This window comes from Scytonema sp. NUACC21 (genome assembly GCF_054684315.1).
This window is the reverse complement of the sequence record NZ_BAAFZH010000105.1, coordinates 1-57,671: the sequence shown is the minus strand read 5'-3', so window position 1 is coordinate 57,671 and position 57,671 is coordinate 1. Positions and strand designations below refer to the sequence as shown.

Sequence of the window (57,671 nt, the reverse complement as noted above, 5' to 3'; positions counted from 1 at the left end):
TTGGTTGAAGGCTTTCTCCTAAAGGTGTTAACGAATATTCCACCTTTGGAGGAATTTGCGGGTAAACCTTTCGATGAATAATTCCATCTTCTTCCATTTCTCTAAGTTGCTGGGTCAGCATTTTTTGAGTGATTCCATCTAAAGAACGCTGCAATTCTCCAAACCTCTTTACACCTAACATCAATTCTCTTATAATCAAGACCTTCCAGCGTCCACCAATGACTTTCAGTGTGGTTTCCACTTCACAAGTTAATCGACTGTGAGTTTCCGCTTTAGCTTCCATAGTTTCTTTTTGGTAAGTACTTTACTTTCTAGTGCCTACTTTTCATAATAACTTTACATAGCTTAAAGTAGATACAGCAAAAAAGCTTGGTAGTTGATAGTTAAGTGTCAACTGCTAAGTGTGAACCGCCAAAAGATTTGTCAGCAGTCCAAGAAGGAATCGATACTATGGCTCATATCCTGCACATTGACTCCAGTCCTCGTGGAGAACGCTCCTTTTCTCGTCGCTTTTCCAGTCAATTTGTGACAGCTTGGAAAAATGCTCATCCAGGAGACACCGTGACATACCGAGATTTAGGTCACAATCCAGTTCCTCATGTGGACGAAGCATGGATTGCAGCTGCTTTTAGCCCACCAGATGTTCGCACACCCGAACTGACTAAGGCAATTGAATTATCAGACAGCCTGATTGATGAGTTTTTGGCGGCTGACCGTTATGTCTTTGGTGTGCCGATGTATAACTTTAATATCCCTTCTACCTTCAAGGCTTACATCGACCAGATTGTTCGCGCTGGTCGTACCTTTGCTGTTGATGACAAAGGTGGTTTTCAGGGGTTGGTTGAAGGCAAAAAGATGCTGATTTTGACAGCTCGTAGTGGGAACTTCTCTCCAGGAAGCCCTGCTGCCCCACATAATTATCAAGAACCTTTTTTGACAGCAATTTTTGGGTTTATTGGCATTACAGATATTACATTTATCAACGTGGAAAACTTGGGTGCAGGTGAAGAAGCTCGTCAAGCATCTCTTGCACAGGCCCATGATGCTGTTGAGCAGGCTGTCGCGAGTTGGTAGTTTAGCCGTGCGATGAACATAGTTATTGTGGTGCCTCTATAGTTATTATTGTGGTGCGGGCTTCCCAGCCCGCGCAATCAGGACGGACGGGACGCCCATCCCACAAGAGTTTCAGAAAATAGAAATTTCTATTAAATTTGCCAAGCTTTTAGCCATCTATTTACGACTGTATTGAAGAATTTTTTCACTTGATGCTTTCGACGCCACCGCTGAAAAGCCATTTCGTATTCTTCACCTTTAATTTGAAAGGTTTTCCAAGCATCAATTCCTACGGCAAAGCCACTACCTACTAAAATATACAACGACCAAGCAAGACCTGCTCCACCTAGCAAATCAATAGACATTAAAAAAGCGTTGACAATGGCATAATTAGCAAAACGCTTTTTAAATCTACTTTGTCGGTAGATGTCAAAAGCTTGCCTTTGTTGCATTTCTCCTTGTGTTGTTAACCAATCACGTTCTGCTTGCTGTATTAAGTCTGGAGAAATTTCTAACTCTGAGGCGATTTCCAGCAACTGTTCGTAGGAAAATTCTTTTTCTTTGTCATTAGCCTGGCGGGCAATGGCTAGATTGAGAATTTGCTGCACATCTTCTTGGCTGTAAATACGAGTCCCTCTATTGTCAAAATTTGTCATAATCCTATCTCTTAATATCAGTTTTTATACAAGAGCCCTGCAAGAGAGATGCTACGCTACGATGCTACTGCGCGATCGCCACCAGCAGTGCCATTCCTACTTCTTCTAGGGTAGCAAATCAAGATGGTGACGCGAGTTGCTTAAGAACTAGCACCGGATTTGACTTTCTGAGTGGCTTATGATGAACGCGAATAAGCTAGATGCTTTAGCCATTCCTCCGCCTCTCTGTGCAACTTGAACTGACGTTCGCTTGCACGAAATTCTGCTGTATGAGCCATACGTCTACCGTTGACCAATTTTGTGCCGTGGTATTTATGTAGTAGTTCGTGGTACAAGACGAACTCAACAACAAACTCAGGAATACTGGCATCATCAAGAGACAAACTCATCACGACTCTATCTCTAGCTGGTTCATAATGTGCGAACTTGCGGTAAGTATGAACTTTGCTCCAAGTAAGACGCGGTTTTACAAGATTCGCAGCAAAATACTGGCTGTTAACTTTATCAAATAACTTATCTAAATTATAAAACTTACCTCTACCATTTTCCGCGATCGCCTCCACAATCAAATCTAGCTCCATCAGAACACCGCTGTATTCTTCAGAACTAGCAAAATCTTTCATGACTCGTGTTGCGTTCCGGCTGTTAGCAAATAAAGCAGCTGTTACCAACGCTTCTAAAACATCATCTGGTGCATTGACAAACCCTTCGCTCACACTTAGAGTAGCAATTTTTTCACCTATTTTGCCTCTATATAGACCTGCCAAATTAATCATTTCAACTATGACTCTAGTTGAATCCCAACCATGTATGCTGCATATTTTTTGGGCAATTTGCTGCAATCGATAGGTTGTTCGTATATGAAGTTGCAGGTTCCCTTCATCAGTCAAAAACTTCATCCATGAGTAAATTTGACGAGATGACTTGGTGAGGGTTGCTGGCGTTGTTTCTTGGTTGGCGCAAATGCTTTCAATTGCGGTCACGATTCTCATCAAGGCTTGGGTCAGGTCATGTATCTGAGCAGTATTAGGAGTTGGGCTTGAGGCTAGAGCGAAAATTTTCTGCAAGATAGCACGTTGCTGCGCTTTGATGTTCTTAAGACCAATCATTATGTATGGTAACTAAGACTGCATCAATCATACCATTCTCAGGAAATGACAAAGCACCCTGAAGACCAAATCACAGCTAAACAAATGCTGGTCTGCAAGGCAAGGACTATTCTGCTATAAAAATCAGGTTTACAGGTCACACGCAAATCCGTTATCGTTACGGTCTTTTTTTCGAGCCATTTCACCAAATTGGGCAACGGGGATGCTGCGAAGACCGTATTGCAAATTGATTCGCGTACAGGTCTCGGTTGCAAGCAACTGACGGACATACTCATCTCTTATTTCTGCTGCTTGAGTGCAAAGCTGGGTCACCAAGCCTTGATCTCTGCCCATTTTTACACGTCTGCCAGATGAGTCTAATTGCTTGTAGTAAAAATTGGGATTATTGCCGCATTGTACTTTCAATTCAAATTTGCTGCCATCTGAATCTGAAGCGGGTACGGACAATAGGAGAAATTCTGGGTTATACCTAATGTCGGACATTTTGATATTCTTTGTATCCCACCTCCATACCCGCGAGTTACTGGATATCTGGTAGTTACTGGGGATAGCAAAAGCAGGTACAACATTTGTCAACAAAAATACTGTTGCTAAAACACCCAAAGCTTTCATACATAACCTCGTTTATCAACCTGCTATTAGTTTTCCCATCGATTTACTTTTCCAAGCAGGCGATCGGTTAATTTTTTGTGATTCTTTTTATTAATTAAGTAAGTAATTTCACGATAAAGTATGGAATGGAAAAGAACTAAATTAGTAAATTTAGTAACTAGTATTCTTACGGGAGAAATAAGTTTTACAGTAGGCAAGAGTAAAAAACTTCATTTCTTCAAAAAGAGACAGGTATTTTCATTCTTAGTTGTAAGCGATCGCGGGTGCTGATATACTCCTTTTCAGCGCCACAATTACCGATTGTTGTAGTTGTAGGGTGGGCACTGCCCACCAAACAGACAAAATCGGCTACTTCATGTTGTAAACGCACTGGCTCGTCTTGGCAGTTTTTAATAAGTAATCTTCTAGCAGCACTGCCCACCAAACAGAGCATCCCGCATATTGCTTCACACCTTCGCTGACAAAATCGGCTACTTCATGTTGTAATAAAAAACCTTGGAATAAACTCAGGTGCTGAAAGGTTTTCTATATTGTTGAGAATCCAATCAGTTTAGTCTACGTAATCAGTGGTTATTTTAGGGAGTGAGTCAGTATTACTCGAAGTAATTGGACGGCTGCCATCTACCTCAAGAGTATCCTCAATTTGAACGGGACTCTTCACAACAGGACGTTGACCATCTATGTTAAAAGTATCTCTTACCTCTAGATCGCTCTTGTCAATTGGGCGATTGCCATCTACAGCTAATACGTTATGGTCTTGAAAATCGCTTTTGGCAATCGGACGCCTACCATCTATGTCAATTGTTTCCTGTATCTGAAAATCGCTTTTGGCAATCGGACGAATACCATCTACTTCAAAGGTGTCTGCAAGCTCTACTGAACTTGAATCAATTGGACGATGGCCATCTATGTCAATTGTTTTAGGGATTGGTTTGAGTTCTTCTGATGGTGAAGAAATCATGTTCGCTTCTATGTCCATTGTCTTCTGACTCAAACCCCCTACACTGTTACCAGCTTTGTCGTCTGTATTATTCATGCTCTGTCTTTCACTCATGCTAAGGAACTTCCATTTGCTATTAGCATGGCTTTATTTAGGTAGCGATCGCACCTTCCTTTATGAACAACTTTCGCTGACCAATACTGCTTGGGTTTTGCACGACCATGTTTCAACTCAAATTCCCAGCAATGCTTTGGTGCAGTTTAACTGGGAAGATTTGACTGGGGGAGGCGATCGCGATTTTGATGATGTTGTATTTACAATTGGCAAATTTAGACAAGCTTTGAGTGTTCCTGGAGAAATCGGGCAAAAAGTTGCAACAAAGTTTACTTGAACCGATCGCGAAGCCGCCTTCAACAATGAACTAGGGCTATTTATTGTTGATGATGCGACAGGAAGAATTGGCAATCTTTTACCCACAGATTCAGGTTACGCACAGGCTGCATTAAATAGTACCACCCGTCAGGTCGTATTTACGAGCGGTCAAACTGAAGGATCGGTTAAGAATTTAGAACTTCCATCTCAGGCATTTTTCGGTTTTTACCTAATTCAAAATGCCACCACAGAGGAGTTCTTGCGCCAGAATCCCCAAAATGGAATTGGTAAAGGTCCTGCAGCCTTTTTCTTATTCCCAGAGGCACCTGATGGTTTGATTGCAGCTATTACTAATCCCCAAAACCAGACAACTTCTTTTGGTATGACTTAGCTGGAAATCAAACAGCGGTTATTGACCCATTAGGTAATCGAACAAGCTTTAGTTATGATGCTGTGGGACGACAAATTCTTAAAACTGACCCATTAAATAATGTCGCCACTTACGGTTACGATGGGGTGAATAATTTAGTCCAACTCACAGACCGCAATAATCGTCAGCGTACCTTTACTTACGATGGAGTTAATCGTCTAATTCAAGAAACCTGGTTGAATGGTAACAACCCAGTACGCACAATTAACTTCACTTACGATCCTGTGGGTAATTTGGTTAGGTCTACTGACGTTGATAGTACATATACTTTTAACTATGACAGTCGAGACAGAGTTACCCAAGTAAACAGCACGGGTATAACAGGATTAGCACCTGTTACTTTGAACTATACCTACGATGGAACTGGTAACAGAACGTCTGTCAGCGATAATTTAGGTGTTCGCGTTAACTCAACTTACGATGCACGTAATTTACTAACCAGTCAAACTTGGCAAGGAACGGGTATCGATCCAGCACGAGTTGAATATTCTTATGATAGTAGGGGCGATCGCACTGTTCAAAAGCCTGATTTGCCGCAGTACTCAAGCGTGGGCTATCTTCTAAATACCAAATTAAAGCATGGGTATCAGTTACAGCATCAATCATTAAATATCCTCACGCGGAAAATTACCCCACATCTGCTGTCTGACTTCAATAATATCTTCATCCGTAATATCAATACCTCTCCATAATCCTCGTAAAGATTTACGTCGTTTAGCTTGAGCAATAGTTAACTCTCTCTTAATTTGAGGAGTAACTTGCTCAATTAAGCGTAGCTTATCTAGAGGAGAAAGTTGTTTTGCCAATTCTAAAACCTCCTCAAGAGTAACCTCCCTAGCCATTTTTTCCTCAACTTTTGCTAACAGACTATAACAAGCAATAATTATACAGCAGTCCTTAATGATTTATAAATATCAAATTTGTGGTAAGCCATCGCTGCATATCTTAATGACAAGGAGAAGTTATACTTACTTATTATTTTTTATAAGATAGAATTTTAGGATAATTTAGATATGAGTGCTGTATATTTAAGCGAATGTGCGGCATAGCCCTACCTACGTCTTTAAGAGGGAAAAGATTAAACGCGATCTGCCGTAGGCAGTAGCGAAGCTATCGCGTAGTTGTGTTTCAGCCAGAATTTTTGAAAAACTTACTCCCTTCCTCGTGGAAAATTACCGATACTGAACCTTGGCGCTCTTGGCGTCTTGGCGGTTTTTAATAAGTAATCTTCTAGCAGAAAGGGAGTAGAATAGTGGACAGATAATAGGTAAGACCGGATGACAACCATAACATCAGACAAAGTATGGTGGACAACTGCCGACCTAGAATTATTTCCAGATGACGGCAAACGTTATGAAATTATTGATGGAGAATTATTTGTGGCTAGAGCGCCTCACTGGAAACATCAAGAAATTTGTGTAAAAATAGGGACACAATTAGAAATCTGGTCAACTCAGACAGGATTGGGAAAAGTTGCCTTTGCACCAGGTATTATTTTTACCGATATTGATAACGTAATTCCTGATGTGGTTTGGGTAAGTCATCAAAAATTGACAGAATTATTAGATGAAGCAGGACATTTGACAGGTGCGCCAGAATTGATCGTTGAGGTATTGTCTCCAGGGGAAAAACAGGAAAAGCGAGACCGTGAGCTAAAGTTAAAACTGTACTCAATTCAAGGAGTGCATGAATACTGGATTTTTGACCGCGAAAGGCAAAAGGTGGAAATTTACCGTCGAGAAAATGCTATTTTGAAGCTCGCTGCAACGTTGTATAAAAATGATAGTTTAACCAGCCCTCTTTTGCCAGGGTTTAGTTGTGCTATCGAAGGTTTGTTTGGATGATAATTACGAAGATTGGATAAGATGGTTTTAAAAAGGTAATATATTATACTACTTCACTTTGATAGAGATACATTTAAATTCTGTTTTAGACGCGCCATGGCGCGTCTCTACATTATGGATTTGTATCATCCTTTGCGTCAAATGGTATTGCGTCTCTAGCAACGGATTATTAATACCGCATTGAACTAACCTCAGTCGATGCAATCGCAATGTCTAACCTTTTTTTGGTCGCCGCAATGCTTGAGAACGAATGGGTCCTAAAAGCTGGTTGAGGGCACGGAGTTGTTCGGCTGTACCCATAGCAATCAGGGCATCTCCTGGCATAAAAACCGTGTCAGCGGTGGGACCGCCAATGAGTTCGCCACTAGCGCGACGAATTGCAAGCAGTAATGCGCCTGTTTGCCCGCGCAACCTTGCCTGCCCTAATGTTTGACCGACAAAAGGACAAGCTGCCGGATCGAGCAAGAATTCTTCCATGTAAAGCTGTCGATCTGTACCAGAGAGAATACCATCGACAAAATCCATGACTTGAGGTCTGAGGGCTGCTGCTGCCATCCGCTTTCCACCTGTAATATAAGGGGAAATGACAGCATCTGCACCAGCACGTTGTAACTTTTGTAATGCTTCTTCCGTACTAGCTCGTGCGATCGCCCGAATACTTGGATTCAGTGTTTTTGCTGACAGTACCACATACAAATTTTCTGCATCTGAAGGTAGTGCCGCCACAATACAAATTGCTCTTTCAATACCAACTGTTAACAAGGTTTCATCTAAAGTCGCATCACCCTGATGTACTATAAAACCTTGTGTCTGAGCTTTTTGTACGGATTCCAAACGGGAGTCAACAACCACGAAAGGGACACCCTCTGCGCCAAACTCTATAGCAATTTGGCGACCCGTCCGGCTGAATCCACAGATGATATAGTGCTCGGATAACGATTCCATTAAGTGCCTCTGTCTTCGTAGTCGAATTCCTTGTTGAAAGTAGCCCTCAATGACAGCTTCTGTAAATCTATTGACAATGTAACCTATATTGATAACTCCTAATAAGATTAAGGCAATGGTAAATAACCTGCCTCGCGCTCCTAGCGGTCGGGTTTCACCATAACCAACAGTTGCCAAAGTAATGACTGTCATGTAAGCTGAATCTTCCCATGACCAGCCCTCCATAAATCTGTACCAGGAGGTGCCAATAAGAAATACACCAACAAGGGCAATAACCCCTGCTGTTAACTCTTTTTGAATACGGTTGTATTTTTGCTCGAGAGTAGTGTACACGGTTTTTACTATAGTCACTCGTTTGAGAATATCTGAGTGTTAGCTTAAGATGAAGAGTATAAAGTAAATTTTTTTCAGGAGTTTTAATAATGGACAAGTAAGGGCTTTATTAGTAAAATATTCCAAATCGTATAAAACGAGCCAATTTTTGCTATAGTAAAGGTCGTGCTAAAAATCGAAGTGCCAAACAACTAAGAAATTAATTAGGCTAAAAAACCTTGAAACAAATTTCAACTGACCTGCCTGTAACAAGGTTGGCAAGGAATCCATTGCCATTAAATGTGTTGAAAACATTGGGTAATACAAAGTAGGAAGTCTTCAGGAATAGGGATGGCTCGACCTAAATATACCTATATGGAGAAAAAAAGCCAGCGCTGTGCTCTGAAAACCAGAGTTGAAGTGACTGCAATTGAGTCGGCTCCCTTCAAAGAAGCACAGAAGCAAACCAAACAGTTGTCACGGACAATTGTGGATAAGATTTGTGGAGCAATTGGGCAGTGAGCATACAAACTTTAGTCGAACAAGCAACAATACCGTCTAACCCCTTTGATACAGAAGGCTTTAACCAATCTGTGATGTCCACCTATGCGCGGTTCCCTATCGCCTTGGAACGGGGCGCTGGGTGCCGTGTTTGGGACACACAGGGGCGAGAGTATCTCGACTTTGTGGCGGGAATTGCCACTTGTACTTTAGGACACGCCCACCCTGCTATGGTGGAAGCGGTCACACGACAAATACAAAAGCTACATCACGTTTCCAATTTATACTACATCCCAGAACAGGGAGAATTGGCAAAGTGGTTAATTGAACATTCTTGCGCCGATAGTGTCTTCTTTTGTAACTCAGGGGCAGAAGCCAACGAAGCTGCCATAAAACTTGCAAGGAAATATGCCCATACAGTGCAACAAATTGAAAAACCAATCATTTTGACAGCACAGGCAAGTTTCCACGGCAGGACTTTGGCAACAATTACCGCTACAGGGCAACCCAAGTATCAAAAAAACTTTGAACCTTTAATGCCCTGTTTCCACTATGTACCTTATAACGATATCAACGCGGTAGAAGCAGCAATTAGCGAGCTTGATGAAGGTGATTATCGCGTATCAGCAATTTTATTAGAACCATTACAGGGAGAAGGGGGCGTTCGACCTGGGGATCTGGCTTACTTCCGAAAGGTGCGGGAAATTTGTGATGAAATTGGCATTTTGCTAATTTTTGATGAAGTACAGGTCGGGATGGGTCGCAGCGGTCATTTTTGGGGTTATGAGTACTTAGGTATTGAACCAGATATTTTCACCAGTGCCAAGGGATTGGGCGGTGGTATCCCTATTGGAGCAATGATGTGTAAATCGTTCTGCAATGTTTTCCAACCAGGGGAGCATGCTAGCACCTTTGGTGGAAATCCATTCGCTTGCGGAGTCGCCCTCGCTGTTTGCCAAACCTTGGAACGGGAAAATATTTTGCAGAACGCACAACATAGGGGCGAGCAGTTGCGGGCTGGTTTGCGGGCGATCGCAGCAAAATATCCCAACCAAATCGTTGATGTCAGGGGTTGGGGTCTCATCAACGGTATGGAACTAAACGCAGATATTCCCACAACTGCACCAGATATTATCAAAGCTGCCATAGATGAGGGATTGTTGCTTGTACCTGCAGGTCCAAAAGTTGTCAGGTTTGTTCCACCTTTGATTGTGACCGAAGCAGAAGTCAATATTGCATTGCAAATTGTTGACAAGGCAATGGCGGGGGTTACCAAGTAAGTCGCAAGTCGCCAGTAGTATCATGTAAATGAAGTACATAGGTAAGGGCGCGGCGTCCTTGCGCCCTTACCTATGAAAAAAAATAATGAGGAACTTGCGAGCAAACAGTTCAGCTTTCCTCAAAGTTCTACTGGGTGTTGACCGTAAAACGGCAACGCATCTGACCAATTCGGACGTTTACCCCTTTGCCATTCTAAATACGCCAATTCCAAAATGCTTGGAACTGTTGCAGCTAAACCAGATTGGGCTTCAATAAGTTGGTAACTGGTGTTCCAATTAACTAACTTTTCCTGCCATGCAACTGGTGCGATCGCAGCATCTGGCAGTAAAATATCAAGACCGGAACCATCTAGAGTAGGTTGATAAATAGCACCAAAGACTTGACCTCGTTGGGCAGGCATTTGTACAGCAATGGCTTGTTCCCCCCAACCTTCCGATGCCCTCGCCTTGAACCACGCCACAGCTGCCAAGTTAGAAATAGCAAATACAGGAATACCCAACTGTTGACCCAAGGTACGGGCAGTCACAACCCCAATGCGAGTTCCAGTGAAACCACCAGGTCCTTTTGCTACAGCGATAAACCCTAAGTCTGCCCAAGTTTGAGGCTTGATAAATTCTATTAAATATTGATGTAAAAGGCTGGATAATTCACGCTCCAATTTCCAAACCTGAGAACGGGTGTCTCCAGCAAAGTTACTCACAGCTAAACCCAGTTCGGGAGTGGTGGTGTGGAGTGCTAATCCGTATTTTGTTAGTTGGCGGTGTTCTAGTTGGATGGTCAAATCTGGTTCAGTCGTAATTTGGGTTTGAGCCCCGTTACCGGGATTTGGTTAACTACATCATAATATAAGAAAAATTTTCCATCTTTGTAATCAAGCTTGCGCGTTTTGAGCAAGTGTTATGTTGCACAATGGAAATCGATCGTAGCTATAAATTACACTTACTGTGAATTCTCAAACAAGCCCTTCCGTAGCAACCGAGTCGCGCAAAGCAGATCACATTCGTATCTGCTTGGAACAAGATGTTCAATGCCATCAAACGACTAATGGATTGGAACACTACCAGTTCATCCATTCTTGCCTACCCGAACTCAATCTTGACGAAATTGATATTAGGGCTCAATTTCTAGGTAAACAGCTTGGCACACCACTACTGATTTCTTCTATGACTGGGGGAACCGAGCAGGCGGGGGTCATAAACCGTCGCCTTGCGAAAGTTGCTCAGCAATACAAAATGGCTATGGGAGTGGGTTCCCAGCGGGTAGCGGTGGAAAAACCCCAAGTTGCTGATACTTTTGCGGTTAGGAAGTACGCTCCTGATGTTCTCCTGTTAGCTAATTTGGGAGCTGTTCAACTGAACTACAACTACGGTTTAGAAGAATGTTTACAGATTGTTGAAATTCTAGAAGCTGACGCCCTTATTTTACACCTCAATCCCTTACAAGAGTGCATTCAACCTAGAGGTGATAAAAATTTTAAAGGATTGCTCGATAAGATAAACAAATTGTGTACCCGCTTGCCCGTACCTGTGATTGCTAAGGAGGTGGGCAATGGCATTTCCGCTCCTATGGCAGAAAAGCTGATTGCTGCTGGAGTCAAGGCAATTGACGTAGCTGGTGCAGGTGGTACTTCTTGGGCAAAAGTGGAAAGCGAACGTGCAGAAAATGCTTTGCAACGCCGCTTGGGAAGAACGTTTGGCGATTGGGGTTTGCCTACTGCAGAGTGTATTACCAGTATTCGAGCGATCGCTCCTAATGTACCTTTGATTGCTTCGGGCGGATTGCGTCATGGATTGGATGTCGCAAAAGCACTGGCTTTAGGTGCAGATATTGCTGGTTTGGCAATGCCTTTCCTGCAAGCTGCTGCTGATTCAGATGCTGCTGTATGCGAATTGGCAGAGGTGTTGATTGCTGAAATTACTACTGTGCTATTTTGTACTGGCAACGCTACACTAGAAGAACTTAGGTATTCCAAAAGTTTACAACGCATAAAATAAGTATAAAATGCTCTGTTTTGAGCTATTCGTAGGATAGGTATAAAGCATTGAGAAAAATCAACCAAAGATACAAGAATACAGGGTGAAGTCATTTGTTCAAAGTCATTTGTTCAAAATCATTTGTTCAGTGTAAATGACGAATGACTTGACCAATGACCTCTTGACCTCTTGACCAATGACTAATGACTAATGACCAATAACAAATATGCGTAATTTTCACAAACACACTTTTGCCAGTTTAATTGGTAGCCTTCTAGGATTGTTTATTTTTTGTGGTCTGGGCACCGCTGGTCTCCTCTTGCTACTGTTTGCTGCCGCCTCGTCTAGTGAAGTTGGACCCGTGGTGAAAGATAAGTCAATGCTGGTTTTTGACTTATCAATGAATATTACTGATGGGGAACCCAGCACCAATGAATTGCTTGAAAAAGCATTATCAGGAGAAAGTGTCAACAGAATGTCACTCCGCAGCGTTCTGGAAGCCTTGGAAAAAGCACGACGGGATCGACGAATTATCGGTGTCTACTTAGATGCCAGTCGTGCTTCTCAAGGAAGTGTCGCAGGTTTTGCAACACTCAAAGAAATCCGACAGGAACTAGAAAAGTTCCGTGCAGCAGGCAAAAAGATTGTCGCTTATGGAGCAGACTGGGGAGAAAGGGAATATTACCTAAGTTCGGTGGCAGATACCATCGTGCTCAATCCCTTGGGAGCAATGGAAATTAACGGTTTGAGTGCCCAACCCTTATTTTTTGCCGGAGCATTGCAAAAGTATGGTGTTGGCGTTCAAGTTGTGCGGGTAGGCAAGTTTAAAGGCGCAGTTGAACCGTATGTCCTGACAAAGCTGAGCCCAGAGAATCGACAGCAAATTCAAACTCTATTAAATGATGTTTGGGCGGAGTGGCGAACAGCAGTGGGAAGAAGCCGTAAAATTAACCTTTCCCAGTTACAGGCAATTGTTGATAATCAAGCTTTATTATTGGCGGAGCAAGCTAAAAACAACCGTTTGGTCGATAAAGTCGCTTACTTCGATCAGGTGGTTTCCGATCTCAAACAATTAACTAATAGTGATAAGGACGATAAAACGTTTCGTCAAATTAATATTAGCGAGTATGCAGAAGTTCCCGGTAAATCCTTGGGTGTAACACGGGAATCAAAAAACAAAATCGCAGTGGTTTACGCTGAGGGTGAGATAGTCGAGGGTCAAGGTGAGAATGGTGAAATCGGGGGCGATCGCTTTGCCAAACTCTTCCGTCGCCTGCGACAGGATAAAGATGTGAAGGCAGTTGTACTGCGGATTAACAGCCCTGGTGGAAGCGCCACCGCTTCTGAAGTTATGCAGCGAGAAGTGCGCCTGACTCATCAGGAGAAACCAGTGGTGGTTTCGATGGGTGATATTGCTGCTTCTGGTGGCTACTGGATCGCAACTGACTCTAAGCGCATTTTTGCTGAACCCAACACAATCACCGGTTCTATTGGTGTCTTTGGAGTTCTTATCAACGCTCAAAAATTAGCGAATGACAACGGGATTACCTGGGATTCAGTGAAAACCGGAAAATACGCAGATGTTCAAACAGTTGCTCGCCCCAAATCTACGGAAGAACTCGCACTATACCAACGCAGTGTTAACCGTATTTACAGTCTATTTGTCAATAAAGTCGCACAGGGAAGAAAACTCCCAGAGCAAAAGGTGGCGGAGATTGCCCAAGGGCGTGTTTGGTCGGGGGTTGCCGCGAAGAAAATAGGTTTGGTGGATGAAATCGGTGGCTTGGATTCTGCTGTGAAGTACGCCGCAGAGTCAGCAAATCTGGGAGATAACTGGGAAGTACAGGAATATCCTCGATTGGGAACCCTCGAAGAACGTTTGTTTGGGAGGACAGCGCAAGAAGTACGGGCTATGCTGGGGGTGGATAAAGCGAAACTCCCCGCGCCCGATCCATTGATGGCTGAATTTGAAAAACTCCAAAAGGAACTGGCGATCGTCCAAAAGATGAACGACCCCTTAGGAGTGTACGCCCGCTTTCCCATTAACTTACACATTGAGTAAAAAGCAAGCCCCTAGCAGGATAGGCAAGGCGCTCATTTCTCAATATCATATTTGCCTGATATTTTGGGATACGATAACTGCTGACAAAAATGGTATAGATGTGTAAAGTAGTTGTGGTTCCTTATTCATCCACAGAATTTTATGCAACTTCCTAAAGATAGAAAAAACAATCGCCTCGTACTCCTTTTGGTCTCCTGCAGTTTGGCTGGTGTCGTCGTAGGCGGTACTTCAGCATGGGCGGAAAGCAATATGTGCTTGCAAGCGAGCACGGTAACCAGTGAATGCATCACCCAAGACCCAATGACCAAAACTGTAGAGGGAATGATGATTGGGTTAGTCGCTGGGGCGGGAGCTGCGGCTGGTGTAGCATGGCAACACAGGGATGCAAAATAAATTTATATACTTATTTGCTTGTAGTTGCGCTTAAGCGCAGCTGCATCAATTCCTTTTGATAACTAACTAAAAAGCCGGGTTTTTTAAATTTTAGATTTTTTTTCCAAGAAATTATAATAAATATTTCGGTACAATGAAGTTAACAGGTTTTGGTCGTTATATCATGTTCGACTCATTACTTACGATACACAAATTCTACCACACCCGCCTAATGGCACCCTCCCCTTAATAAGGGGAGGGTTAGGGAGGGGTATTTTTATTACAAGTGTTTAACCGAACATGATATTATTTGTTATTAATTCGTACCGAATTATACTTACACCAAATATACAAGGCTTGCTGGCTATTTGAGTTTAAACATCCATTGGTATCCATATAGTATGCATTCTCACAACACTCTGCTATTGTAATCACCATGCTAGTGAGACTTGCATACTTAATTATTAAACTACAATTACCACCTTTACAAAATTGAAAAATAACTTGAGAATTTTCTTGAGTTTTCTCATCAATAAGTACTAACCTGTATCTGTAAGTTCAGAACTAAAAAATGCTTAATGCATTGAGGCGTTCAAGTTCAAACAAAGGCTCTACGACAAATTTTTTGTAGCGTTCTAGGCGATCGCGATATCCATTAATGACAAGCTGTAAAGGAGAAAAATATATTTATTAAGAATGCCTTATGGAAAAACCTTCTAATTTACTACTTAAACTCTCACGACGTTTATTTAAAAACTCAGACGAACAAGAAAAATTTGTTGCTGCTTTAACTCATCCTCAGCGATTCAATCCCTGTATTCTTTGGTGTCAAGAAAAGCCAGAAGTTTCTCCTTTCTCTATAGAAACAGCAATCCCCTGGCAACCCGAATTCATAGACCGTCTATCTTTAGGAGAAAAACCCGGTCAGCATCCCTTGCACGAACAGGGATATTTTTACTGTTTGGATTTTTCTTCTGTGTTTGCAGCTTCTATATTGTTAACAATTACTCAACCTGTAAATTTAGTTTTTGATATGTGTGCTGCGCCGGGGGGAAAGAGTGTTTTTGCTTGGAGGAGTTTGCAACCTAATTTACTTATTAGTAATGAAGTCATTGGCAAACGTTTGGGAATGCTCATTTCTAATTTAAAACGCTGTCATATTAGCCCATCTGCTGTTGTTAGTAGAGATTCAAGCATCTTTGCTGAAACAATACCTTTATCGAGTCATTTAGTTTTAGTAGATGCCCCTTGTACCGGGCAGTCTTTACTTGCTAAGGGAGAAAAAGCACCGGGATGTTTTCATCCAACAGCTATTAATAAAAGTGCTAACAGACAAAAAAGAATTATTGCCAATTCTGCTCAAGTCGTTGCTCCACAAGGATACTTGGCTTATATGACCTGTACTTATTCTCCTGAAGAAAATGAGCAGGTTTGCGAGTGGTTATTGGAACGATTTCCTCAGTTTCAAGCAGTTGAGGTAAGCCATTTACAAGGTTATCAGTCACATTTAACAACCATACCTTGTTATCGTATGTTTCCTCAAGATGGCTTGGGTGCTGGTGCATTCGCGGCGTTATTTAAGAATACCGATAAAGGTGAGGGGAAGATGATAGATGTGGAGAGTTTATCTGCTATTTGGAAGAATATAAACCACGGAGACGCAGAGGATATTGCAGTATTGCGCTAACAACAACACTCTCATCAGCTTGATGAATTTGTTCTTTGACTAAGTAGGTCGGTATGAAAAAATGTAACTGGGAATGGTCGTCCTTAGTCATTTGTTATTGGTCATTAGTAAGGCTTTCCAACGTATTTACATTTTTTAATATAGTGCTGTTTATTCTCGCCCACCTACTTCTCAGAAGTTTCTTCTGGCTCGTTCTCAGGAAAGACAACGTCTTCATACAGCAAAGAAATAGGGCAACGGAAATCAACGCTCGTTAAGTGTACCTCTAGTTCTGTTCCGTTAGCTGTCGTTTCCTCAGGTGAATAAAAAGTGAGTTCCCATTTTCCTTTTTCATTGAGTCGGTAGCATTCCACATTCATTTTGTCTGCATCAATGAGCACATATTCTTTTAAGGTATCAATCCGACGATAATGCCTAAATTTCTTGCCGCGATCGTATGCTTCTGTACCGGGAGATAGTACTTCTACAAGTAAACAGGGATGATAGATAACTTGACGCGCTCTTTGGTCTCGCGGGTCACAGCTAACCATCACATCTGGATAGTGAAAAGGTCCCTGAAGCGAAACTCCCACTTTGGCATCCGCCATAAAAACTTTACAGCCCTTACCCCGCAGGTAATTTTTGAGTGCAGATGTAAGATTGATGGCAATGGAGTTATGGGGAAGAGTTCCCCCTGTCATGGCAAAGACGTCTCCATTGATATATTCGTACTTAATGGGTTGTTGTTCTTCCCATCCGAGATACTCCTGGGGAGTCATTAGTTGATGTTGAGGTTGGGCAATCATTTGAAAAGCCTTGGCGTCTTGACGGTTTATTCTTCATCCCCATTGTATGCAAAGCCAGAATTGAATCAGATTTGAGTTTGAGCAAGATTGGGGACAATTTCTAATTCGTAGTAACCTGTTTGCTCGTCTGGTGTTCTGAGAAAAGTATATTCTTCGCTACTGCCAATGACTATCTCGGCGGTTGTGTAGATAATACATCCATCGTCAAGATGTCCGCCAATGGTTTTTCCTTTTTGGTCGGAAATTGCAATGTGAAGATGCACGCCTGTAGTTGCTACTGTCCCATTGAGGGAAAGAATTTCAAATTTTTCGGCTAATACGGTACTGCTGTCTTGATTGGCAAAGCGAATTTTTGCTTGTTTTAGGCTGCCGATCGCAGTTAATATGAATCCTGCTTTGATATCTTGTTTGCTGGCAAAATGCTTTAAACTTTGCTTCAAATCTTCATCAGGTCTGAGTCGCAGAGGAAATATTTTCATTGCTTGTGTATTAAGTAGGGCTTTTTGTTAAGTAAATCTTAATTTATCTAAATGTCGTTAAAGACACTGTAGCAGTGTCTTTTTTGATTGCGACTTGCGGTTATTGCTTAAAAAAAATAACCTAGTAGTTTTTCTGAGGCTACTGCATCATTTCTATTCATAGAATGTACGGAATAGAATAATTTTATATTTTCAGGATGCTAATTATGCAAGGGCTACCGCTCCAGTGTAAAAATTTGAAGGAGCAAGTTGATTCTATATTACAACTTATACAACAAGAACCGTTTTTACGTTCCTATGATGTGACATCGGTACAAACGTCTCTAGCTAAAGCGATTTCTCCCAGGTTCGAGATAGTGTTTGCAGGAGCATTTAGTGCTGGCAAATCTATGTTAATCAATGCCCTTTTAGAACGAGAATTGCTATATAGTGCAGAGGGACATGCCACCGGCACGGAATGTAAAATTGAGTATGCAGACGCTGATAAAGAACGAGTCGTTTTAACTTTTTTAAGTGAAGCGGAGATTAGAGAACAGGCGGTTTTTCTTTGTCAGCAGTTAAGGTTTACGACAATTGCGAATATCAATCAAGCGGAAATTATTCATCTGCTTCGCCAAGGATGCGACACTATTATTCAGCAGGAGGGTGGTGAGAGTCAATCAGAACGGGCGAAGCAGGCGAAAGCGTTGATGTTGCTTCTTGAGGGGTATGTGGCAAACCGCCAACACATTCATACGGTGAATAATGCTACGTACTCTATGGAACAATTTAACTTTATAAATCTTAAAGAAGCAGCGGGATATGCTCGTCGTGGAAGTAACAGTGCTGTTTTGAAGCGGATAGAGTATTACTGCCATCATCCTCTGCTACAGGATGGTAACGTCATTATCGACACTCCGGGGATTGATGCCCCAGTGGAGAAAGATTCTCAAATAACTTATGATAAAATAAGAGATTCTGATACTTCAGCGGTGATTTGTGTGTTGAAACCTGCGTCTGCTGGCGATATGACCAAAGAAGAAACAGAACTGTTAGAAACAATGCGGGAAAATCCAGGAATACGCGATCGCGTGTTTTATGTCTTTAACCGCATTGATGAAACTTGGTACAATTCTCAGCTAAGGCAGCGCCTAGACGATCTGATTTGCGGGCAGTTTCGCGATAGCAATAGAGTTTTTAAGACCAGTGGGCTGCTTGGATTTTACGGCAGTCAGATTAAACAGACAACGCAACAGGATAGGTTTGGTTTAGATTCAATCTTCTGTGAAAGTGTCAAGGGATTGAATGGCAATGAAGAAACACCACAGTTTATCAACGAGTTTTTGCGGTATTGTGCTAACTCTGGTAAGCTTTCCTCCAGCCAGTTTCGTATTTCGGTCAATAGCTTTGAGACCCCAAATCAGAATTATGTCAGGATTGTCAGCGAACAGGGAACACCACTCATCCACCAGCTAATCCAAGATAGCGGCATAGAAGAGTTTAGAACTGCCATTACTCGCTACTTGACACAGGAGAAGCGTCCTCAATTATTTAAAAATCTGGCGAATGATTTAGAAGATGTTTGCATTCAACTGAAAAAACACTATCAAAACATACAAAGGGAGTTAGATAGTCAACCGCAAGAAATTGAGGCAATGAAGGCACAGGAGTTACAACGGCTGAACCCGCAATTACAGCAAGTTGGCAATGATTTCCGCTCTTCAATTGCAGAAGAAGTGAATAAACTCATTACAAATGATTGTCACTCATTTGAAGCAGATTTTCGGCAATTACAATCCCGGATGATCCGCCGTTTAGATGAATTGCTAGACACCTTCTCTGTTGCAGATGCCTATCGTCGTGCTACTATGAGTCACTCACGCAACGCAACAGCACCTTTAATTGCCATTTTAGTTGAGGCACTTTATTACCTAGCAAATCAGTTGGAAGACGTTTTAGTGGAATCTTCTCAAGAAGTTGTTGCCAATTTTTTCCAGAGATTGATTGAGAAAACTCGCAAGTCGGAATACTATCGTCAATTGTATCGCCTGCTAGGCAATGATGGTGGAATTGAGCAACAGTTAAAACTTTTGGAAAAGGAGGTAGCCAATGCTTTGGTAAGTGCAGCTAGAGTAGAATGCGATCGCTTTGTGAGAGAAAGCCCGAGATTTTACGATGAAGGAACTTTTTCAATATACCAGTTCCGCCAAACTTTGCTACAAACATCTCAAGCTTACGATTGTGAAAGCATGGTAGAGGCAGAACCAGCAATTAGACAGTTATTAAAGTTAGATTTTGAACCAAAGGTTACTCAAACCATTCGTAAAACTTTCCGCCAAACCATAAACCAAATCCTCAAAACTCAGCTGTTACCAATGTCAGATAGACAATCTGATGAAATTTTGCAGCAGTATTCTCAAGCACGCACTTATTTAGAGCAAACATTAGAAAGAGAAGCTGAGGAAAAAATCATCACAAATCGGCATTTACTGAGTGTTGTTGAGCAAAAAATAGCAGCTTACAATTCAGCCGTTGCCAGTATCAATATCTGTGTTCAGACGATGCAACTGTATGATTGTTTGTTACCTACTATCGGTCATTTAGATGCAGAAAGAGTTGATATGAGTTTTTTTAATAACCCTTTAATTGAATCTGATGGAACAGTTAAATCTACAAAATTGTAGGCTTCAATACATCTTATACGCAAATAAATAATGTAAGTTATATTATCTGTGCTTTTTCTCTCCTTCCCTTACTATGACTTGGCAATAAATATCTATTGCTAGTATTGAGCATTCCCTCATGACATGAAAATTTCTCACGCTTAGGCTCCTACTTTCACTTTAACTCCTTGCTCGTTCTTATCCTTTGAATAGGAACGTTTGGATAGAGGTTTTGTCTCTACTTTACGTCCGGAAATCTTTAATCGGAAAGAAATGTTTCAATGAATCTTTGAAATGGTTGGGAAACAAGCAATAAAAGAGGTTATTATGAGCGATCGCTTTCAGTTTTGGTCCGAAAAAGGTTTGATTTTGAGCCTAAATATGACAACTTCAGCTGCATATTGACGATTTTTCTTTTACAAAAATACAATTTTGCAAATAATTCGTATAATATTTTCATTACCGGAAGATTAATATGAAAGAAACAATAAATTTTACTGAATGCAATGATAATGATGTTTTATCATTCCAAGATACCACGTTTAAAGTTGCTAAGTTTAGAAAAGCGGTGAATGAAGCATTTAACAGTGATTTAGGAAGAAAATTTACAGACGAATTAATTCAGCAAGGAATCTATATAAATCCCGATCAATTACATCCTGAGGGTTTGTGGGCAACCTATAAGAATTGGTTTCAAGAGGGCATTGATTGTGAAGTTCTTGGTCCGGGTTTTAAAAGCTGGAAAAAAGGAAAAGTCAAAATTAAGATCGCTATTGAATTTTTATTAGAAGAAGAAGGCTTAGAAAATAATTCTTCTGAATCCCCTCTTGATGAGATTCGACGTAAAAATAAACTAGGTAAAACTATGAACGACTCATAAGATTTCAAAATGTTTTTGCTCTTAATAATGTTCTAATATTGCATTTTAACTAAAAACTAGGAGGGTCATCTTAATATGCTACATAGGAAATTTAAACAATTAGACGGATCTAACGACATCATTTTTATAGAAAATAAAATTTTTTATGCCAATCAAATCATTAATCAAATGATTCAAGATTTTGAACCCAAAGGAAATGATTTAAATTTTTCATGCAAAGATTCATTTATCAAAAAATACTTTAAACAGAAAAATGTTCAAGGCATATTCAATCGAGTGGAATGGAAGTTTACACTTAGGCAAGGAATTAAATGCGAACTTTTTTCACCAAATGATAATGCTAAACAGAAAGGCAAGCTTGAAATTAGGGTAATAGTCAATTTTTCTCTATTAAAGAAACAAGATTTTCCAATGCTTGCTGATGATGATATGAATGATATGTACGATACTCTCACTATTGAAGATAGAAAACGATTAGAAAATTTGGAGATAAAAGTTTCATTAGATTTTTGCCCTGATGAATTGGAAGTTGAAGAAACTCTTGTAAATGATAAACCTCAACAATCTATCAATAATATTTATTGGATGGTAAATCACTATAAGTAAATCAAATATTGAGAAGCCCTGTTTTTTAAGTAGCTTGGTATACTGACATCTTGCACCTTCGAGTGGGAAGAGGTGTGCAGCATAGCTACGATCGGGATCGGCTTTTTGGGCTTTGATTTTTGCAATAAGGTGATGGTGCAAGATATGAGTATAAATAAAGTTAACAGATTAAGGTCGTCCTTTGTCAGGGCAATATCATTTTTACAGCCCTTAACATACCTGATTTTATTTCTGCCCACCCACTTACAAACTAGGTTCATTAGTTGCTCTTCCTACATAATCCAAGGATATTCATGACTAAAACTAGCCGTATTTCCATTCCCCTAGAGGTAAGGAGATATGTATTTCAGCGGGACAAATACCAATGCCAAAGTTGTGGTAAATCTGACCAAGAAAACCTGACTATCGACCATATTATTCCTCTAGCCGGAGGCGGCAAGAACGACATTAGTAACCTGCAAACGCTTTGCTTGATTTGCAATCAGCAGAAAAAACACCATTTCGATCCCCGCTTCCGGCAACATTTTGATTTGTAGCAGATTCAGCGGATAGTCGATCTGTTAATCCCACAGACCGCCTAGTCCGTTACATCTGTTTGTATTTTGTTGCTGTATGCCTTGCTAACCTAGCTTACTCAACCAAGTATGAACATCTACTCCCAACTTCTGCCCCATCTCTAACAACCGACGGCAATAAGTTGTTTTGTCTCCACTGTCAATTCTAGCTGCTACTTGGGGAAGGATTTGACTGTGCAAACAGGTGAAGTATAGCTCTTGGGCTCGGTCAAGTGAAATACCAATGTTAAGCTGATACCCCACATCTATCAATCTTTCTAACTGTTGAATATCTGCATCAGATTTACCGCCGGGATCGTGCAACAGTTGCCAGAGAGAACACAGTACAAGTTTCTCTAACATCTGCTTGCCTTCAGGAATGTTGAGCCGACAATGCAAATGTTTGGATTCCGTGGCAATTGCTTCTAACTCTACAATATGGTTCCAACTAGATGTCAGTTCGGCTATATCTTGCTCTAAGGCACGTAATGTCATCGTACACCGATACCCTAAGGAGATCTCGGCTGCTACCTGTAATTCCTGCGGTACTGGTAATCCATCGCGATGGAATGCCATCAATATGCCGTAATTATCCCGGTATGTTTGTGTGTACAGCTGGTCTAGCCGTGTCAGAGTTTCCTGACTCAATAGGTGCATAAGTCGGTGGCGTTCTTCGGCAAATAAGTTTTGTAAGCTGAAAGCCTCTTCACCAAACAATTGCGTCATCACCAAAATCGCGTGTGCTGCACTCGCTTGATGCAGCGCCCCAAACAATTTCTCCTTTAACTGGCTGTAAGCACGTCGTCCCAGGAAAGGTTGAATGCAGCAGTGGAAATCCCAGCCACCTAGGTGGAGAACAGCAAAAACGAGATGTTCGCTTTCCCAAGTAATTTCTGACACTAAATTCAAATTGCCCACAGCTAAAGTCAGGGAACCCATGCGTTGAAGCTGGTAATCTAGTTCGTTGACTGTATAGCAATAAGCCCTCTTTTGATAAGAAGGTATATGTTTTGTGGAGCCATTGCTTCGGTTTTGTAGATTTTGTGAAGATCTTGTTTGCACTATCTCTACAGGTTTGTGATTGACAAACAATGAAGTAATGGCATAGTGGGCAGCTACTTGCTTAAAGCTAACTTGGGCTGTCAGCACGAGTTGTCGGTAAACTTCAGCTCCATGTTTAAAGCATTCAACATTACTGATGGCTGCAGCAAGGCGTTTGAGAAAACCTTTCTCTAACTGCACGCCCGTAACATCTCCAGCAAGTTCCAAAGCACGGGCAGCATAACGAAGAATCTGGGTGCCTTCTGGTCGCGAGATTTCTTCAAAAAACCATCCGCAACTTGTAAACATCAGCAAAGCGTGACGTTGCATTTCTAGCAGGCGCAGGGCATCTACTTGTTCGGAAGATGAGAGTTTGTGATTTTGATGGCGGGCAAGGAAACGACTGACGTTTTCGCTAGAGCGATCGCCTATAACTTGTATGTATTCATCGCGTGCCAGCCAGGGATCGCGGAAAAACAGCCTGCCATGTTCTTCATACACCTGGATGAGGCGATCGCGCAACCAATTAAGGGCATCCCGCAGGGGGCGACGCCATTTCTGGTGCCAACTTCCACCACCACCGCAACCACAATCATCTTGCCATCTATCTACACCGTGGGCGCAACTCCAAGCTGTGACTGGTTTGAGTTCCACATACCACGTAGGGGGATTCAAGCTGAGGTAGTGAGCGTAGTTTGTCACTGTCCAACCCCAGTGGGAAAATTCCTTTGTAAATGCGTAGGCTAGTGTTTTTTCAGTTCCTCCTTTGTGGTGTCCAAAGGTTTCCCCATCTGTGGCTACGGAAATTAGCTGTGCGGGACGGTGATCCCCGCGCACTGCCGAACCAATGCGTCCTGCCAAGTGGTTGGAATTGTAGAGGACATCACTAAAGCCCATATCCCTTGAGATCGGACCATCGTAGAAGAAGATATCGATGTAAGGTTCGTCCTTTGTGATTTGTCCAGTGTCATTTTCTTTTGAGGAATGACTGTCCTTTAAGAAACACCTATAGGGGCGTGTGGGATCGATCTGGGCACCTCCAACTTCATGCCATTCAGGGTCGGGATCGTCCTTTGTGGGAATGAGACGACAGCGCTGTGCTTGCGATGGGGCAAGAATAATAAAGCGAATGCCTTCGTCAATTAAGGCTTTTAGGGTTGCATGGTCTACAGCTGTTTCTGCAAGCCACATTCCCTCGGGATCGCGTCCAAAACGGGATCGGAAGTCTTCTTTGCCCCACCGGATTTGAGTGTGTTTGTCCCGCTCGTTTGCAAGGGGCATGATGATGTGGTTATATACTTGCGCGATCGCATTGCCATGCCCGTTCAACCTTTCACAACTCTTGCGGTCTGCTTCTAAAATCCGTTGATACACCTCTACATCGTGACGTTCCAGCCACGACATCAACGTAGGTCCAATATTAAAGCTCAAATACTCATAGTTGTTAACGATCCCCACCACTTCGCCTCGGTCATTTAACACTCGGGCAAAGGCATTGGGACGATAGCATTCGGCGTGAATGCGTTCATTCCAATCATGAAAAGGCGCTGCACCAGGTTGACGTTCAATTGCGTCCAAATAAGGGTTTTCCCGTGGAGGTTGGTAAAAATGCCCGTGGACTGTTACGTATACACCCGTAGCTTGTTTCAGGGGATCGAGCGTTTTGGTGCTTTTTGTAATTTCTTGTGGGATTAAATTTGTACCAGTATTAGCTGGCAATTCAGCAGCTGAAGTCATGGATTTATTATTCCAAATAGTATAGATAAGCTTGCAACTAAGCCCAAGATTAATCTCTATAAACCTTTCTACAGTGGTATTGCAACAACAGTTGGTGCTTTGAGAGCAACTATGAGATACGACCGAGTTCCACGTTTTGCGGTCTTCATGTGGCAGGTAATCTGCATTATCAAGCAGCTTTGCAAATTAAGCAACCATTTACAAGAGCCTCGGTTAACAGGTCTTGTCACTGGAGGTGCCAAAAACTTAATTGTCTTTTAATATATTAAACCGCATCTTTGTTGTAGAATTCGACGTTCAACTGAAATTTTTGCAACGAAAGATTACGAACACGATTTATATCGTAATCTTATTTTACAAATAAACCTCTAGAAAAGAAACAGTGAAATTTCGGAACCCTTCCATTAGGAGGTTGAGAGTATCCTAAGTAAGAAATTGTAGAGAGGTGATAGCACACATCTGTACAATAGACACTTTGAACAGCGTGTTTATCAGGGAGTGAGGAAGATTATTTTTCACTCTTGAGCCCTAACTCTGTTTCCATTAACTCTTTCAACTCAAAATGACATATGTCGGGTAAAAACATTTTCTTTTTAGTTTTGTCCCTATTTATTCCGGTTTCCTTTGCAGCACACTACTTCGAGTGGGAAGACCTCATAGTTTTCGTCACAGCCTGTTTGGCAATTTTGCCCCTAGCAGCATGGATGGGAACAGCTACAGAAGAAATTGCTGTTGTAGTTGGTCCTACCCTAGGAGGACTACTAAACGCCACTTTTGGTAATGCAACGGAACTGATTATTGCCCTGGTTGCCCTAAAAGCCGGACTGGTAGACGTTGTCAAAGCTAGTATTACTGGTTCGATTATCGGGAACTTACTACTAGTTATGGGTTTGGCGATGTTTTTAGGTGGACTGCGCCATAAAGAACAGACATTCCAACCAATAGTAGCGCGGGTAAATGCTTCTTCTATGAATTTAGCAGTGATTGCGATTTTGCTGCCAACAACCATGAAATTTGGTTCTCAAGAAATTAACCCACAAATCTTGCAAAATCTTTCCCTAGCTGTTGCCATAGTCTTAATTATTGTCTACGCCCTCACACTGCTGTTTTCCATGAAAACCCACGCATATCTCTATGAAGTAGGTGTATCGGAAACACTAGACGAAACCAATCACAGCAAACCAAATATTTGGTTGTGGGCAGGGGTGTTGCTAGTATGTACTATTTTAGTTGCACTAGAATCAGAAATGCTGGTCGAGTCTCTGGAAGTTGCTACATCACAGTTAGGTTTGACCGCACTGTTTACGGGGGTCATTCTTGTACCTATTGTTGGCAACGCTGCAGAACATGCTACAGCCGTGACTGTAGCCCTTAAGGATAAAATGGACTTGTCCTTATCCGTGGCGGTGGGATCGAGTATGCAGATTGCCTTATTTGTTGCTCCTGTCCTAGTTTTGGCAGGGCGAGTATTCGGTCAACCTATGGATTTAAATTTCAACCCTTTTGAATTAGTGGCTGTCGCTGTATCAGTGTTAATTGCCAATGGCATTAGTTCTGATGGTAAGTCAAATTGGCTGGAAGGCATATTGCTATTAGCAGCATATACAGTACTGGGGTTTGCCTTTTACTACCTTCCGGTTGTGTAGAGTGTTGGTTAGTTGCCATAAAATCATGGTATTAGCCGCTCGACCAACTTGACCTTAGCAGTAATTCCTCAATGTTATATTTACGCTCTCCATCGCGTGGAGTTGGAGAGCGGGCGGTACCAAGTCCTTCAAAATTTCCGCTTTCAAAGTTCAAAAAACCAGTTCTGGCAAAGCTTATAGCTGCTCTAAGTAAAAAAATCTATATAAAAAGATACAATCAGACCTAAAAATAAAGTTAAAAAAGCCACCAAAATAATATTCTTTTCGCTACAACTGTATCTAGTTGGTAGTGAAAACGAGACCCACAATCCGATTCAAAATAGCAGAGTGAATCTGCGCCTTGGTAGCGAAAGTATTATCCATAGATAGGTAATGCCGTGGTGGGTCTTCTAACACAATTTCACACCAATGAAAAAGTTTTAAATTTTCAACAAGTCACGGAGTGTAAATAATGACACAAGCTGCTGATTTTAATGCAACGCTTGAGGCTGCAGCCCGCTCTGTCAGCCTGCCATTAGTAATCCAGGGTGACAATGGTGATGCCGTGAGATTTATACAACAACTGCTAAACGCTTACAGACCTAAGATTGGGGATGGGAGCGCTGCAGCACTTAAGGAAGACGGAGACTTTGGTCGTAACACTTTTGCGGCTGTCGTCAGATTCCAACAAGAGTACAAAGGAATTATCGGCGATCCAACTTTTCCCGTCGATGGTAAAGTTGGGCCTCTGACTTGGCGTGCTTTGGGCGATTTTGGTTTTCGTCGGTGTCGCCCATAATCGTGACCTGTTAATAGCTAAGAGTTAATAAAGAAAAAGAGTCAAATCAACATCGTTCAAACAAAGATAGGAAAGGTAGATCATGGCTCAAAAGAGTTTGCCGACACTGCAAAATGGTTCCACTGGTGAAGCTGTAAGATTGCTACAACAACTGTTAATTACTTTTGGCAGGCTGGATAATAGCAGTTTTGATGCAATTTTTGGTCCCAAGACAGAGAGTGCTGTCAAACAGTTCCAAACAGAAAGTAATTTGCAAGTCGATGGCATAGTTGGTCAACAAACCTGGTCTGCATTAGGTAACCAGGCTAAAAATAACTGTGCACAGAGCTAGTACAAAAAGGCTCTCTGTATGAAGGCTAAAGGATGAAAGTAAAAGGCTTATACTGCAGGCTTTACAACGAGCGTGCAATAATAGCCTGGTTTTCGCGCCCTTTGTACTAGTCATTTTTGGTTTGGAGGTGCTTGTTTCACTTTGAAACCTGAAAATTAGGATTTAGCTTAATCGGTCATTCATCCCACATCTGACCGAAGGCAGTGTGGGATGAATGACCAGTTCTGCGTTAGGGAGACGGTCAATCCAATCTTCAACTATGGAAGTGATTGTTTTATCCTTGCTTGCTGCATATAAACGCCCAGCTTGCTGGAGTCACTGGAGGAGGGAACCCCTTTACCGCGAGTGGAGCCTGTGTAAGACCTGCAAATCGCAAGATTTAAAGGCAACGGTCTATGAAGCTCGAAGCCCATCACTTACCGCGCTTTTCGGTAGTGTGGGTAGTTCACACTTACCGCAAAGTTGTCTGTAACTCAAGACAGTTCAGTTAAGGTTAATGTGTAAAAAATTACGTGTGTAGGGACGCGCCTTGGCTCGTCTCTACTTTGTGTTCCTAACCCGGATTTTAGTTTTATCTAAATCGTATCGATCTATAACTCATAACTCATAGATAATCTTACACAACAAGGATTATTTATGAGTTCTTTTTATTAAGCTATCTTAAAAGCGCGTACATTTTGTCAGTACACTAAAGATTGAAAATCAAAAAAATAGAATAATAATCACAAACTTGGCTTGGGGGAGAGGCGACGACAAGTTAGCTAATTGTGTTGATGGATGTAGTTACTTTAAATTTTTGAAAAACGACTTCTCAATGAGAAGCTTTTAAGAAAAACTAGAAAATAAATAAAATTTTGAATTCAAAATTTGAAATTGATTATGAGACAGAATATGCGATCGCAGTTTCTCATAACCATACCCCTAGTCAGCGTGGGATGGATTGCTTCTATAAACACTGCCAAAGCCCAAATCATTCCAGATAACAGTCTCGGAAATGAAAGTTCAGTCGTGACTCCCAATGTAGAGATTAATAGCATTCTTAGCGATCGCATTGATGGTGGTGCAACTCGCGGGACAAACCTGTTCCACAGTTTTCAGGAATTCAATGTGGGTGAAAATAGAAGTGTCTATTTCAATCCATCAAGTAACATTCAGAATATTTTAACTCGAGTCACGGGAACTAACCCCTCAAATATTCTTGGGGAATTGGGTATTATATCTGGCAACGCTAACCTATTTTTCATCAATCCCAATGGCATTATCTTTGGGGAAAAGGCTTCTTTAAATGTGAGAGGTTCATTTCTAGGCAGTACAGCCAACAGTTTATTGTTTGACAATGGTTTTGAATTTAGCGCTACTAACCCAGCTGCACCGCCAATCTTAACCGTGAATATTCCTATTGGCTTGCGATTTCGGGAAAATCCGGGAGCAATTAACGTCCGAGGAACAACAGGTAACGCTCTTACCTTCAATGTACAAACTTTCGAGTTTCAAAGAAATCAAACTCCTGATACTGATGGTCTTAAGGTGCAATCCGGTCAAACTCTTGCCCTTGTAGGAGGTGGCGTGACGCTAGATAAAGGGAATCTCATGACAGATGGAGGAAGGATTGAAGTGGGGAGTGTCGCTGGTTCTAGCCTAGTCAGTCTAACAAGTACAGACAAAGGCTGGAGGTTGGGATACTCAGGTGTGACTTCCTTCCAAGACATCCTACTGTCTCAAAAGGCATCAATAGATGCAAGTAGTAGTCAGGGTAGCGGGGAGATCCAAGTACAGGGCAGAAACATAAAACTTACCGATGGTTCAGCCATTGTTGCTTTTACCGGGTCACAACCAGGAGGAACTGTGAGTGTGAACGCTTCTGACTCACTCGAAGTAACGGGAGTGTCAGTCAATGATTCGGTTCCCAGCACTTTATATACTGCTGTCTCCCCAGAAGCTCAGGGTACTGGTGGCGATTTAATTCTGGAAACAAGGCGGTTCATTGTCCAAGGAGGCGCACAGATCGGAGCTGATACCTATGGTGCAGGTAAGGCAGGTAACGTGGTGCTCAAAGCCTCCGAAACTGTGGAACTAAAAGGCACCTCAGCAGATGATATTATTCCCACTGCATTAGGTACGGTTGTTCAGGTAGGAGCCACGGGTGCAGGTGCCAAGTTAAGCGTAGACACACGACGGCTCACAGTTCAAGATGGAGCACAGCTAGTGACTTTTACTTTTAGCAGCGGGACAGCAGCCAATATAGTAGTAAAAGCATCTGAGTCAGCAGAATTCATTGGTACATCGTCGGGTGGTACGTGGAGCAGCGCCTTATCTAGTTCAGTCAATCCTAATTCAGTCTTACCAGAAGCCAAAGGTAATGGTGGCATTATCAACCTAGAAACTTCACGGTTAATCGTTCGGGATGGCGCTGAAATAACCGTAAGCAGTCTAGGTCTAAATTCAGGTGATGCCGGTGACCTTCAAGTCACAGCTGATTCCATAAATCTGGACAATGGAAGTATTAACGCTGCCTCTAACTCAGGAAATGGGGGTAATATTAACTTGGAAGTACAAGATTTCTTGCTGATGCGTAACAGCAGTCTAATCTCTGCTAACGCAGGTACAGAGGAAACTGGCGGTGGTAACGGCGGCAACATCTTTATCAACAACCTCCCCGGTTACCGAGGCTTTGTGATTGCCAGACCCAATGAAAACAACGATATTACTGCTAATGCTTTTAGGGGTCAGGGCGGTCAGGTGCTTATCAATTCAAATGGCATTTATGGATTTGTGTCTCGCAGCCGTCAAGACTTAGAGAGGTTGAGTCCAAATGATTTAAACCCAAGACTGATACCTACTAATGAAATTACTGCCATTTCGCGACAAAATCCGTCTTTGAGCGGCACTGTCACTCTCACCACCCCAGAAGTCGATCCCAGTCGGGGGTTAATTAAATTGCCAGAGAACGTCATAGACCCCACACAACAGATTGCCCAAAATCCATGTCAGCAGGGTGCAAAAAGTGAACTGATTGTTACTGGACGAGGCGGATTACCACCTAGCCCCAATCAAACCATTAGTAGTGACAACGTTCGCATTGATTTGCTAGAGCCTGTTGCCAACACAAGGAACTCTAATACTACAACTCAGAATCAACTATATCCTAGTTCAATAGTCAAACAAATAGTACCTGCCCAAGGATGGATTTTTAACGAAAGGGGTAAGGTAGTTCTCACAGCAATTGACCCCACCAGCACTGGCTTCCAACGCTCCTGGCAAACACCTACAGCTTGCCCTGCATTTTAATCATAAATTCAGGGTGCCCTCAATTAACGTGAATTCTACGGGTCGCTAAGCGCAAGTTTCACTGAGCATTTTCGACACGACAACTGCTTGGTAATTTTGGCGATCGCTGTGAGGTAATTTGATTGGGATTGTAAGCGACAAGAATGATTTTACCCCTTTCATTCAAGACCCATCCTTGAGCGGGTATGATTTGTTTGGCAGTGGAACTGGGACTAGCTGAAGGCTGAACTCTAGTTGCGCTATTAGAATTCCCCGTACTAGCGACAGCCTCAAGCAAATCAACGCGAACATTCTCACTTCCCAGAATTTGATTGGGGCTTGGTGGCAAACCTCCTCGTCCAGTCACAACGAATCTACTAGCAACACTTTGCTGACAGGGATTTTGGGCAATCTGCTGTGTGGGGTCTATGACATTCTCTGGAAATTCTACTAATTCTTCACTGGGATCGACCTCTGGGTTATTGATTTGCACTGCACCATCCAAAGAGGGATTTTGTTGTGAAAAAGCAGCAATATCACTTGTAGAAAACAGAGATGTCACAGGTGGCTCGTCAATATTAGGTTCACGGTTAGCTAAGCTCCTGAGTTCTTCTATTTTTTGTCGGCTCAGTACGGCTATACCAAAAAGATTACCTTCTGTATTAATTCTGATTTTGCCAGCATTAGCTTCTTGAGCATTTGCGGTAATATCACTATTTTCTAAACCTACTAGATTGCCAGTGTTAATCGTGATGTTACCTCCTGTAGCTAGACCTCTGGCATCAGTACTAATGTAGCTACCACGACGTAGAATTAAGTTGCGAGAGTTTAGAGTGATATTACCTTCTCCACCTCCACCTGTAGTCAAGGCGCGGATAGATGCATCATTATCTAATTTAATGTCCTCAGAGGTTGTAACTGTAATGTTGCCTGCTGAACCTTGGTTTCTATTGGTAACAGAGACCCTACCACCGTTAAGAGAAAGCGATCGCGCAGTCACATTAACGTTACCTCCGATGCCTGCTGCATTGTTTTCTACACTGCTAAAAATACCACTCTTGCGAGTTTGGTTGCTCACAGTTCCTTCCCCATCAATGGAGATCTTGCCCGTAGCGTTAATTGTAATGGTGCCTCCACTATTGTTTGCATTCCGATTACTAAAGATACTGCTACCGATTTGAGAGCCATTTTTCAGTTCTAGGTTATTTGTGGTGACGGAGATGTTACCCGCATTGCCATTGCCAGTGAGTTGCACATTAGAGAATATTCCACTAGCTCCATCTAAGGTCATGGTACTGGCTGTAATTGCCATGCTTCCTGCGTTGCCATTCTTGAAGGTGCTAGCTGCTATTTGTGCTCCATTGGTTATCGATAATGAATTGGTATCGATTTTTATGCCACCGACTTGCCCACTTCCGGTATTGTTATTTGCTGCTCCAATGTTGTTAAAAATTCCTGTAAATTGTTGCGTTCCTGCTAAAGAAACTTCTTTGGCAACTATCTCCACTCGACCTGCACTTCCGTTTCCCATCGGTAGAACGTTAGCAATAATTTGAGAGCCTGAGACAGAGAGTTTATCGGTGTTGATGATGACGTCGCCTGTATTTCCAGTGCCGCCATTATTGTTTCTAATCATACTACCGCTACTGACATTGACTGACTCTTTTGCATTAATCTCAACATTCCCTCGCTGAGTGTTACTGGCAGAGATTCCCGTTCGGATTCCAGACTCAATAATCACACTGCCCGAAAGCTCTAAATTTTTAGCGTTGATACCAATCGAGCCTTCGCCGCGATCGTTGACACTGACCACTGAGCGATTAGTCAGGGAGACATTGCTGCGCTCTAATTCTTGTGGAAAACTCAATCGCAGATTGTTGCCATTCACTGCCAGTGTGACTTCACCTGTGGCTGCAACCCCTCCCAACTCTACTCGACCATTGGGCGCTTGAAGTACAGCGCCATTGAGTTTGACTTCACCGCCTACCAATGCTATCGCTCTACCGGATCTGACGCTTAGACCACCAGGAATTGGGTTACTGACGAGTCCGGATTCAACACTGATGCTGGTGGGATTGTTGCGAAATTGCAAGCCATTGGGAATATTCACTGCTAAGAGTGGTGTTGTGGGATTGGTAGCACTGAAGAGACTGCCATCCGGAAACTTGAAACTGCTGGCTGTACTGGCTAAAAATGAACCTCTCACATCCAAAGAAGCATTTTCTCCAAACATGATGCCATTGGGGTTAATGAACAACAGGTTCGCTGTGCTGTTTTCCACACCCAAAACTCCTTGAATGTTGGAGGGATTATTCCCTGTGACGCGAGTCAGAATGTTGAGAATGTTACCTGCAGGTGCAAAGTATGCTCCTCTGCCTGCATCTACATTGAATTGTTCAAAACTGTGAAACAGAGTTGCATCGCGAGTTGCACCGCCAGAAATGCGGGTGCTGTTAGTTTCATTAATGACAACATTGGGTGTCACAACCGAACTTTCTGTACCTAGTGTGTTATCCGGAACAATTTGCCCTCTTGCAGGAGCCATTAATGCAAAACTTCCTACAACCCATAGAGGTCCAATATATAAAAATAATGTATGCTTACTTTGTGCCATCATTATAATTCCTTATATTAAGTTTGAAAGCGGCTAGAGATTTGTCAACTTTAGATCTTAAAAACAATACCTTTGTCGAGAATCCTGCGTACAACAAACTTGACACTCTACGAGTTTTCTACCATTTTGATTAAGTTAGTCAGATTCCCGACCACTGGGAGAAGTTGGCGATCGCCCAGCATCCCAAACTCAGTGTAGTTCACTACTTATCCTTTAGTTCTTCTCAAGATAATCTTAATGGTTGTATCTAGTAGATAGCTCAAAGAATTTTCATCAATTTAATTATCTAATAAGTTGCTGACATTGAAGCAGAATCACTGTCTGAGTTGATTTCCTACAAAGTCTACTGCTGCAAGCTTTGTTTGTGCAGTCATCAATTTTATTTATTTTTATTTTTTAATTTTTTTGTTAATAATTGTTGCAAAAATAAGAGAGTTTCGTTATGAGGGTTAGTTAAAGGGTCATTTTTTTAAAAAATAACTTCATACAAAAGAAAAAAAATTCTTTTTTCTTTGTATACTACATAAATCTTTAAGAAAGATGAAATATCGAAAAGTAACGTAAAATACAAAAATTAATATGTATGAAAACTTCTTTTCTCATAGCTAAGTTTGAAGATAAAGACAGCAGCGATCGCTTTTGTTTAATTCAATTTAACGCCATTTTATACGTACATTAGACTTAACATACAACATCTTACTGTTCGAGTACTTAAAGTTTTGTTTAAATTGTGCGGACAATTATGTATAAATACTTACAGGTAGAAATGGTTGTTTTTAGAAGCTTTTCAATTCTTTTGAAGTATTTATATAAAGATTGTGTGAATTTCTCTTAGTAGTTATACGTATGTTGTAAATTAAGGTTGCAGAATAAAAGTAGCAAGTTTATAAACAAATGATGGGTCTTCTACCTTTGATAAAAGGAAAAAGATAATATGTGGTTTTTATCCCACAACGTCCTAATAATTAGTTTCTACAATCCAAGATGTCCCTAAGTTTTGCAAAAACATAGAGCATTACATAGTGAAAAGCTTGTTGTCACTCAACTTGACTTTTTCAAGTTCTTTAGCTAAAAGCATTCTTTACTCTTGAAACAGCTTTGACGATCGTGTGCATCATGATTTTACGTTTTTGGCTTCATAGACATTGAGATTTTTACTACTGATAAATAGTTTGATTCTCATCTGAAATTGAAGCTCAAACGACGTATAAGTGTAACTGTCGCTTTGGTTTGAATGCAATTTCCGTGCAGAATCTTTGAGGCATTTCTGAAAAATAAATTTGGAAGGAGAATTTTATGGTGGACAACGAGAGTTCCAGCGAAAAGATTTACTACCCAGTTGAAGACAATTACGAACCAGATAATGATGAAAAAAGAGGTGACAAGCTGATTGAGTTGGAACGGAACACATCTCCTATTTCTCGAGACCTGTTAGAACTGTACGAAGAGTTCCAAAGCTATAGTTATGACCAAAGCTATAGTTATGACCAAAGCTATGGTTATGAACCTTTTCGGAGTAGTAATGATTTACTCTTCCTTGATGAAAGCTCCACAAGAGTTTTGATCAAGATTACTAACAGTAACGTAAAGGCTTTATTACCAGCCTTGAAAGAGTTAGGGTTTGATGAGACAGGTTTAGCGCCAGAGCATAACTTAGTTGAAGGCTTTTTGCCAATTAACTCAATTCCCGAGCTGCAGAAGCTAGCAGAACAGCGCTTTTTACAGAATCGCTCCATTCCTGAGGAACAGGGCTTCGCTCAATTTCAAATACAAGATACACAAACACAATTTGTGTTTGATGATGGTGGGGTAAGCCCTTCTTCACATAGCCAAGGAGGTGGAAAGGTAACCAGTCAAGCTGACATCATTCAAGAAGCAAGTCGAGTACGCAGTTCTCTACCTAAAGGTTTTGATGGATCGGGGGTAACAGTTGGTGTTTTAAGTGACAGTTACAACATCTTAGGTACGGCACAAGAGGATATAGACTCTGGCGATTTACCTGCGGATGGGGTGAGGGTATTCCAAGAAGGTGGTATTGCTAAAGAGCAATATACTGACGAAGGGCGAGCCATGTTGCAACTCGTTTATGACTTGGCTCCTGGTTCTGAGCTTGCTTTTTCTTCAGTATTCTTAGGTGAGGTAAATTTTGCCCAGCAAGTTCGCGACCTCGCTTTTGAAAAATACCATGCCGATATTTTGGTAGATGACATTGTATACTTTGATGAACCAATTTTTCAGGATGGCATTATCGCTAAGGCAATTGATGAAGTCGTAACCAAACACGGCGTTGCCTACTTTTCGGCTGCAGGTAACTATAACAGACAAGCATACGAATCCACAAAATTTGCAAGTAGTTCAGATTCTGCTGGTATTATTGCAGGGAATTATCATGATTTTGACCCAGGTCATGGTGTAGACACCCGTCAACTGATTACCCTTGCTCCCAATCAAAAAATTATTCTGACTTTACAGTGGGATGACCCCTTCTATACAGTTAAGGGTGTTGATACGGATCTAGATATTTTTTTACTAGAGCCAGGAACAGGAAATGTAATCGCTAGGTCTGATGATAACAACATTGCCAATCAATTACCTAGCGAAACCTTTTCCTTTACCAACCACAGCCACACCGAGTTGGAAGCTGAAGTCGTAATTCGACTAAATCATGGGACAGAACCAGGACGTATAAAATATATCAACTACGCGCCTGAAGAAGACAAAATTACCTTCAATGAATTTGGCACTGGTAGCTCCACAATTGTTCCTCACGCAGCTGCAGTCAATGCGAGTGCAATAGGGGCAGTTAACTATTTTGACCAAGACAACCCAGCATATTATCCCGGCAAAGATCCAAAAGACTTCTTTACTTCGGTAGGTCCAACAACTATTTTATTTGAACCCAAGGGACAGCGCCTAGAAAAGCCCGAACTCAGGCTAAAGCCAGATCTAGCTGCTATTCAGGGTGTTGACACTACGTTTTTTGGTGAAGACATTGACGGCAATGGTTTCCCTAACTTTTTTGGAACTTCAGCTGCAGCGCCTCATGCGGCGGCGATCGCTGCTTTAGTAAAACAGGCGAATCCCGATTTCACACCAGAGCAAATATACGAGAGACTGAAGTCAACAGCAGAGGATATTTACGTTCCTGGTAGAGACAATGTCACTGGATTTGGTTTAATTGACGCCTACGATGCTGTTTTTGGCCCAGTAGTCGCTGCTTCTCCAAATTTCAGCGATAACTTTGACGATGGAGATCTCCCACGCCGTTACGAAATTGACACTAATGGTGCGGGAAGAATTCGAGTCACTGACAGCGAAGATTCATTAGGTGCGGGACAAGTTGTATTAGACACTTTCTTGAATCCTGCTGTTAGCGAAAAGCTCAATCCTCAAGGTTCGTTGAACGAGTTGATTTTAAACATTAATACAGATGGGGTCTCAAATGCCACTCTCAGCTTTGACCAAAAAGAATTCAACGATGCAGACGATCCCATGCCAGATGCTTTCACTGGCTCAATCAATGCTGATGGTGTAGCTCTGAGTGTGGATGGCAAAGATTGGTATCGCTTAGTTGACTTGACTGGTGTCAATTCAACAAACGAATACAAGACCAATAATGTCAATTTGAGCGAATTCGCTTATAACAGAGGGCTAACTTTAGGTGAGAACGTGCAAATTAAGTTCCAGCAGTTTGGTCATTTTGCCAGTCCTGATGGTGGGTTTGCCTTTGACAATATCTCTGTCACAGATGGCACTTATCAGCCACACCCTGCTGTTTGTTACGAATCGCCAATTTATGTTTAGGCACATCTAACAAATCAACTGTCCCTAGATTGCGGTACGGGCATTCCTGCCCGTCTCGCGTAGAGATGCGCTGTTTGAGGCGTCTCTACAATCACTGCCAATTGCCAACCAGAACAAAAGGTGCCCAATAATGGGGATGCCTATACTCCTTACCCTCAAGGAGAGAGAGTTGTGCGAGACGCAAAGCTTCTGCCTTACCTGTGTTGTTCTTCTTAGCTTGCTCTAGCTGACGGTAAAATTCTGCCATGATATTGGCTGTACTTTTATCTTCAACTCGCCACAGTGTTGCTAATGTACTGCGAGCACCAGCCCGTACCGCAACTCCTGCTAACCCTAAAGCTGCTCGATTGTCGCCAACTGCTGTCTCGCAAGCACTCAAAACTAAGAGTTCAATAGCTCCCTCTTGAGATATGGGGTTGCTCCGCAGCATATTCCCCAACTGTTTGACGTTAATGCGCCTGTCCCAAGACAGAATAAAGGTTTCATCTGCTTTTGAGCTAAATTGACCGTGAGTTGCTAAGTGAACGATAGGAGGGATGCGAAAAGCCGCAACTTGTTGTTGAATTTGTCTGCTTGTAAATTGCTCGTTAAGAAGCAGTCGATCTGATATTCCAACTTTCTGAATCGTTTTTAGCTCTAGTTCTACGTTCCTTAAAGGCTCAAAATCTGATTTAAATTCATCGCTGACTTGGCTCAGCCCTGCAGTGATGGCTCTTAAATTAATTTGTGCAATTCGTTTTGGATTGACAAGCTGCAAAGAAGGGGTGACAGCAATAGCATATTTTTGTACTAAATACTGGTTGCCATCATAAAGCACTGTCATGGGAATATTTCGCAAATTTTCATCTAGCACAAACACTAGAGTTTTAATCTTGCTTTTTGTTAACTCTGTCTCTAATGGTTGAATCAGCCAACCATACAACTTTTTGTAATATTCGTTAGTAAACTGATTGACATCACTGTCAGGGCTTTTTAAAGAACGTTGTATTTGTTCTACCGTTTCCTGAAACTCTTCTGACTTAATAGGCGTTGTATAAAAATTGAGAGTTTTTTGATTGGGTAAACTGAGAATAACGTTTAATTGATTATTGAAGACAATTGTATAAAGAACTGCTGTTGAAGGGTCTACTTCATCAATTTGTCTGGGAATTGATGTGATACAAGCTTCTCTAAAAAAGTTGTTGAGTTCCGCAACTTGCAGAGATTCGATAACATTTCGAGCTTGAATGAGCCGTTCTTTTGTTGCTTCATTTTTCCCTGCTTGTTTTAGAGTAGTAGCATCTCTCAAATCTAACTCAACTAACTCTCGATAGACTGGTTCAACACTATCTCGGAAGGAAAACTGAAATTCTGGGTTGATTGCTACTAAATCATTACGTAGCGACTGAAGAGCATCATAAGCTTTGGTATAAGCGCTAATTGCATCTGGAATATCTCCTTGTGCTTTACGTATCCGTCCCAACTGTTGGAAAAATTGATAGGAAATATCTGGATATTCAAAAGTTGCCCCTAGACTCAAAGCCTGTTTTGTCAATTCTTCAGCTTGAGATAAATTTTGCTTTTTTCCCGACAATTCATACAATTTTCCCCGATTGCCTAAAGCATATGCTTCGGCTCTTGTATCTCCCAAACTTTTAGCTTGTTCGACTGCTCTAACTAAGATTTGGTCAATGTCATCTAAGCTAGTTTGCTGAGAGTTACTCTTGACCACAAAGCTATCTTTTTGAGCTAATTGAATCAGGTTTTGAGCCAGGTTAATTTGCTGATATACTCCGCTATGACTGGGGGGAAGTGTGGTGAGTTGCAGAGAAAGCACGCGCCCAATTTCTTGTGCTTGTTGCAAGCTGTCGGGAGTGTTGAGTTCTAGTAGGAAGCTTAGTAAATTCAGTTGTGCTTGCTGTTTTGTAGATGGTGCTGAGGAAAGCTCGGTTGCTTGTTGGTAAGAATTCAATACTTTTTCTTCATATTTTACTTTTTCACCTACAAGCACTTCTGTTTGATATATATCTCGTGCTGTGTTGCCCAAACTCAAATATATAGCAGCTAATTCTTGGGAATATTTTAATTTTTGAGCTAGGTTTTGGGCAGCTGTCACAAGAATTTCTGATTTCCTGAACTGACCCTCAAATCGCATGACCTCTCCAAGACTTCTGAATGCTATAACCGCAGGTAAAGAAGACTTTTGAGGATTTAATTCTTGAATTTTTTTTGCTAAGTTTTCCGAATCAAGAGCGCCAAAATTTTCACAACCTTGAACTCCAATTTCTTGGCTTAAAACTTCTAACAAAGTATCGCAAGCACGACGATAAAGACCGCTATCTTGCATTGCTTGAGCTTGGTTAACTTTGCTCTGAGAAACCTTTAATGGCTCATGGATTTTACTATATATTTGAGTTGCTTCTTGCCAAGTTTTCAACGCATCTGCTGATTTGCCTCTTTCCTTTTGCAAATATCCCAAAATATCTAAAGTTTGAGCTTGAATTTTAAGTTTTTCCTTTCCTTTTGGCTGGTTTTTTAACAGTGTCAAACTGTCTTCAATGACTTTTGTTGCTCGCTCCCACTGTCCCAATTTTTGATAAGTCAAAGAGAGATTGCTCAACGCCATTGCTTGGTTTAATCCATCTCCTTTACTGGCAAAAAAAGCTGCTGTTTGTTCCCATAGGGCTGCCGCTTCTGCAAATTTTTCATTGCGATAAAGCTGACTTGCCTGGTTAGCTAACTGTTTTCCATCTTGTTGAGCTTGAACAATAATGTTTGGTGCGGGAATTTTAGCAGCAACTACAGGAGAGAGTGATGAGAAGATAAAGAGTAGAACTGCAAGAAAAAGGGAGCGTCTCTTATACACTCTTCTTAGAAAACTTTGTAATTTTTTGCTTAGCCCAGGATGCATTTCCACGTTTTATTCCTCCTGCCAACTGAAGTATGAAATCTAAAGTATTATGAATTGTTAAAAAGGGCTGAAATTGACTGAAAAATAAAAGCCTTTCTCTTGCAAAGTCCTATCTCTATCTCTTGATTCGACATCAGTGAGTGGAACACCGTAATCAAAGCGGGCACTTAATGTATCTCCCATTTGCCATCGCAAACCCACACCAACACCAACTAAAGTATTCGGGCTTCGATTTTCCCTTCCAGAACTATTCCAACCAACACCAAAATCGACAAAAGGCGCAATTTGCAGCAGTCCATCTATATTACGCACTCGCAAAATTGGAATTCTGACTTCAGCAGAAGCTAAAATGCCGTTATCGACCAAAAGCTCATCTTGTCTGTAACCCCTGACGCTTTGCAACCCTCCCAAACCCAGTTGTTCTAAAGGGACTAAAGTTCTTGTTGCTAGCTGGATATCACTACGAAAGACAAAGAGTGTATCTGGAGCTAGCGATCGCACATACTGTCCTTGTCCCCGCCAAGAGAAGAAGCGACTATCGGGGGCTTGAGTTCTAAAAGTGGAGTCAAACCAGCCGACTCCAAGATTAAATTGAGAACGAAGTGCAAGGACTTGTTGCGAACTACGCTGGATGTACTCTTGATAAAACCGCAGTGCTGATACACGGGTTTCTCCATTGTCATCGGCTCCTGGTGATAGGAAGCTAAAGCCTTCTCCCAAAAGTTCCGTACTACTTTGCTCTCGTGACAAGGTAAAACCCAGGGCTAATTCGCGGGTTGGTGTTTGAATGATGGGCTGGCGGAAACCCACATTGATGTAAAAAGAATTTCCTTTGAGATCTATATCATCAAAGGGCGGTTCAATCACCTTGGCGTCTGTAAATCCACCTTGCAAAATGATAGAGCCATTACGGGCATTAACTGGTGCTGTGTAGCTGAGGTCGAGGGTGTTGCTACCATCAGTATTTGAATATGCTGCAAAAAAAGCGTCTCCAAAACCAAAGACATTGCCTTCACTGATGCTGATTCCCCGTCGGAAACTCCCTACACTGGGGGTACGACCATTATCGACAAATAATTCTGTTCTAAAGGAGTCTGCTTCTACGACATTAACTTTTAAGACGCTCTCTTCCGGACGCGAACCAGTAGACAGTTCAGCCGAGAGATTATCAATTAAAGGGTTTAGTTGTAACAGTTGCAGTGCTTTTAGCAGGCGATTTCTATTTAAAGGTCTGGAGATCCCAAGTTTGATGCGACTGCGGATATAACCGGGGTTTAAGCGACGCGTCCCCGTAACCTGGATTGTTTCTACTCCACCTTCAACAATCTGAACTTTAACGATCGCTCCTTTTGGGTCTAGTTCTTGTCCAATGGCGATGACAGCACCAGAATTGACATACCCTGCATCAGTGTAAAGCTTTGTAATTTCAGTTTCTACTTGTAGTAGTTGAGAAAAGGTAAGGTCTTTATTCAAGAATTTTTCTGTAATCTTTGTTAAGCGATCGTCACTAAATACTGTATTGCCTTCAAACTCAAATCTTTTAACGCTGATACTTCTAGGGCTTCCTGGGGTTTCCTCCACTTGGGGAGGAGTTGTCGGTATTGTCTCCAGTGGGGTTTCCGGAATAGGCTGTGGAACCGGAACTGGCTGCTCCGGTTTGGGAGGCAGTGGAGCGGGAAGTATAGAATCTGGTACACTGGGTCGAGGAATTTCGGTAGGATTTTGAACTTGAGATAAAATAATAGGCAATACTCTATCTTTTGCTGTAAAATCCAGTATCTGAGATTCAGGAGGAGGTAAATTTTCAGGGCTCAAACCTTCATTAGGCGAGCTTTCAGCCAAGACTTTGTACGCACATGAGGAGATTGCTACCTCAAGTATGAATGAAACAGCTAGATTGAGTTTCAAGACACCGAGCTGTCTGCTCACAATCATGGTACTAGCCACTCCTCTGTAAAAGTTTTGTTGTAAAAGGCGTTTTCTATAGTTTGCTGTCCGAGAACAATTCATCTATCTTAAGGATTATTTATCACATATTGTTCTTCTAAGTCACTAAAATAATAATTAGTTTTGCTAATTAAAAATTTTGAAAAGAATACTCAAATCATGGCTTATCTCATCAAAATCAGCTAAGATTTACATCTTAATTGTTAAGTAAAGTTAAAATATTTTGTTACACAGTCCTTTATATGCGATCGCCCACAACCAATCATGAACATCTCTCTTTCCTAGCCCCTAACCCCCGATTACTGACCCCTATATTCAAGCCAGCTAAGTATAGAAAATGACAAAGCAAACGGAAGGGTTAATCGTTGGACGATATCAGATTGTTAGAGAAATAGCAAGAGGAGGCTTTGGTGTCACATATCTTGCTCAAGATACTCTGTTATCCAATGCTGCTTGCGTTATTAAGAAGCTTAACCCCCAAAGCGCTGATATTGAGACAGCAAAAATATTATTTCAAAGAGAAGCACATGTTCTCAACTATTTACAACAAAATCAACAAATCCCAAAGTTTCTTAATTATTTTGAAGAAGGTGACAATTACTACTTAGTCCAAGAACATATCCAAGGGAAATCTTTAGATAAATTACTGGATCGTCGATGGTCAAAAGAAAAAGTTATTCATTTTTTACAGGAAATTTTACTTATTTTAAAGTATCTTCACCAAATTAATATTATTCATCGTGATATCAAGCCCTCTAACGTTATCAGAAGAGACGAAGACCAAAGATTTATTTTAATTGATTTTGGCTCTGTCAAACAATTAGATCCAAAATACTTATCTTCAAACGCTGCACAGACTGTTCCGACTCATACCATGATTGGAACTCCTGGGTATGCTCCTGTAGAACAAATGGACGGAAGACCAAGCTTTAAGAGTGATATTTATGGCTTGGGTATGACAGCAATTCATTTGTTTACGGGAATACACCCCAGGGACTTAAAACGGGATCGAGAAGATAATGTGATATTTCCTAAAGGCATTGATGCTGATAGCAGGCTATGTCAAATTTTAACAAAAATGGTGTATTTCAGTACGGAACGTCGCTACCAATCAGTAGACGAAGTGATCGAGCACGTCAATGAAATCACAATCCAACAAAATGGAGTCGTCAGAAACTGGACTGGAAATTTAGCAGCAACCAGAATTGAACCACCATTATCATTATCTCAACCGGATCGAACGCTAGCACCTCAACAAATATCATTTAAGTCTTCATACATTCCGATTGGATTTGCAGCAATTAGTCTGATGGTTGTTGGTCTTGAGTTCTTGATATCTCCAACCATCCGACCTGCGTATTATTTGTATCAAGGAGATAATTTAATTAAATCGCTCAAGCCAGAAGCAGCAAGCGAACAATTTCAAAACTACATCGATCTTAAACCAAATTCTAGTGAGGGATGGAGAGGAAAAGGAGACGCTTTGATGATTTTAGGGCGCTATTCCAGTGCTTTAGCTTTTTATCAAAAAGCCCTTTCCCTCGAACCTAAGAACTTAAAATCGTTAAATAATAAAGGTAGAGCATTATATAAATTAGGTTTAGCTAAAGACGCTTTAGAGACTTATGAAAGTGTATTAAAACTTAACCCTGTTAGCGACGATCTTGCTGAAGCTTGGAGTGGGAAGGGCATAGCTCATATAGGTTTGCAACAGTATGAAGAAGCATCAAAAGCCTTTGAAAAATTAAAGCAAATTAGGCCAGATAAACCAAATGTTTGGTATGAAACTGGGCTAGCAGTGGAACAATTACAAGGACCTCAAGCTGCTAAAGTCTACTATAGAGAGGCACTGGATGGTTACGAAGCTTTTCTAAAAAGAAATAGTAGAGATCCAATCTCATGGACTGTAAAGGGAGATACTCTACAAAAGTTGCATCGCTATGAAGAAGCCCTTGTATCATATGAAGAAGCGCTTAAAATCGATGAAAATTTTTATGAAGCTCTATTAGGTAAAGGCATTGTACTTTTGACTTTACAAAAACCGCAAGATGCATTTTGGTCTTTAGATCGAGCTAGTAAAATCCGCCCGCAGCAAAATCCTCAAGTTTGGTATACGCGAGGGCTGTTGCTGACTCGCGAATTTGGAAAGCATGAAGACGCTATACAATCCTTTGAACAAGCGATTAAGTTAGATAACCAATCTTATGCAGCTTGGCAGGGCAAAGGATTAGCACTATCCGAACTCAAACGCTATGAAGCAGCTTTGGAAGCATTGAACAAAGCTAGAGACCTTGCACCGAAGAATGCTTTGATATGGGCTAATATATGGTCTGTGTTGCAAGAGATGGGAAAAAGTCAAGAAGCAGAGGAAGCATATCAAAAGGCTATTGAACTGGGTTTTCCTGCTGAAGAATTGGAAAAATCACGAAAACAAAGTTAACTGCTGACGAACGCAAACATCGCATACTGGCAGTTGATACTGATTTAGCTGTAAAAGAACAAGAGCTTCCTGATAATTAAGAAATTGTGGATTCGTATATAACGGGTCTTTTGTCAACTTTTACACTAGCGATTTGGATCGCACTTTTCATCAAATGGTATGACAAGTTGGTTAACTGCAACATAAGCACTCGGCTTGTTGATTTTTCTTACCCTACCCTCCATAACAGCTTTATTTAACCAATCTTGCATCTGCGATTGTCGAACATTCAAGGATTCTGCAAGAGATTTTGCATCTTTTGGTTGTTGTAGGCGATCGAGGATAAATGGCAAAACAGCTTCATATATAATATCTTTTGTATTATCTTGAATTCCTTGAGGTTCAGTATTCGCAGTTGGTTGAGGTGTCGTTATAGCCTCTGTCACCTCTACTGATTCATTTTTAGATGCAGCTGCTGCTAAAAGTTCTCTTAATGGAGCATTCCAAGGTTCATGTGGAAAAGGTTTTGCCCCTTGTTCATAAAGCTGACGATTTCCTTCTAAGACATTTGAGTCCATCCGCACAAAAACGGGGATATCCCTAAATCGTTGCAAAACTTCCACCGCCCCAGCCCAAGTACCGCCCTTACCCACTGACGAACTGACAACAAGACCATAGTCTGCTAGAGCATAAATATACTTATTTCGACCCATTGCATGACCAATATTGAACCCAGCATCTGGATCGTAACTGGAAACCAAAGCGAGTCTACCCTCTTTGATACTGGAACGATACTTTCCATCAACGGACGCCTTTGTCAAACTATCTGCTAACACGCCGACAGATGTGCCCCCTGCTTCTAGCACACCTAACATCGCTGTTCGATCTACTCCACGCGCCCCACCAGAGATAACTTGCAAGTTACTAGCACAGCAAGTTTGTGCAACTCTATGAGTATAGCTAAGACTTTCTTCGTCCACATCACGAGAACCAACAATTGCCAGTCCTCCCATTGAAAGCAATTCGATATTACCAACTCCATAGAGAATTGGCGGTGCGGAAAGTCTCAACACTTGCTTGAGACGTCTGGGATAGTTGGTGTCACCTCTTCCCAAAACCCACAGCCCCTGATTTGTCCACTTTTCTACTGCTAAACTCAGCATTCCACCCCTCTGCAGCAAGGCTAGTAACCTGTTAGGGTCAAGTTTGCTGTCATGGATTTTTTCTAAAACTTCTTGTGCTGTCGGTTCGAGTAAATCTGCTGGACGCATCTGATTTTCTCGCAACCAGTCCGCTAAAGAGTTATACTCACTGAGGGTTAGAGGTTGGGGTTCAAGTTGACGATTTTGTCCAAAGCTAGCACATAACAATAAGATGGCTTGAGTATCTGGCGGTAGCACGTGATTTGACATGGTTTTCTAATCACCTTGACTGAACGTATTGAGGGCTAGTGCTACAGGAAAAACTGCCCCACTTCCAGCACGACGTAAAAGTGCTGCAATGACAGTGAAAGTCCAACGGGAATTGACCATATCATCGACCAAAAAAACAGAACCACTGATTCCTTGCCAAGGGTGAACTGCAAAAGCACCATCTAAATTCCTAGCTTGTTGGTAACTGTTGCTCATCTGTTTTTGCAACTGGGTTGGGCGAATTTTCTGCACGACTGGCATAAAAGGTATACCTAATTTTTCAGCCAGTCTTTGAGCAAAGTTCGGTACAAGCCCTGGACGATTCAAAGAGGGAACACACGTCACCCAAGTTGGAAAGGGTTGGGGTTGCCAGCGTTGAATCATTTCAAAAGCACCTTGCACCAGTTTATCGTCAAAATAATTATTCTGATATTTCCCGTGTTTAACTAGCTCTCCCCAACCTGAATCACCCCATAAAGACAATGCTCTTCCTTCCTCTAATCTTAAATTATCTTTAATTTTTCCAGAAAAACCATAGGTTGGAAACGCTTGTGAAACCCAGGTTTTACGTGGTTCAATAATTTGGTCGCTACGACGCAAATACTGAATAGCTTGATTCACAACCTCAATAGAATAGGTTTCTGGTAATAAAGGTTGACCCATGCATACAGCGCATCTACCACAAGCAGTCGGATTTGGATCGTCTAACTCGGCTGCAAGAAAAGACATCAAACATTGTTGGCTTTGCATATATGCCAACATTTGAGCTTGTTCTTGACGGCGAATTTGTGTTAATTTTCTTATCTTATCTTCATCAGGCTGATAATTTATCGGTGTTGCATACCATTTTGAATCTTTTTTAATGACTGGTGCAGGAGATTCTAGAGACAGCAGTTTTAACACTTTATCAATTTGACCTTTAGAAAGATTGAGTTGCTGTTCCATCTGAGGAACAGAAAGACCATCATCAGCTTGATTGAGAACGTTTAAAACCTGTTGGGTATGAACTTGTGGAGGAAAAGCCGTACTGATAAAGTAGTTGGTAATTTCATCGTCTTCATCCCCACTCAAAAGAATTCCATAAGCTTTTTCTACTGCTCTCCCTGCTCGTCCTACCTGCTGGTAATAATGTACGACAGAACCGGGGCGTTGATAATGAATGACAAATCCTAAATCTGGTTTATCAAAACCCATTCCTAAGGCAGTTGTTGCTACCAATGCTTTTATTTCATTTTTTAGTAGCTGCTCTTCTAATGCTACACGCAAAGAATTTTCGATATCGCTATGGTATGCCTTGGCGTTAATACCCTGTGTTTGTAACCAACCAGCAACTCTATCAGCATCTTTTACTGTTAATGTATAGATAATCCCACTTCCCGGTATTTTAGGAAGTTGCTCCGCTAACCATGCCATTCGTGCTGCTGGGTTGGGGATAGAAATATTTTGTAATCGTAAACTTTTTCTCGTTAAAGCACCTCTTTGTACGCGCAAATTTACCCCAAGCTGAGCAATAATATCGTTTACCACCCGATTATTAGCTGTAGCAGTGGTAGCAAGGGCTGGAATATTTGAAGGAAGCCCTTGTAGAACTCTTACAATCCGCCGATAATCAGGTCGAAAATCATGTCCCCAATCAGAAATACAGTGAGCTTCATCAATCACAAAGAAACCGATTCGTTGAGAGACGGGTAAAAGAATTTTTTCTCGAAATTCATCATTAGCTAATCTTTCGGGAGAAAGGAGCAGAAGATCTACTTTTCCTGCTAACAATTGGTTTTGGACAATTTCCCATTCTTCTGTATTGCTGGAGTTAATTGTCGCTGCGTTGAGACCAATACGTTGGGCTGCTGTGATTTGGTTCCGCATTAAAGCGAGTAATGGTGAAATCAACAGCGTACAACCAGCACCTTGGTCTCGAAGCAGGCGAGTCGCTAGAAAATAAACTATGCTTTTGCCCCAACCCGTGCGTTGAACAACCAGTAAACGCGATGTCTTGGCTTCTCCCTGGGAGTTTCGCCTCTCGACTATCTCTTCAATTGCTTCCCACTGACCGGTGCGAAACTCAGCGGTTGGATTATCAAGCGCCTGACGGAGAAGCAACAGTGCTCTTTCTTTATATTTAGTTGCCATAAACACTCAGTATTTTGTGACTGCTTCTGTTTTAGCACTGGAAACAACTATTACCAAGATATTTTAAGTAATTTTTTTTACTGCTTTACTGAAATGGAGTTATACCGTTTCATGAAAAGGATAATACAAATCGATAATGTAGAGACTAGCCATGCTTAGTCTTTATTCATATGTATCGCATTAAAATTGGATTAACAATTTAAATATGACCATTGAAACACTTAGGGCGTTTGCGATCTGCCCTCCGGGCAGGAGCGAAGCTATCGCAGTTGTTAATGACCAGCTAAATCGCAGACACAGCGCTCAAAGACTATGTTGTTAATACTAGCGTGGTTGTTCTATGCTACGAGGGGATACCCTCCATATCCGTGAGCAGCATCTTATTGCTTTTGTTAACTCGTAAGTCTTAAATAAAATTTTTAGAGGTGTAAATGAGTGACATTCCTTTCTTTAGTATAGTTATTTCATCCGAACTACCCTTAGATGAAATAAAGTCTTTAGAAACATCACTATCTCTAAATTCAATCAAGGTACAGAAGTCACAAAGCCGCGTGGTAGGTGTAGACGACATTATTTTTGTCGCTACAGTCGTTTCAGCGGTGTCAGCAACAGCGCAGTTGATAGATTACAGTATCAAAGCGGCTAAAGCAATTAATAATTGGCGGCGAGAATTGCGAGAAAAAGGGAGAGAACCAAAAGGCAAGTTAGAACACCCAAACCTTCCAGATATTGACTTAAACACTGCAACAGACGAAGAAATAGAAGCGTGGTTTAAAACACTAGTACAGAAAGGCTGAAGTATGAAGGATAAAGGATAAAATTAAAAGGCTTCCAGTGTAAACCTTAGAGCAATTTACACTGGTCGCTTTGTTTGCGCCGACTTGTACTAGAAACATGGTTGTCTCAAAAGAAGCTGTAAAAATCCCTTTTAAGCCTGGGGTAGAACAACTCCCCGAACAAGGTAATTCCTTCAGCAATCAAATTCTCATCTTGTTTTCAGCCCCTCTACTTGATGAAGACTTATCACCTGTAGAAAATTTATATATCCAAAAAGAAATTGATGAAATTGCTTCAGTGTTAGAGGATATATCTCATCCTATAACAGTGGAAATAGTAGTTAAAGTAGCCACATCACAAACTTTACAAGATGTGTTATCTAGTCGCGTCAAACCACTGATTATTCATTTTATTGGTCATGGGACGAGAGAGGGTGATAGTACAGCCCTAGTGTTAGAAGATGACGTAGGGATGACTCGTTCTTTTAGTGAAGAAGAGTTAGAAATCGCCTTATCAAATCAGCAGCAAGCGCCCTGTCAATTAGCATTATTGAATGCCTGTCATTCAGAAAAGTTAGCTCAAGCTTTTGTCAAAGCAGGCGTATCTCATGTCATTGCGGTAAATGCTGAAGATAAAATTTTAGATGTTGCAGCTCGATGTTTCTCCCGACGCCTTTATCAGGCATTATTTAATGAAGATTCAATTGCTAATGCTTTTTTAGTGAGTCGTAATGCAGTTAAACTTGATGATAAATTAAGAAAAATCTTTAACTCGCAGACTTTCCAGCAAGGAGTTAATTTTGATGAAGCCTTTAAATTTCAATTACTCCCCCAAGTTCCCCACAATCAATCGCTGATTATAGAACCAGCCAATTCTCATCAAATTATCTATCCCCAGTGGTCAAATACAAATATTCCCCGTAACGACCCAAACTTTGTAGGACGCAGACAAGAAATACATCAGGTAATTAAAGTTCTAGTAGAGTCCGATCGACGTTGTATTGCTCTACATGGTATGGGAGGTATAGGTAAAACTGCCTTAGCTTATGCCATTGGTCAGTGGTTACACGAGCGCTTGCGCTATAAGGATGGAGTTTGGTTTATTAGTTTGCGCGATACTGATTCTGTAGGAACGCTAATTACCAAAGTCAAACAGAGTTTTGAATTCATGAGTTTTGCTTTAGAAAAAGAGTTAAGGAATCGTCGATTGTTTTTGATTCTCGATGATTTGGATAGATTGATTCAAAGAGAACCCAACGAACTCATTGACCTTTTAAACTCGCTCATAGAACAATGTCCTCATTTAAGACTGTTGTTAACTTCTCGTGATTCTCTGGCTGGGGATATTCGTGATTGCCATCAAGAAGAAGTTTGCAGCATGGGAGCATCAGAAACAATAGAGATATTTAGAAAGTATGCTCCCCCACAAGTACAATGGGGGAATAATGATGATTTGCTAGAAGACTTTAATCTTTTAGTCAAGTTTCTTGATGGCTATCCCTTACCCATTAAACTCGCAGCATCTTATATGGTAGAAACTAAATCTACTCTGAAGATGCTACGTGAAGACTTGATAGATGAACCACTGGACGTTCTTGAATCTTATTCTCCTGAAGAAAGAAAAGAAAGAAGTCTGCGGATAACTTTAGAGCGTTCCTTTGAGATACTCTCGGTAGAGGGGAAAGATATATTTCCTTTATTGGCTTTCTTTCCTAGTGGGTTGAGTCGGGATTTAGCTAGAGCTATTTGGGGAAGAAGTGGGAATAAAGCTGTGTTAGAATTATTTAAGTTTTCTATGGCAGAAAACTCTTCTACTGCATCTGATTGGAGGGTCACTTTACCCGAACCTGCCCGTAGTTATGCAGAAAGTAAATTGCAGACAGGAAGAGGAATTGACTATCTTGCTCCTCAAGTTTTGGATTTTTATAATGGCAATTTCTGTGACACGGTTCTCAAGCTTTTTGGCAATGGAGATGATAATAAGGGACGGCAGTTGCTTCTTCAAGAAAACTCAAATTTAATTTTGTTTCTCCAATGGGGTTACAAGCAGGAAATGAGTGCTGATAAAATCTGTCGCAGTGCCAGGGTAACAGCTTCATTAAGTCCCTACTGGCGTTGGATTGAAGCAAATCAAGACCTTTTAGTAAGACTGGATTTAGCTTTAGTAGCAGCCCAAAGAAATCAGGATTTAGAGGGAGAAAATTTAGTGAGAAAGGCGATCGCTGCTTTGGCTTCTAGAGAAGAATTTAAGGATATTCGATCTTTGGGAAAAGACAATGATGAGCTAAAGTCTTTTGATTTTGAAACTGTCAGAGTTAATCATCGTGGCGAAATCATCAACCGGGAAAGCAAACAAGCCCAATACTTTCAGGAACATTTGGGTGAAGGTATCACCTTAGAAATGGTCTTTATTCCTGGTAATACATTTATGATGGGTTCACCAAAAGGGGAAGGAGATAGCTCACAAAGACCTCAGCATCAAGTAACGATTCCGCCCTTCTTCATGGGTCAGTACCCAGTAACACAAGCACAATGGAAAGTCGTAGCCAAACTACCCAAAGTTAACCGCGATTTAGAAGCAGATCCATCTTACTTTAAAAATGATAATCGCCCTGTAGAGAGAGTGTCTTGGTACGATGTAGTTGAGTTTTGCGATCGCCTCTCTCAATATACAGGTAAAAGCTACCGTCTACCCAGTGAAGCTGAATGGGAATATGCAGCTCGTGCAGAAACTACCACCCCTTTCCACTTTGGCGAAACAATAACTTCCGATTTGGTTAATTATAACGCCAACTACACTTATGGTGAGGGTGTAAAGGGAACTTATCGTGGGGAAACAACGCCAGTAGGTAGCTTTGGTGTAGCAAATGCCTTTGGACTATACGATATGCACGGGAATGTATGGGAGTGGTGTGCTGACCATTGGCATAGGAATTATGAAGGAGCACCCGTTGATGGAAGTGCTTGGTTAAATAAAAATTATAATGATAATAGGGGAAGGTTGCTGCGTGGTGGTTCCTGGGACTACGTTCCCGCTCTCTGCCGCTCGGCGTATCGTTACTACGGCGATGCGGTCTTCAGGCTCAACGTCATTGGTTTTCGTGTTAGGTGTGCTGCTGCGTGGACTCAGTAGTACTTTATACTCTTATCCTCTTGCCCTTTTTTCTTTATTCTTTTTCCTTTATTACAGCGAGCGAAGCGAGCCGAAAAAATTTTTTTTGAAAATGGACGAGCTACCAATTATACAAAGAACTTATGATTTGATGAAATGGTAGTACCAATTTTCAACCGTCTCCCGCAAGATCGTAAATTTATGTTAGGAGATAGAATAATTGGTGGATTGTACAATCTGCTAAATAATTTAATTGAGGTTAAGTACGCTTCCAACAAAAGATTATTTGGCAGGATTGAGATTGAAAATACATCCAGTCAAAAATCAATTATTTGAAACACGACGCGGTGTTAATTTTTTGAGGTTTCCGGTTTTAAGCGATCGCATTAGAATTAGAACAGAAACCTTATATTTTGTACCTTGTCTTCATTTTAGGTTATTTAAAGACGCGCCATGGCGCGTCTCTACAAAAAACGAGGCTGTTGATGATTTCTGTACCGATGCTCTAGGCATTCTGATTTCAGACCTATTTTGCCTACATCACAAGACTTTTAAGGATACAAACCCCGGTCATGAAGTGCTTGAGCAACGCGACCAACGCCTAGAGTATAAGCCGCCAAACGCAGAGGTATTTGCCGCAGTTCAGATTGTTGCATAACTTGACGGTAAGCTTGCACCATGAGGAATTCCAATTCCTTATTGACTCGATCTTCATCCCAGAACACGTAAGAAAGACCTTGCACCCACTCCAGATAACTGACAACAACACCGCCAGCATTTGCCAAGATATCTGGTAGCACCATGATGCCTTTAGCTTCTAAAATCTGGTTTGCTTCAAGTGTTACCGGGCCATTAGCTGCTTCTGCAACAATTCTTGCCTCTATTTCATTCGCATTTTTCTCTGTTATCTGGTTCTCTAAAGCTGCTGGAACTAAGACATCACAAGGCAAAGTCAACAATTCAGCATTGCTGATTGGAACTGAGTCAGGGAATCCAACAATACCCTTGTGGTTCTCGGCTGCATAGGCTTTTAATGCAGGGATATCCAGACCAATATCTGAATAGACTCCTCCAGAACCAGTTGAGACAGCAATAATCTTTGCTCCTGCTTGGTGCATCAATAAAGCTGCTGCTGCACCCACATTTCCAAAACCTTGAATCGCTACTCGCGCTCCTGCCAGCGATTTACCTATATCTGCTAGAGCCTCGCGTACAACAATCATTGTACCGCGCCCGGTTGCCATTTCCCTTCCCCGCGAACCACCTATGGAAATAGGTTTACCAGTCACAACTCCCGGTACGGCATGACCCACATTCATAGAATAGGTGTCCATCATCCAAGCCATCTCACGGGCAGAAGTCCCCATATCGGGTGCTGGTATGTCTTCTGAAGGTCCGATATCTTTAATTAACTCAGTTGTATAACGACGGGTAATTCTTTCTAGTTCGCTAACACTGTAGCGTTTTGGATCTATAGCAATACCTCCTTTAGCACCGCCGTAAGGCAGTCCAACCAACGCACACTTCCAAGTCATAAGCATTGCTAGTGCTGAAACTTCTTGTAGTGTGACTGCTGGATGGTAGCGAGTACCGCCTTTATAGGGTCCTAAGATATCGCAATGCTGTACGCGATGCCCAGCCAGAACTTCTACTTCTCCATTGTCCCGCTTGACAGGGATAGACACCGTAATCACTTTGCGTGGGTGCGCGAGTATTTCTAATAGACCCCGATCCAAATTTAATTCTTTTGCTGCTTGTTCCAGATAGCTACAGGCTTGATCGAACGGGCAAATATGCGCTGGAGAGGCAGCCTCCAACGGTCTTAGAGAAGAGGAAATCATAAATGTTTCTCCTAATAGCGGTATTTCCGCTAACAAGATGGTTTGTTAGTTCCTGAATCAACACTCATACAGTCAAATCGCCTAATGTTTCCACTCTTTTCGTCGGCTATTTGCAACAACAACGATTGGATTGGGACGTTATTCCAACCAAGCGGACAAAAAAGCACACATTCATCTCAACTGCTTTCAACCTTTCTTGGTTGCTGCAGAGAGGAGTAGGAGTTATCTAGCAGTACATCCTCCAAGACACAACATCACTGTTTAAGCGCGTCTGTGTTACAAGTGGTACCGAACTGTACTGGTAGAAATTGGTTTGTCAAGATTTGACCATATTTGATGGAACTATGATTAGCGTAGCCTCTTTTCTAGAAAAAATATAAATTTGGTAAATTTCGTTACAATTTACTTTGATCCCTTGTGCTTTGAAGTTGAGAAGAGGAGTTTTTGGGTAGTTTGTTAAAGCCCTGAGAGCAATGTGCCAATTCCATTGAAAATTACTGTTGGCTCTATTCTGTTAAATTTCTTAAAACAACACTAAAGGTTGTCCAACCCCCACGGCTTTCGACCCGAAGTTCTCCCTCTAATTGCTCAACCAACCTTTGGACTAGTGCTAACCCCAATCCGGTACCACCTTGTCTCAAAGGATCTGCACCGGGAACACGATAAAACTTTTCAAAAATACGAGGTAATTCAGCAGTCGGGATTTCTGCTTGATTGCTCACCTCAAAGTCAATCGTTGGTAAAAAGTTTTGATTTGTGTTAAGCGATCTAATATGCTGCCTAATACTGAAACGAATCTGACCGCCAGATGCGGTGTACTTACAGGCATTGTTTAGCAATTCTGCCAAAACTCGTCCCAGGCTAGTGCAATCTGACACGAGGGACGGAGTTTCGGGCGGCAGGTCAACAGTAAGAATTTGTTGGCGCTGTTGAATCCGCGATAGAAACGGTTCGATAACGCTGGGTATCCAATACTGTAAAATTATCTTCTCAGGATATACCGTATAACGATCGGCTTCTAATCGCTGTAAATCAAGTAAGTCATTGATAAAAGCTAATTCTTTAGCACATTCTGTTTCCAAGATGTCTAAATACTTCTGATGTTCTTTGGAAGTAGGGTACATCTTCAAAATTTGAATTGCCATACTCATGTTAGCAATTGGTGTACGGAGTTCGTGAGATACAGTGTTTAAGAAGTCATCTTTAAGTTGATGTAGGTTTTTGAGATTTTCCACCTGGGTTTGTGCCCCTTGGTAAAGCCGAGCTTGCCGAATGGCGATCGCACACTGATTTGCCACCTGCTGCACTAACCGAATTTCTAGCTCATTGTAGATACAACTTGGTTGTCTAAATAACCATATATCAGCCAAAACACCTTGGTCATCAAAAATAGGACAGGCAAGAACCGCAGCCAATGGACGCTCGAACTTCGGAATCAACAGACAAAATTGCAAACACTGCTTCTGCAACAGGGAGTGATGAATACCAGGATAATCTTCTAATTGAAACACAGAACCTCGGCTTGCAGGCCAGTGGGGCTGTGCATACTCGTAATCAATGACTAACGTTTTTTGCTCCAAGTCGTACAAAGCAGCTGTACAACATTTAGCAGCAAGTACGCGAGTTAATTCCTGCACAACAGTTTGTAGAATTTGTGCTTCATCCAAACTGTCACGGACTTTATCCGTAACTCGTTTCAACATAGCTTCAAAGTCAAATGCTTGCTGCAGCTGCAATGTCCGTTCCTGTAGCTCAGATGTTCTCGAAGCCACCCGAACTTCTAGCTGTTCATTTGCCTGTTCAAGTGCGGTAAAGGATGCTTGCAATTGACCAGCCATTCGATTGTGAGCTTGAGCTAAAACTCGTAATTCGTGAATACCCTCTACTGCAACAGTTTGGTCTAACCTACCATCAGCAATGTCCTTAGACGCAGAAACCAAGCGGAGAATGGGTTGAGTAATCCAACGAGAGGTCATCACTCCTACGAGTGTAGCAGCTATTAGCGCTCCCAAACATAGTAAAATGGTGGTTCGCGTGTTAGCTTCGATGTGTTCCATGAAATCAGCTTCCGGAACCACTACAACAATCACCCAGTCCAGCCCATAGCTGTCTGTCAATGGCATGACTTGTATAAACTGCTGCTTGCCATCGATTTTAAAGTCCAGTTGCTGGCTGCGATTGATGTTTTTAAAAGTACCAAAATGTTCCTTTACGTACTGTGCTGTCAGACGAGTGATAGGATTGCTACTAGCAGTTGCAGCAAGCCGGCTCCGCCTCTGCTTCCCTCCCTCCTGGCTTAGGGTGAAAGGTTGCTTAGTTGTTGAACTCCCTACCAAGTTTCCAGAACGTTCGATAATAAATGTCTGCCCAGAGCGACCAATTTTCAAACTATGTAAAAAGTCGCTTATTTTTGCGAGAGATAGCGTTGCATTTGTAGCTCCAACCAAAGTTCCTGTTTTGTCGTACAAAGGTCGGGTTGCACTGATTGCCAGCCCTAACGAAGAGAAATATGGGTAAATTTCAGTCCAAGTAGCTCTACCTGCTTTTACGGCTTGTGTGTACCACGGGCGAATACGAGGGTCGAAGGTTTTGTTGACTCGAATTAATTTCACCCGATTCCCTTTGTCATCAGTCGTATAGGTATGGTAATTCCCTTTAGTTGATTCGTCTATGACCCGAATCACAAGTGAACCATCATTAAGGCGATCGACTGAATGAATTTTTCCCTCCTTACTTCCAACAGCGATGGGACTTAGGGAATTAAATAATTGCATTTGGAGCCAGAAATGGCGTTCTAAACTCTTTGCATCTTTTAAATCCAACTCACCAAGACGGATAGCATCGGCGTTAATTTGAGTCACAAGTGGAGGTATCCCCATGTATTCGCTAACATATTGATGAATTCGAGTTGTTACTTCATTTCTGAACTGAGTAGCAACCTCATTGACGGCTTTCTGACCATTTCTTAACGAAAAGTAAGCTGTGAATCCAACAGCAGCAGAGATTTGGAGGATAAAGGGTACTATGAGGGCTACACGGAGTGGAACCCTTAATAAACTTTGAGAAATCGGACGCAAAAAATTCTGCAATGGCATCTATATATTACTAACTCCTGCAAATCAGGAGGATTATGTTGCAAGGAATTTTAAACACTGTTTCCTAGCGACATAACTATAATCTTAACGATAATCTTCATTAAAAAATTCTTGTTTTTTGTGTAAGTAAGTTGGCGTGAATAAACAGAAATATGTTACAAAATGTAAATGCATCTGAAACCTTTACTAATGACCAATGACAAATGACTAGGGACGACCCTAACTAATTTCGTTTTTTCTTACTGACCTACTTAGCGTTCTAGATTTCTTACACAAAGCTGCAAAGTTTCTAAGAGAAGCTGTAGGGCTTTGCCTGTGGCGCTAAACAAATTAAATCTCTCCTTCGAGACCTTTTACTAAGTTTTTTGTCGATAATTTTTTGTCAAATTGGCGATGATACTTTGCCCTCTACCGATGCTTGGGAGGGCTGATAAAAAAAACACTAGTAGGGATACTAGTGCTTTAATAATGATTTTGAGTATAAAATTGTTATCTCAATAAATTAGAGAAAACACTCAGAAACAAAGTTACCATGCAAGCCATAAGGCACATGATGCTTGAGATGTAACCTTGCTATGGGTCCCCGTTCAAAGTCTTTGGCATTCAAGATAACCACATCTGAACGATGGTCGGTAGAGTCATAAACTAAAGCCAGTACCCAGCCATCATCTTCTCGTTGAGAACCAGGACGCGGGACAAAAATCGGTTCGCTGGCAAAACCACGAGGTGCCGCACT

Annotated in this window: 42 protein-coding genes (1 of these 42 running past the window's edge); 23 read left to right on the top strand and 19 right to left on the bottom strand. The window is 41.6% G+C overall.

Features of this window, described 5'->3' with window-relative positions; all coding sequences use genetic code 11:
• Positions 1-283, bottom strand: the 5' portion of a protein-coding gene (locus tag ACYRY3_RS36940) for a winged helix-turn-helix transcriptional regulator (RefSeq protein ID WP_460206698.1). Its footprint begins 107 nt before the window's first position; 283 of the gene's 390 nt are visible here — the first part of the coding sequence; the start codon lies at positions 281-283; its stop codon lies off the left edge, out of view.
• Positions 284-450: 167 nt separating this feature from the next.
• Between ACYRY3_RS36940 and ACYRY3_RS36935 the strand changes: the two genes are divergently transcribed.
• Positions 451-1,074, top strand: coding sequence for an FMN-dependent NADH-azoreductase (locus ACYRY3_RS36935; protein WP_460206883.1), 624 nt, complete (start codon positions 451-453; stop codon positions 1,072-1,074).
• Between the two features lie 131 nt (positions 1,075-1,205).
• On the opposite strand, the gene ACYRY3_RS36930 is transcribed toward ACYRY3_RS36935, so the two are convergent.
• From ACYRY3_RS36930 to ACYRY3_RS36910, 5 genes are all read right to left on the bottom strand, one after another.
• Positions 1,206-1,709 (bottom strand): 2TM domain-containing protein, encoded by a 504-nt coding sequence (locus ACYRY3_RS36930; RefSeq protein ID WP_460206697.1) that lies wholly within the window; start codon positions 1,707-1,709, stop codon positions 1,206-1,208.
• Positions 1,710-1,885: 176 nt separating this feature from the next.
• Positions 1,886-2,818, bottom strand: a complete 933-nt coding sequence (locus tag ACYRY3_RS36925; RefSeq protein ID WP_460206696.1) for a M48 family peptidase — start codon at positions 2,816-2,818, stop codon at positions 1,886-1,888.
• A gap of 129 nt (positions 2,819-2,947) precedes the next feature.
• Positions 2,948-3,430, bottom strand: a complete 483-nt coding sequence (locus ACYRY3_RS36920; protein ID WP_460206695.1) for a hypothetical protein — start codon at positions 3,428-3,430, stop codon at positions 2,948-2,950.
• A gap of 217 nt (positions 3,431-3,647) precedes the next feature.
• Positions 3,648-3,863 carry a hypothetical protein gene (locus tag ACYRY3_RS36915; protein ID WP_460206694.1) on the bottom strand — a complete coding sequence of 72 codons (216 nt, stop codon included), beginning with the start codon at positions 3,861-3,863 and terminating at the stop codon, positions 3,648-3,650.
• Between the two features lie 117 nt (positions 3,864-3,980).
• The gene (locus ACYRY3_RS36910; RefSeq protein ID WP_460206693.1) at positions 3,981-4,466 is read right to left on the bottom strand and encodes a hypothetical protein; all 486 of its coding nucleotides are present in this window, start codon (positions 4,464-4,466) and stop codon (positions 3,981-3,983) included.
• Positions 4,467-4,482: 16 nt separating this feature from the next.
• On the opposite strand from ACYRY3_RS36910, the gene ACYRY3_RS36905 reads away from it, so the two are divergent.
• From ACYRY3_RS36905 to ACYRY3_RS36890, 4 genes are all read left to right on the top strand, one after another.
• Positions 4,483-4,761, top strand: coding sequence for a DUF4114 domain-containing protein (locus tag ACYRY3_RS36905; RefSeq protein ID WP_460206692.1), 279 nt, complete (start codon positions 4,483-4,485; stop codon positions 4,759-4,761).
• 240 nt (positions 4,762-5,001) lie between these two features.
• Entirely contained in the window at positions 5,002-5,133 is a 132-nt protein-coding gene (locus tag ACYRY3_RS36900; RefSeq protein WP_460206691.1) for a hypothetical protein, read from the top strand.
• A gap of 62 nt (positions 5,134-5,195) precedes the next feature.
• On the top strand, positions 5,196-5,864 hold the full coding sequence (locus ACYRY3_RS36895) for a hypothetical protein (RefSeq protein WP_460206690.1): 669 nt from the start codon (positions 5,196-5,198) through the stop codon (positions 5,862-5,864).
• 585 nt (positions 5,865-6,449) lie between these two features.
• Positions 6,450-7,016 (top strand): Uma2 family endonuclease, encoded by a 567-nt coding sequence (locus tag ACYRY3_RS36890; RefSeq protein ID WP_460206689.1) that lies wholly within the window; start codon positions 6,450-6,452, stop codon positions 7,014-7,016.
• A gap of 213 nt (positions 7,017-7,229) precedes the next feature.
• On the opposite strand, the gene ACYRY3_RS36885 is transcribed toward ACYRY3_RS36890, so the two are convergent.
• A complete protein-coding gene (locus ACYRY3_RS36885; RefSeq protein ID WP_460206688.1) occupies positions 7,230-8,294 on the bottom strand; it encodes a potassium channel family protein in 1,065 nt (354 codons plus the stop codon).
• A 330-nt stretch (positions 8,295-8,624) separates the two neighbouring features.
• On the opposite strand from ACYRY3_RS36885, the gene ACYRY3_RS36880 reads away from it, so the two are divergent.
• The gene (locus ACYRY3_RS36880) at positions 8,625-8,795 is read left to right on the top strand and encodes a hypothetical protein (RefSeq protein WP_460206687.1); all 171 of its coding nucleotides are present in this window, start codon (positions 8,625-8,627) and stop codon (positions 8,793-8,795) included.
• On the top strand, positions 8,792-10,054 hold the full coding sequence (locus ACYRY3_RS36875) for an acetylornithine/succinylornithine family transaminase (protein WP_460206686.1): 1,263 nt from the start codon (positions 8,792-8,794) through the stop codon (positions 10,052-10,054). The genes ACYRY3_RS36880 and ACYRY3_RS36875 overlap by 4 nt, the downstream gene beginning before the upstream one ends.
• Before the next feature lie 119 nt (positions 10,055-10,173).
• Here the strand turns inward: ACYRY3_RS36875 and tsaB are convergent, their stop codons facing one another.
• Positions 10,174-10,836 (bottom strand): tRNA (adenosine(37)-N6)-threonylcarbamoyltransferase complex dimerization subunit type 1 TsaB, encoded by a 663-nt coding sequence (gene tsaB, locus ACYRY3_RS36870; RefSeq protein WP_460206685.1) that lies wholly within the window; start codon positions 10,834-10,836, stop codon positions 10,174-10,176.
• A gap of 163 nt (positions 10,837-10,999) precedes the next feature.
• Between tsaB and fni the strand changes: the two genes are divergently transcribed.
• From fni to ACYRY3_RS36850, 4 genes are all read left to right on the top strand, one after another.
• Positions 11,000-12,049, top strand: coding sequence for a type 2 isopentenyl-diphosphate Delta-isomerase (gene fni / locus ACYRY3_RS36865; RefSeq protein WP_460206684.1), 1,050 nt, complete (start codon positions 11,000-11,002; stop codon positions 12,047-12,049).
• Between the two features lie 205 nt (positions 12,050-12,254).
• Positions 12,255-14,090: a signal peptide peptidase SppA gene (gene sppA, locus ACYRY3_RS36860; RefSeq protein ID WP_460206683.1), complete on the top strand. Its 1,836-nt coding sequence runs from the start codon at positions 12,255-12,257 to the stop codon at positions 14,088-14,090.
• 141 nt (positions 14,091-14,231) lie between these two features.
• A complete protein-coding gene (locus ACYRY3_RS36855) occupies positions 14,232-14,483 on the top strand; it encodes a hypothetical protein (RefSeq protein ID WP_460206682.1) in 252 nt (83 codons plus the stop codon).
• Between the two features lie 682 nt (positions 14,484-15,165).
• The gene (locus ACYRY3_RS36850; protein WP_460206681.1) at positions 15,166-16,149 is read left to right on the top strand and encodes an RsmB/NOP family class I SAM-dependent RNA methyltransferase; all 984 of its coding nucleotides are present in this window, start codon (positions 15,166-15,168) and stop codon (positions 16,147-16,149) included.
• A 164-nt stretch (positions 16,150-16,313) separates the two neighbouring features.
• On the opposite strand, the gene ACYRY3_RS36845 is transcribed toward ACYRY3_RS36850, so the two are convergent.
• Both ACYRY3_RS36845 and ACYRY3_RS36840 read right to left on the bottom strand, forming a co-directional pair.
• Positions 16,314-16,934, bottom strand: a complete 621-nt coding sequence (locus tag ACYRY3_RS36845; protein WP_460206680.1) for a Uma2 family endonuclease — start codon at positions 16,932-16,934, stop codon at positions 16,314-16,316.
• 65 nt (positions 16,935-16,999) lie between these two features.
• Positions 17,000-17,413, bottom strand: coding sequence for a PPC domain-containing DNA-binding protein (locus ACYRY3_RS36840; protein ID WP_460206679.1), 414 nt, complete (start codon positions 17,411-17,413; stop codon positions 17,000-17,002).
• Between the two features lie 206 nt (positions 17,414-17,619).
• On the opposite strand from ACYRY3_RS36840, the gene ACYRY3_RS36835 reads away from it, so the two are divergent.
• The 4 genes from ACYRY3_RS36835 (at position 17,620) to ACYRY3_RS36820 (ending at position 22,077) form a co-directional block, all read left to right on the top strand.
• A complete protein-coding gene (locus ACYRY3_RS36835) occupies positions 17,620-20,076 on the top strand; it encodes a dynamin family protein (RefSeq protein ID WP_460206678.1) in 2,457 nt (818 codons plus the stop codon).
• 454 nt (positions 20,077-20,530) lie between these two features.
• Entirely contained in the window at positions 20,531-20,935 is a 405-nt protein-coding gene (locus tag ACYRY3_RS36830; RefSeq protein WP_460206677.1) for a KGK domain-containing protein, read from the top strand.
• Positions 20,936-21,010: 75 nt separating this feature from the next.
• Positions 21,011-21,541 carry a KGK domain-containing protein gene (locus tag ACYRY3_RS36825; protein WP_460206676.1) on the top strand — a complete coding sequence of 177 codons (531 nt, stop codon included), beginning with the start codon at positions 21,011-21,013 and terminating at the stop codon, positions 21,539-21,541.
• A gap of 293 nt (positions 21,542-21,834) precedes the next feature.
• The gene (locus ACYRY3_RS36820) at positions 21,835-22,077 is read left to right on the top strand and encodes an HNH endonuclease (RefSeq protein ID WP_460206675.1); all 243 of its coding nucleotides are present in this window, start codon (positions 21,835-21,837) and stop codon (positions 22,075-22,077) included.
• Positions 22,078-22,161: 84 nt separating this feature from the next.
• Here ACYRY3_RS36820 and ACYRY3_RS36815 read toward each other — a convergent pair whose 3' ends face one another.
• The gene (locus ACYRY3_RS36815) at positions 22,162-24,873 is read right to left on the bottom strand and encodes a DUF3536 domain-containing protein (protein WP_460206674.1); all 2,712 of its coding nucleotides are present in this window, start codon (positions 24,871-24,873) and stop codon (positions 22,162-22,164) included.
• A gap of 569 nt (positions 24,874-25,442) precedes the next feature.
• Here ACYRY3_RS36815 and cax point away from each other — a divergent pair.
• The 4 genes from cax (at position 25,443) to ACYRY3_RS36795 (ending at position 30,916) form a co-directional block, all read left to right on the top strand.
• Positions 25,443-26,519: a calcium/proton exchanger gene (cax, locus tag ACYRY3_RS36810; RefSeq protein WP_460206673.1), complete on the top strand. Its 1,077-nt coding sequence runs from the start codon at positions 25,443-25,445 to the stop codon at positions 26,517-26,519.
• 451 nt (positions 26,520-26,970) lie between these two features.
• Positions 26,971-27,297 carry a peptidoglycan-binding domain-containing protein gene (locus tag ACYRY3_RS36805; protein ID WP_460206672.1) on the top strand — a complete coding sequence of 109 codons (327 nt, stop codon included), beginning with the start codon at positions 26,971-26,973 and terminating at the stop codon, positions 27,295-27,297.
• Positions 27,298-27,379: 82 nt separating this feature from the next.
• Positions 27,380-27,628, top strand: coding sequence for a peptidoglycan-binding domain-containing protein (locus ACYRY3_RS36800; protein WP_460206671.1), 249 nt, complete (start codon positions 27,380-27,382; stop codon positions 27,626-27,628).
• Positions 27,629-28,507: 879 nt separating this feature from the next.
• The gene (locus tag ACYRY3_RS36795; protein ID WP_460206670.1) at positions 28,508-30,916 is read left to right on the top strand and encodes a two-partner secretion domain-containing protein; all 2,409 of its coding nucleotides are present in this window, start codon (positions 28,508-28,510) and stop codon (positions 30,914-30,916) included.
• 58 nt (positions 30,917-30,974) lie between these two features.
• Here ACYRY3_RS36795 and ACYRY3_RS36790 read toward each other — a convergent pair whose 3' ends face one another.
• Complete coding sequence (locus tag ACYRY3_RS36790; RefSeq protein WP_460206669.1) at positions 30,975-33,512, bottom strand: two-partner secretion domain-containing protein; 2,538 nt, start codon at positions 33,510-33,512, stop codon at positions 30,975-30,977.
• Positions 33,513-34,805: 1,293 nt separating this feature from the next.
• Here ACYRY3_RS36790 and ACYRY3_RS36785 point away from each other — a divergent pair.
• Positions 34,806-37,313, top strand: coding sequence for a S8 family peptidase (locus ACYRY3_RS36785; protein ID WP_460206668.1), 2,508 nt, complete (start codon positions 34,806-34,808; stop codon positions 37,311-37,313).
• Between the two features lie 91 nt (positions 37,314-37,404).
• Here ACYRY3_RS36785 and ACYRY3_RS36780 read toward each other — a convergent pair whose 3' ends face one another.
• Positions 37,405-40,203, bottom strand: a complete 2,799-nt coding sequence (locus ACYRY3_RS36780) for a CHAT domain-containing protein (protein WP_460206882.1) — start codon at positions 40,201-40,203, stop codon at positions 37,405-37,407.
• 57 nt (positions 40,204-40,260) lie between these two features.
• Entirely contained in the window at positions 40,261-42,138 is a 1,878-nt protein-coding gene (locus ACYRY3_RS36775; RefSeq protein ID WP_460206667.1) for a ShlB/FhaC/HecB family hemolysin secretion/activation protein, read from the bottom strand.
• Positions 42,139-42,487: 349 nt separating this feature from the next.
• Between ACYRY3_RS36775 and ACYRY3_RS36770 the strand changes: the two genes are divergently transcribed.
• Complete coding sequence (locus ACYRY3_RS36770) at positions 42,488-44,590, top strand: tetratricopeptide repeat protein (RefSeq protein WP_460206666.1); 2,103 nt, start codon at positions 42,488-42,490, stop codon at positions 44,588-44,590.
• 125 nt (positions 44,591-44,715) lie between these two features.
• Here the strand turns inward: ACYRY3_RS36770 and ACYRY3_RS36765 are convergent, their stop codons facing one another.
• Positions 44,716-45,981, bottom strand: coding sequence for a DNA-processing protein DprA (locus tag ACYRY3_RS36765; RefSeq protein WP_460206665.1), 1,266 nt, complete (start codon positions 45,979-45,981; stop codon positions 44,716-44,718).
• A 6-nt stretch (positions 45,982-45,987) separates the two neighbouring features.
• On the bottom strand, positions 45,988-48,111 hold the full coding sequence (locus ACYRY3_RS36760; protein WP_460206664.1) for a RecQ family ATP-dependent DNA helicase: 2,124 nt from the start codon (positions 48,109-48,111) through the stop codon (positions 45,988-45,990).
• A 431-nt stretch (positions 48,112-48,542) separates the two neighbouring features.
• Here ACYRY3_RS36760 and ACYRY3_RS36755 point away from each other — a divergent pair, with 431 nt between their 5' ends.
• Both ACYRY3_RS36755 and ACYRY3_RS36750 read left to right on the top strand, forming a co-directional pair.
• A complete protein-coding gene (locus tag ACYRY3_RS36755; protein ID WP_460206663.1) occupies positions 48,543-48,908 on the top strand; it encodes a hypothetical protein in 366 nt (121 codons plus the stop codon).
• Between the two features lie 97 nt (positions 48,909-49,005).
• Entirely contained in the window at positions 49,006-52,020 is a 3,015-nt protein-coding gene (locus ACYRY3_RS36750; RefSeq protein WP_460206662.1) for an SUMF1/EgtB/PvdO family nonheme iron enzyme, read from the top strand.
• A 530-nt stretch (positions 52,021-52,550) separates the two neighbouring features.
• On the opposite strand, the gene ACYRY3_RS36745 is transcribed toward ACYRY3_RS36750, so the two are convergent.
• The 3 genes from ACYRY3_RS36745 to ACYRY3_RS36735 all read right to left on the bottom strand — a co-directional run.
• Positions 52,551-53,840, bottom strand: a complete 1,290-nt coding sequence (locus tag ACYRY3_RS36745) for a Glu/Leu/Phe/Val family dehydrogenase (protein WP_460206661.1) — start codon at positions 53,838-53,840, stop codon at positions 52,551-52,553.
• A 506-nt stretch (positions 53,841-54,346) separates the two neighbouring features.
• Complete coding sequence (locus ACYRY3_RS36740) at positions 54,347-56,935, bottom strand: ATP-binding protein (protein ID WP_460206660.1); 2,589 nt, start codon at positions 56,933-56,935, stop codon at positions 54,347-54,349.
• Positions 56,936-57,437: 502 nt separating this feature from the next.
• Positions 57,438-57,671, bottom strand: a 234-nt coding sequence (locus ACYRY3_RS36735; RefSeq protein ID WP_460206659.1) for a carotenoid oxygenase family protein, incomplete at its 5' end; no start/stop codon positions are given.

Bases quoted from the DNA above. Each gene is read 5' to 3' on its own strand.
- ACYRY3_RS36935 (WP_460206883.1), top strand. From the start codon at position 451: ATGGCTCATATCCTGCACATTGACTCCAGTCCTCGTGGAGAACGCTCC.
- ACYRY3_RS36930 (WP_460206697.1), bottom strand. From the start codon at position 1,709: ATGACAAATTTTGACAATAGAGGGACTCGTATTTACAGCCAAGAAGAT.
- ACYRY3_RS36925 (WP_460206696.1), bottom strand. From the start codon at position 2,818: ATGATTGGTCTTAAGAACATCAAAGCGCAGCAACGTGCTATCTTGCAG.
- ACYRY3_RS36920 (WP_460206695.1), bottom strand. From the start codon at position 3,430: ATGAAAGCTTTGGGTGTTTTAGCAACAGTATTTTTGTTGACAAATGTT.
- ACYRY3_RS36915 (WP_460206694.1), bottom strand. From the start codon at position 3,863: ATGCTCTGTTTGGTGGGCAGTGCTGCTAGAAGATTACTTATTAAAAAC.
- ACYRY3_RS36910 (WP_460206693.1), bottom strand. From the start codon at position 4,466: ATGAATAATACAGACGACAAAGCTGGTAACAGTGTAGGGGGTTTGAGT.
- ACYRY3_RS36905 (WP_460206692.1), top strand. From the start codon at position 4,483: ATGCTAAGGAACTTCCATTTGCTATTAGCATGGCTTTATTTAGGTAGC.
- ACYRY3_RS36890 (WP_460206689.1), top strand. From the start codon at position 6,450: ATGACAACCATAACATCAGACAAAGTATGGTGGACAACTGCCGACCTA.
- ACYRY3_RS36880 (WP_460206687.1), top strand. From the start codon at position 8,625: ATGGCTCGACCTAAATATACCTATATGGAGAAAAAAAGCCAGCGCTGT.
- sppA (WP_460206683.1), top strand. From the start codon at position 12,255: ATGCGTAATTTTCACAAACACACTTTTGCCAGTTTAATTGGTAGCCTT.
- ACYRY3_RS36855 (WP_460206682.1), top strand. From the start codon at position 14,232: ATGCAACTTCCTAAAGATAGAAAAAACAATCGCCTCGTACTCCTTTTG.
- ACYRY3_RS36850 (WP_460206681.1), top strand. From the start codon at position 15,166: ATGGAAAAACCTTCTAATTTACTACTTAAACTCTCACGACGTTTATTT.
- ACYRY3_RS36845 (WP_460206680.1), bottom strand. From the start codon at position 16,934: ATGATTGCCCAACCTCAACATCAACTAATGACTCCCCAGGAGTATCTC.
- ACYRY3_RS36840 (WP_460206679.1), bottom strand. From the start codon at position 17,413: ATGAAAATATTTCCTCTGCGACTCAGACCTGATGAAGATTTGAAGCAA.
- ACYRY3_RS36835 (WP_460206678.1), top strand. From the start codon at position 17,620: ATGCAAGGGCTACCGCTCCAGTGTAAAAATTTGAAGGAGCAAGTTGAT.
- ACYRY3_RS36830 (WP_460206677.1), top strand. From the start codon at position 20,531: ATGAAAGAAACAATAAATTTTACTGAATGCAATGATAATGATGTTTTA.
- ACYRY3_RS36825 (WP_460206676.1), top strand. From the start codon at position 21,011: ATGCTACATAGGAAATTTAAACAATTAGACGGATCTAACGACATCATT.
- ACYRY3_RS36820 (WP_460206675.1), top strand. From the start codon at position 21,835: ATGACTAAAACTAGCCGTATTTCCATTCCCCTAGAGGTAAGGAGATAT.
- ACYRY3_RS36815 (WP_460206674.1), bottom strand. From the start codon at position 24,873: ATGACTTCAGCTGCTGAATTGCCAGCTAATACTGGTACAAATTTAATC.
- cax (WP_460206673.1), top strand. From the start codon at position 25,443: ATGTCGGGTAAAAACATTTTCTTTTTAGTTTTGTCCCTATTTATTCCG.
- ACYRY3_RS36805 (WP_460206672.1), top strand. From the start codon at position 26,971: ATGACACAAGCTGCTGATTTTAATGCAACGCTTGAGGCTGCAGCCCGC.
- ACYRY3_RS36800 (WP_460206671.1), top strand. From the start codon at position 27,380: ATGGCTCAAAAGAGTTTGCCGACACTGCAAAATGGTTCCACTGGTGAA.
- ACYRY3_RS36795 (WP_460206670.1), top strand. From the start codon at position 28,508: ATGAGACAGAATATGCGATCGCAGTTTCTCATAACCATACCCCTAGTC.
- ACYRY3_RS36790 (WP_460206669.1), bottom strand. From the start codon at position 33,512: ATGATGGCACAAAGTAAGCATACATTATTTTTATATATTGGACCTCTA.
- ACYRY3_RS36785 (WP_460206668.1), top strand. From the start codon at position 34,806: ATGGTGGACAACGAGAGTTCCAGCGAAAAGATTTACTACCCAGTTGAA.
- ACYRY3_RS36780 (WP_460206882.1), bottom strand. From the start codon at position 40,203: ATGCATCCTGGGCTAAGCAAAAAATTACAAAGTTTTCTAAGAAGAGTG.
- ACYRY3_RS36775 (WP_460206667.1), bottom strand. From the start codon at position 42,138: ATGATTGTGAGCAGACAGCTCGGTGTCTTGAAACTCAATCTAGCTGTT.
- ACYRY3_RS36770 (WP_460206666.1), top strand. From the start codon at position 42,488: ATGACAAAGCAAACGGAAGGGTTAATCGTTGGACGATATCAGATTGTT.
- ACYRY3_RS36765 (WP_460206665.1), bottom strand. From the start codon at position 45,981: ATGTCAAATCACGTGCTACCGCCAGATACTCAAGCCATCTTATTGTTA.
- ACYRY3_RS36760 (WP_460206664.1), bottom strand. From the start codon at position 48,111: ATGGCAACTAAATATAAAGAAAGAGCACTGTTGCTTCTCCGTCAGGCG.
- ACYRY3_RS36755 (WP_460206663.1), top strand. From the start codon at position 48,543: ATGAGTGACATTCCTTTCTTTAGTATAGTTATTTCATCCGAACTACCC.
- ACYRY3_RS36750 (WP_460206662.1), top strand. From the start codon at position 49,006: ATGGTTGTCTCAAAAGAAGCTGTAAAAATCCCTTTTAAGCCTGGGGTA.
- ACYRY3_RS36745 (WP_460206661.1), bottom strand. From the start codon at position 53,840: ATGATTTCCTCTTCTCTAAGACCGTTGGAGGCTGCCTCTCCAGCGCAT.
- ACYRY3_RS36740 (WP_460206660.1), bottom strand. From the start codon at position 56,935: ATGCCATTGCAGAATTTTTTGCGTCCGATTTCTCAAAGTTTATTAAGG.